The 48,731-nt window shown below is 58.4% G+C and carries 56 protein-coding genes (1 of these 56 running past the window's edge); 21 read left to right on the top strand and 35 right to left on the bottom strand.

Annotation, left to right across the window (positions count from 1 at the left end):
• The 3 genes from GFB49_RS09580 to GFB49_RS09570 form a co-directional block, all read right to left on the bottom strand.
• Nucleotides 1–98, bottom strand: a 98-nt coding sequence (locus GFB49_RS09580; protein ID WP_038034850.1) for a GTP-binding protein, incomplete at its 3' end; no start/stop codon positions are given.
• Nucleotides 99–212: 114 nt separating this feature from the next.
• Nucleotides 213–794: a hypothetical protein gene (locus tag GFB49_RS09575; RefSeq protein WP_153215624.1), complete on the bottom strand. Its 582-nt coding sequence runs from the start codon at nucleotides 792–794 to the stop codon at nucleotides 213–215.
• A gap of 118 nt (nucleotides 795–912) precedes the next feature.
• Entirely contained in the window at nucleotides 913–3,261 is a 2,349-nt protein-coding gene (locus GFB49_RS09570) for a DNA topoisomerase IV subunit A (RefSeq protein WP_153215623.1), read from the bottom strand.
• Between the two features lie 273 nt (nucleotides 3,262–3,534).
• Here GFB49_RS09570 and GFB49_RS09565 point away from each other — a divergent pair, with 273 nt between their 5' ends.
• From GFB49_RS09565 to GFB49_RS09540, 6 genes are all read left to right on the top strand, one after another.
• Nucleotides 3,535–4,155 carry an SH3 domain-containing protein gene (locus GFB49_RS09565; protein ID WP_246149659.1) on the top strand — a complete coding sequence of 207 codons (621 nt, stop codon included), beginning with the start codon at nucleotides 3,535–3,537 and terminating at the stop codon, nucleotides 4,153–4,155.
• A gap of 33 nt (nucleotides 4,156–4,188) precedes the next feature.
• Nucleotides 4,189–5,019 (top strand): SDR family NAD(P)-dependent oxidoreductase, encoded by an 831-nt coding sequence (locus GFB49_RS09560; RefSeq protein WP_153215622.1) that lies wholly within the window; start codon nucleotides 4,189–4,191, stop codon nucleotides 5,017–5,019.
• A gap of 87 nt (nucleotides 5,020–5,106) precedes the next feature.
• Nucleotides 5,107–5,313 carry a twin transmembrane helix small protein gene (locus tag GFB49_RS09555; protein ID WP_153215621.1) on the top strand — a complete coding sequence of 69 codons (207 nt, stop codon included), beginning with the start codon at nucleotides 5,107–5,109 and terminating at the stop codon, nucleotides 5,311–5,313.
• Nucleotides 5,314–5,315: 2 nt separating this feature from the next.
• Complete coding sequence (locus GFB49_RS09550) at nucleotides 5,316–5,888, top strand: cob(I)yrinic acid a,c-diamide adenosyltransferase (RefSeq protein WP_153215620.1); 573 nt, start codon at nucleotides 5,316–5,318, stop codon at nucleotides 5,886–5,888.
• A gap of 308 nt (nucleotides 5,889–6,196) precedes the next feature.
• A complete protein-coding gene (locus GFB49_RS09545; protein WP_153215619.1) occupies nucleotides 6,197–6,955 on the top strand; it encodes an electron transfer flavoprotein subunit beta/FixA family protein in 759 nt (252 codons plus the stop codon).
• On the top strand, nucleotides 6,955–7,884 hold the full coding sequence (locus GFB49_RS09540; protein WP_153215618.1) for an electron transfer flavoprotein subunit alpha/FixB family protein: 930 nt from the start codon (nucleotides 6,955–6,957) through the stop codon (nucleotides 7,882–7,884). Before GFB49_RS09545 ends, GFB49_RS09540 begins: the two co-directional genes overlap by 1 nt.
• A 74-nt stretch (nucleotides 7,885–7,958) precedes the next feature.
• On the opposite strand, the gene GFB49_RS09535 is transcribed toward GFB49_RS09540, so the two are convergent.
• Complete coding sequence (locus GFB49_RS09535) at nucleotides 7,959–8,774, bottom strand: DUF6473 family protein (protein WP_153215617.1); 816 nt, start codon at nucleotides 8,772–8,774, stop codon at nucleotides 7,959–7,961.
• A 152-nt stretch (nucleotides 8,775–8,926) separates the two neighbouring features.
• Between GFB49_RS09535 and GFB49_RS09530 the strand changes: the two genes are divergently transcribed.
• Nucleotides 8,927–9,802 (top strand): 3-hydroxybutyryl-CoA dehydrogenase, encoded by an 876-nt coding sequence (locus GFB49_RS09530; protein ID WP_153215616.1) that lies wholly within the window; start codon nucleotides 8,927–8,929, stop codon nucleotides 9,800–9,802.
• 106 nt (nucleotides 9,803–9,908) lie between these two features.
• On the opposite strand, the gene GFB49_RS09525 is transcribed toward GFB49_RS09530, so the two are convergent.
• From GFB49_RS09525 to GFB49_RS09495, 7 genes are read right to left on the bottom strand one after another with little or no spacing between them, the layout of a single operon-like run.
• Entirely contained in the window at nucleotides 9,909–10,805 is an 897-nt protein-coding gene (locus tag GFB49_RS09525) for a lysophospholipid acyltransferase family protein (protein ID WP_153215615.1), read from the bottom strand.
• Nucleotides 10,806–10,840: 35 nt separating this feature from the next.
• Nucleotides 10,841–11,110 (bottom strand): HPr family phosphocarrier protein, encoded by a 270-nt coding sequence (locus GFB49_RS09520; protein WP_153215614.1) that lies wholly within the window; start codon nucleotides 11,108–11,110, stop codon nucleotides 10,841–10,843.
• Nucleotides 11,111–11,518 (bottom strand): PTS sugar transporter subunit IIA, encoded by a 408-nt coding sequence (locus GFB49_RS09515; RefSeq protein ID WP_153215613.1) that lies wholly within the window; start codon nucleotides 11,516–11,518, stop codon nucleotides 11,111–11,113.
• A gap of 20 nt (nucleotides 11,519–11,538) precedes the next feature.
• Nucleotides 11,539–12,405 carry an RNase adapter RapZ gene (gene rapZ, locus GFB49_RS09510; protein ID WP_153215612.1) on the bottom strand — a complete coding sequence of 289 codons (867 nt, stop codon included), beginning with the start codon at nucleotides 12,403–12,405 and terminating at the stop codon, nucleotides 11,539–11,541.
• Entirely contained in the window at nucleotides 12,392–12,826 is a 435-nt protein-coding gene (locus GFB49_RS09505; protein WP_153215611.1) for an HPr kinase/phosphorylase, read from the bottom strand. The genes rapZ and GFB49_RS09505 overlap by 14 nt, the downstream gene beginning before the upstream one ends.
• A gap of 6 nt (nucleotides 12,827–12,832) precedes the next feature.
• Complete coding sequence (locus GFB49_RS09500) at nucleotides 12,833–14,539, bottom strand: sensor histidine kinase (protein WP_153215610.1); 1,707 nt, start codon at nucleotides 14,537–14,539, stop codon at nucleotides 12,833–12,835.
• Nucleotides 14,540–14,575: 36 nt separating this feature from the next.
• The gene (locus GFB49_RS09495; protein ID WP_153215609.1) at nucleotides 14,576–15,277 is read right to left on the bottom strand and encodes a response regulator transcription factor; all 702 of its coding nucleotides are present in this window, start codon (nucleotides 15,275–15,277) and stop codon (nucleotides 14,576–14,578) included.
• A gap of 357 nt (nucleotides 15,278–15,634) precedes the next feature.
• Between GFB49_RS09495 and GFB49_RS09490 the strand changes: the two genes are divergently transcribed.
• Nucleotides 15,635–17,233, top strand: coding sequence for a phosphoenolpyruvate carboxykinase (locus GFB49_RS09490; RefSeq protein WP_153215608.1), 1,599 nt, complete (start codon nucleotides 15,635–15,637; stop codon nucleotides 17,231–17,233).
• 77 nt (nucleotides 17,234–17,310) lie between these two features.
• On the opposite strand, the gene dgt is transcribed toward GFB49_RS09490, so the two are convergent.
• Nucleotides 17,311–18,663: a dGTP triphosphohydrolase gene (gene dgt / locus GFB49_RS09485; protein ID WP_153215649.1), complete on the bottom strand. Its 1,353-nt coding sequence runs from the start codon at nucleotides 18,661–18,663 to the stop codon at nucleotides 17,311–17,313.
• A gap of 16 nt (nucleotides 18,664–18,679) precedes the next feature.
• Entirely contained in the window at nucleotides 18,680–19,450 is a 771-nt protein-coding gene (locus GFB49_RS09480) for a sulfite exporter TauE/SafE family protein (protein WP_153215607.1), read from the bottom strand.
• A gap of 148 nt (nucleotides 19,451–19,598) precedes the next feature.
• On the opposite strand from GFB49_RS09480, the gene GFB49_RS09475 reads away from it, so the two are divergent.
• From GFB49_RS09475 to GFB49_RS09465, 3 genes are all read left to right on the top strand, one after another.
• A complete protein-coding gene (locus GFB49_RS09475; RefSeq protein WP_153215606.1) occupies nucleotides 19,599–21,287 on the top strand; it encodes an acyl-CoA dehydrogenase family protein in 1,689 nt (562 codons plus the stop codon).
• A gap of 112 nt (nucleotides 21,288–21,399) precedes the next feature.
• On the top strand, nucleotides 21,400–22,086 hold the full coding sequence (locus GFB49_RS09470) for an SGNH/GDSL hydrolase family protein (RefSeq protein WP_153215605.1): 687 nt from the start codon (nucleotides 21,400–21,402) through the stop codon (nucleotides 22,084–22,086).
• Nucleotides 22,087–22,092: 6 nt separating this feature from the next.
• The gene (locus tag GFB49_RS09465) at nucleotides 22,093–22,491 is read left to right on the top strand and encodes an META domain-containing protein (RefSeq protein WP_343032532.1); all 399 of its coding nucleotides are present in this window, start codon (nucleotides 22,093–22,095) and stop codon (nucleotides 22,489–22,491) included.
• Here the strand turns inward: GFB49_RS09465 and recO are convergent.
• The 12 genes from recO to folK form a co-directional block, all read right to left on the bottom strand.
• Complete coding sequence (gene recO, locus GFB49_RS09460) at nucleotides 22,475–23,200, bottom strand: DNA repair protein RecO (protein WP_153215604.1); 726 nt, start codon at nucleotides 23,198–23,200, stop codon at nucleotides 22,475–22,477. The genes GFB49_RS09465 and recO overlap by 17 nt on opposite strands.
• A 3-nt stretch (nucleotides 23,201–23,203) precedes the next feature.
• Complete coding sequence (locus GFB49_RS09455) at nucleotides 23,204–23,533, bottom strand: DUF1491 family protein (RefSeq protein WP_153215603.1); 330 nt, start codon at nucleotides 23,531–23,533, stop codon at nucleotides 23,204–23,206.
• Nucleotides 23,534–23,638: 105 nt separating this feature from the next.
• The gene (gene era / locus GFB49_RS09450; protein WP_153215602.1) at nucleotides 23,639–24,544 is read right to left on the bottom strand and encodes a GTPase Era; all 906 of its coding nucleotides are present in this window, start codon (nucleotides 24,542–24,544) and stop codon (nucleotides 23,639–23,641) included.
• Between the two features lie 144 nt (nucleotides 24,545–24,688).
• The gene (gene rnc / locus GFB49_RS09445) at nucleotides 24,689–25,378 is read right to left on the bottom strand and encodes a ribonuclease III (protein ID WP_343032531.1); all 690 of its coding nucleotides are present in this window, start codon (nucleotides 25,376–25,378) and stop codon (nucleotides 24,689–24,691) included.
• The gene (gene lepB / locus GFB49_RS09440; protein WP_153215601.1) at nucleotides 25,375–26,211 is read right to left on the bottom strand and encodes a signal peptidase I; all 837 of its coding nucleotides are present in this window, start codon (nucleotides 26,209–26,211) and stop codon (nucleotides 25,375–25,377) included. Before lepB ends, rnc begins: the two co-directional genes overlap by 4 nt.
• A gap of 60 nt (nucleotides 26,212–26,271) precedes the next feature.
• On the bottom strand, nucleotides 26,272–26,697 hold the full coding sequence (acpS, locus tag GFB49_RS09435) for a holo-ACP synthase (protein ID WP_153215600.1): 426 nt from the start codon (nucleotides 26,695–26,697) through the stop codon (nucleotides 26,272–26,274).
• Between the two features lies 1 nt (nucleotide 26,698).
• Complete coding sequence (locus GFB49_RS09430) at nucleotides 26,699–27,121, bottom strand: ABZJ_00895 family protein (RefSeq protein WP_153215599.1); 423 nt, start codon at nucleotides 27,119–27,121, stop codon at nucleotides 26,699–26,701.
• Nucleotides 27,118–27,864 carry a pyridoxine 5'-phosphate synthase gene (locus tag GFB49_RS09425; protein ID WP_153215598.1) on the bottom strand — a complete coding sequence of 249 codons (747 nt, stop codon included), beginning with the start codon at nucleotides 27,862–27,864 and terminating at the stop codon, nucleotides 27,118–27,120. The genes GFB49_RS09430 and GFB49_RS09425 overlap by 4 nt, the downstream gene beginning before the upstream one ends.
• 90 nt (nucleotides 27,865–27,954) lie before the next feature.
• On the bottom strand, nucleotides 27,955–28,668 hold the full coding sequence (locus GFB49_RS09420) for a DUF2062 domain-containing protein (RefSeq protein ID WP_153215597.1): 714 nt from the start codon (nucleotides 28,666–28,668) through the stop codon (nucleotides 27,955–27,957).
• A gap of 33 nt (nucleotides 28,669–28,701) precedes the next feature.
• Complete coding sequence (locus GFB49_RS09415) at nucleotides 28,702–30,834, bottom strand: RelA/SpoT family protein (RefSeq protein WP_153215596.1); 2,133 nt, start codon at nucleotides 30,832–30,834, stop codon at nucleotides 28,702–28,704.
• 37 nt (nucleotides 30,835–30,871) lie between these two features.
• Nucleotides 30,872–31,225 (bottom strand): DNA-directed RNA polymerase subunit omega, encoded by a 354-nt coding sequence (rpoZ, locus tag GFB49_RS09410; RefSeq protein ID WP_153215595.1) that lies wholly within the window; start codon nucleotides 31,223–31,225, stop codon nucleotides 30,872–30,874.
• A gap of 77 nt (nucleotides 31,226–31,302) precedes the next feature.
• Complete coding sequence (gene folK, locus GFB49_RS09405; protein ID WP_153215594.1) at nucleotides 31,303–31,884, bottom strand: 2-amino-4-hydroxy-6-hydroxymethyldihydropteridine diphosphokinase; 582 nt, start codon at nucleotides 31,882–31,884, stop codon at nucleotides 31,303–31,305.
• A gap of 139 nt (nucleotides 31,885–32,023) precedes the next feature.
• On the opposite strand from folK, the gene GFB49_RS09400 reads away from it, so the two are divergent.
• From GFB49_RS09400 to GFB49_RS09380, 5 genes are all read left to right on the top strand, one after another.
• Nucleotides 32,024–32,599, top strand: coding sequence for a LabA-like NYN domain-containing protein (locus GFB49_RS09400; protein WP_153215593.1), 576 nt, complete (start codon nucleotides 32,024–32,026; stop codon nucleotides 32,597–32,599).
• Between the two features lie 117 nt (nucleotides 32,600–32,716).
• Entirely contained in the window at nucleotides 32,717–33,667 is a 951-nt protein-coding gene (gene ispH / locus GFB49_RS09395) for a 4-hydroxy-3-methylbut-2-enyl diphosphate reductase (protein ID WP_153215592.1), read from the top strand.
• A gap of 74 nt (nucleotides 33,668–33,741) precedes the next feature.
• Nucleotides 33,742–34,356 (top strand): LysE family translocator, encoded by a 615-nt coding sequence (locus GFB49_RS09390; protein WP_153215591.1) that lies wholly within the window; start codon nucleotides 33,742–33,744, stop codon nucleotides 34,354–34,356.
• A 31-nt stretch (nucleotides 34,357–34,387) separates the two neighbouring features.
• Nucleotides 34,388–34,852 (top strand): ribonuclease HI, encoded by a 465-nt coding sequence (gene rnhA / locus GFB49_RS09385; RefSeq protein WP_153215590.1) that lies wholly within the window; start codon nucleotides 34,388–34,390, stop codon nucleotides 34,850–34,852.
• A gap of 2 nt (nucleotides 34,853–34,854) precedes the next feature.
• Nucleotides 34,855–35,478, top strand: coding sequence for a trimeric intracellular cation channel family protein (locus tag GFB49_RS09380; RefSeq protein WP_153215589.1), 624 nt, complete (start codon nucleotides 34,855–34,857; stop codon nucleotides 35,476–35,478).
• A 1-nt stretch (nucleotide 35,479) separates the two neighbouring features.
• On the opposite strand, the gene GFB49_RS09375 is transcribed toward GFB49_RS09380, so the two are convergent.
• From GFB49_RS09375 to def (GFB49_RS09355), 5 genes are read right to left on the bottom strand one after another with little or no spacing between them, the layout of a single operon-like run.
• Complete coding sequence (locus tag GFB49_RS09375; RefSeq protein WP_153215588.1) at nucleotides 35,480–35,719, bottom strand: GlsB/YeaQ/YmgE family stress response membrane protein; 240 nt, start codon at nucleotides 35,717–35,719, stop codon at nucleotides 35,480–35,482.
• A 22-nt stretch (nucleotides 35,720–35,741) separates the two neighbouring features.
• Nucleotides 35,742–35,981 carry a hypothetical protein gene (locus GFB49_RS09370; RefSeq protein ID WP_153215587.1) on the bottom strand — a complete coding sequence of 80 codons (240 nt, stop codon included), beginning with the start codon at nucleotides 35,979–35,981 and terminating at the stop codon, nucleotides 35,742–35,744.
• Between the two features lie 18 nt (nucleotides 35,982–35,999).
• Nucleotides 36,000–36,905, bottom strand: a complete 906-nt coding sequence (gene fmt / locus GFB49_RS09365) for a methionyl-tRNA formyltransferase (RefSeq protein WP_153215586.1) — start codon at nucleotides 36,903–36,905, stop codon at nucleotides 36,000–36,002.
• A gap of 11 nt (nucleotides 36,906–36,916) precedes the next feature.
• Nucleotides 36,917–37,414 carry a peptide deformylase gene (gene def, locus GFB49_RS09360; RefSeq protein WP_153215585.1) on the bottom strand — a complete coding sequence of 166 codons (498 nt, stop codon included), beginning with the start codon at nucleotides 37,412–37,414 and terminating at the stop codon, nucleotides 36,917–36,919.
• A gap of 2 nt (nucleotides 37,415–37,416) precedes the next feature.
• A complete protein-coding gene (gene def / locus GFB49_RS09355; protein ID WP_153215584.1) occupies nucleotides 37,417–37,944 on the bottom strand; it encodes a peptide deformylase in 528 nt (175 codons plus the stop codon).
• Nucleotides 37,945–38,043: 99 nt separating this feature from the next.
• Between def (GFB49_RS09355) and GFB49_RS09350 the strand changes: the two genes are divergently transcribed.
• Nucleotides 38,044–39,216: a MalY/PatB family protein gene (locus GFB49_RS09350; RefSeq protein ID WP_153215583.1), complete on the top strand. Its 1,173-nt coding sequence runs from the start codon at nucleotides 38,044–38,046 to the stop codon at nucleotides 39,214–39,216.
• 45 nt (nucleotides 39,217–39,261) lie between these two features.
• On the opposite strand, the gene GFB49_RS09345 is transcribed toward GFB49_RS09350, so the two are convergent.
• Nucleotides 39,262–39,618 carry a hypothetical protein gene (locus GFB49_RS09345; protein ID WP_153215582.1) on the bottom strand — a complete coding sequence of 119 codons (357 nt, stop codon included), beginning with the start codon at nucleotides 39,616–39,618 and terminating at the stop codon, nucleotides 39,262–39,264.
• Between the two features lie 203 nt (nucleotides 39,619–39,821).
• On the opposite strand from GFB49_RS09345, the gene GFB49_RS09340 reads away from it, so the two are divergent.
• The 4 genes from GFB49_RS09340 (at nucleotide 39,822) to GFB49_RS09325 (ending at nucleotide 43,961) form a co-directional block, all read left to right on the top strand.
• Complete coding sequence (locus tag GFB49_RS09340) at nucleotides 39,822–40,805, top strand: glutathione S-transferase family protein (RefSeq protein WP_153215581.1); 984 nt, start codon at nucleotides 39,822–39,824, stop codon at nucleotides 40,803–40,805.
• A 91-nt stretch (nucleotides 40,806–40,896) separates the two neighbouring features.
• Nucleotides 40,897–41,847 (top strand): threonine-phosphate decarboxylase CobD, encoded by a 951-nt coding sequence (cobD, locus tag GFB49_RS09335; RefSeq protein ID WP_153215580.1) that lies wholly within the window; start codon nucleotides 40,897–40,899, stop codon nucleotides 41,845–41,847.
• The gene (gene cbiB, locus GFB49_RS09330) at nucleotides 41,844–42,755 is read left to right on the top strand and encodes an adenosylcobinamide-phosphate synthase CbiB (protein ID WP_343032530.1); all 912 of its coding nucleotides are present in this window, start codon (nucleotides 41,844–41,846) and stop codon (nucleotides 42,753–42,755) included. Before cobD ends, cbiB begins: the two co-directional genes overlap by 4 nt.
• A 36-nt stretch (nucleotides 42,756–42,791) precedes the next feature.
• Nucleotides 42,792–43,961, top strand: coding sequence for a lytic murein transglycosylase (locus tag GFB49_RS09325; RefSeq protein WP_153215579.1), 1,170 nt, complete (start codon nucleotides 42,792–42,794; stop codon nucleotides 43,959–43,961).
• 34 nt (nucleotides 43,962–43,995) lie between these two features.
• Here the strand turns inward: GFB49_RS09325 and GFB49_RS09320 are convergent, their stop codons facing one another.
• The 4 genes from GFB49_RS09320 to GFB49_RS09305 form a co-directional block, all read right to left on the bottom strand.
• Nucleotides 43,996–44,352 (bottom strand): hypothetical protein, encoded by a 357-nt coding sequence (locus GFB49_RS09320; RefSeq protein ID WP_153215578.1) that lies wholly within the window; start codon nucleotides 44,350–44,352, stop codon nucleotides 43,996–43,998.
• 59 nt (nucleotides 44,353–44,411) lie between these two features.
• A complete protein-coding gene (locus tag GFB49_RS09315) occupies nucleotides 44,412–44,894 on the bottom strand; it encodes a YbjN domain-containing protein (protein ID WP_153215577.1) in 483 nt (160 codons plus the stop codon).
• 54 nt (nucleotides 44,895–44,948) lie between these two features.
• Entirely contained in the window at nucleotides 44,949–48,404 is a 3,456-nt protein-coding gene (locus GFB49_RS09310) for a chromosome segregation SMC family protein (protein ID WP_153215576.1), read from the bottom strand.
• A 249-nt stretch (nucleotides 48,405–48,653) separates the two neighbouring features.
• A protein-coding gene (locus GFB49_RS09305; RefSeq protein ID WP_153215575.1) for an aminotransferase-like domain-containing protein crosses the window boundary here: on the bottom strand, nucleotides 48,654–48,731 show its end. Its footprint extends 1,134 nt past the window's final position; the window shows 78 of its 1,212 coding nt (coding positions 1,135–1,212); its start codon lies off the right edge, out of view; its stop codon occupies nucleotides 48,654–48,656.

Below are 48,731 nucleotides of genomic sequence, written 5' to 3'. Positions count from 1 at the left end.
GTGATCGCTGCGGTCAGCGTGGTTTTACCGTGGTCAACGTGGCCGATGGTGCCGATGTTGACGTGCGGTTTTGTACGCTCAAACTTTTCCTTTGCCATTCTCTAGGCGCCCTTTTGAAAATTGGGGGGTCATCCATGACCCGGTTTCCTCTGCGCGCGCGGCTTATTTGGTTTGCGCACAAAAATCAAGTCGCTTCCTGTCTGCTGCGACGTCTAGCCTGCCTGTTGTACGTCTGCATCAGCCGCCGCATCTGCGGCGCGCGGGTTGAACCAGCCCTCTTCGGCGTGTTTTTCGGCGATGTATTCTTCGATTTTGTCGGCAATATTCAGGGCAAGACCATCGATCTGTTCCTGTTTGGTGCGGCTGTGGCCAGAGCCCAGCAGCGCGCTTTCGCCTGTAGTGTCTTCAAAGATCTCCATCTGGACTTTTTCGGCCAGGAACAACGCGCCTTTGACGTCATAAACAAAGACGTTCACCACCGCCACGCTTTTGGGAGAGAACAGGATCGGCACCCCGCCCGGAGCCAGCATGAAGCCTTCCAGCGTCACCGCTACATCATATTCCTGCGCGCCCTGATAGCGTCCCAGACGCGCCGTCAACGCGCGCTGCATCGGCTCGGTCCATTCGCTTTGATCGGCGTCGCGGGACAACGGCCATTGCAGTGCTTTTTCCGTATAGACATGCAGGATGCGGGCTTTGAATGCGCCCAGGTCTTCTGGTGTTTCATCCAATTGGGTTGCGCCACAGGCCGCCAGCATCAGCAACCCCGCAAGCACAGTAAACAGTCGGGCCATGGTCCAGTCCTTTAGACGTCAATTTTGGCAAAGGTTTAACGAGCTTTGGCCGCCTTCGCAAAGAGGCTCACAGTAAAAACCCGCGCGCCGGGTGGCGCACGGGTCACATGTGAAGCGATTACTTGAACTTGTAGTTGCGTGGGAAACCATAGGGGGGCCGCTTACCGACGCTGGCCCGTTTCCCAAGCCATTCGCTCAGATCCGGTTCATGGCGGGTCTTGCCGCCGCCCATCTCCCAGCTGAGCCCCTCTTCCCAGTTGAAGGTTGTGATATCCGACAAGCCGCCATCAAGCTCCAGAGCGCCCTGTTTGCCGCGGGCCATATTGTATTTCTGCAGTTTCACGCCTTTGCCGCGGTTGAGTTCCGGCATTTCTTCGACCGAGAAGACGAGGAACTTGCCGTTCTCTGAGACTACGGCGACGTGATCGCCGGTCACCGGGATACAGAGCTTGGCGCGGTCCTCGTCCTTGACGTTCAACACCTGTTTGCCGCTGCGGGTCTGGGCGACGATCTCTTTTTCGGCGCAGATAAATCCGTTGCCCGAGTCTGAGGCGACCAGCAGCTTGCCTTCGGGGTTGTGGATCAGAAGGTCGACAATTTCGACCTCATTGGGCAGATCCACCATCAGGCGCACAGGTTCCCCCATGCCACGTCCACCGGGCAGGTTTGCCGCAGACAGCGTATAGAATCGCCCGTTTGAACCAAAGACCAGCAGGCGGTCGGTGGTTTCCGCATGGAAGACAAAGCGCGGGCCGTCGCCGTCCTTGAACTTCAGCTCGCGGTTCAGGTCGATATGACCTGTCATCGCACGGATCCAGCCCATTTTGGAGCACACCACGGTGATCGGCTCCCGCTCGATCATCGCCTCCAGCGGCACCTCTTCGACCTCGGCCGCCTCGGCAAAGCGTGTGCGGCGGGCTCCGCCGGCGAAATCCTTGCCGAATTTTTTCTTGGTCTCGCGCAGCTGTTCGGTGATGCGGGTCCACTGGATGTCTTCCGAGCCCAACAGCTCAACCAGCTCGGCCCGCTCGTCGCGCAGGGCGTCGCGTTCGCGGGTCAGCTCGATCTCTTCCAGCTTGCGCAAAGAGCGCAGGCGCATGTTGAGGATCGCCTCAGCCTGAACCTCGGTCAGCTCGCCAACGCCGTCTGTGGGCGTGACATATTCGGCCTCGCTAAAGGCACGGGGATGGTCGACACTCCAGTCTTCTCGCATCAACGCGGCTTTTGGGTCGTCATCGTAACGGATGATGTCGATCACGCGATCCAGATTGAGGAAAGCGATGATAAAGCCTTCCAGAACCTCCAACCGGTGGTCGATCTTTTCCATCCGGTGGCGGGCACGGCGCTGCAGAACATCGCGGCGGTGATCCAGGAAGGCGCGCAGCACCTCCTTCATCGAGCAGACCTTGGGCGTGACCCCATCAATCAACACGTTCATGTTGAGGCTGAACCGAGTCTCAAGATCCGAGTTACGGAACATCATGTTCATCAGAACCTCTGGATCCACATTCTTGGACTTCGGTTCCAGGATGATACGGATGTCTTCTGCGGATTCGTCGCGAATATCGGCGAGAATCGGCACTTTCTTGGTCTGGATCAGCTCGGCGATCTTTTCGATCAGCTTGGACTTCTGAACCTGATACGGGATCTCGGTCACAACGATCTGCCACTGGCCACGGCCCAGATCCTCAACTTCGTAAGTAGAGCGCAGGCGGAACGAACCGCGACCGGTGCTGTAGGCCTTGGCGATATTTTCACGCGGTTCGACAATGACGCCACCGGTCGGAAAATCCGGCCCCGGCACATAGTTCAGCAGCGTATCATCATGGGCACCGGGCGTTTTGATCAGGTGGATACAGGCGTCCACCAGTTCCGCGATATTATGGGGCGGAATATTGGTCGCCATGCCCACCGCGATCCCTGCCGCACCATTGGCCAGAATATTCGGGAAGGTAGCCGGCAGAACCGCCGGTTCGGTCAGACGGCCATCATAGTTGTCGCGGAAATCAACCGAATCCTCGTTCAGCCCTTCCAGCATCGCCTCAGCGACAAAGGTCATCCGCGCTTCGGTGTATCGCGAGGCCGCAGGGTTATCGCCGTCGATATTGCCAAAGTTGCCCTGACCATCCACCAGCGGGTAGCGCACGTTGAAATCCTGGGCCAGACGCGCCATCGCATCATAAATGGCGGCGTCCCCATGCGGGTGGAAATCACCCATCGTATCGCCCGAGATCTTGGCCGATTTCAGGAACCCACCCGAGGACGACAACCGCAGCCGGTTCATCGCATAAAGGATCCGCCGGTGCACCGGCTTCAGCCCATCGCGCGCATCCGGCAGCGCCCGGTGCATAATCGTGCTGAGCGCATAGGTCAGGTACCGCTCCCCAATGGCGCGGCGCAAAGGTTCCAGGATTTCTCCCTCTTCCGGGGAGGACGGCATGTCGGGGTCATCTACCAGGTCGGTCATGGAAATGTGATACTGCCCCGTCCGATCAGGGTAAAGCGGTCATGAATTCCGTCCACAGATTTTAATCCAATCCTTTTGATTGAGGCCGCCTAGTATCAATAGTTTGTTTCCACGCTTGGGGGAGTATTCGTCCCGTTCTCCCCTGCGGGAATCGCTAAAATATGATTAAATGAATGTCACCAGCCGTCGATTCGTGTGGGGAGGCTGGGTCACGCGGCGTAAAAGCGCCTGCGAGCTGCCAACTTTATGTGTGTTTCCAGGGGGATGAGCGTCATGTCAATGCGCTTTGTTGTGGTGTGTTTTTTGGGCCTAGGGGCCGTTTTCTATGAGCTAAGTGGCGGGGCCGATTTTGCCCCAGCGGAACGTGTCGGACCGGTAAATGTCGCACGTGAAACGCAAGCCGTACCCATCCAGGTGGCCCGTGCCACACCACCCCCTGTACTGTCCTCAAAAGAGGTGGTGCCCGCCGCCCAACCGGAACGCCCAGCCGCGAATCCCGGCCTGCGCCAGGAGATTGCACGCAACAACCTGACCCAGATCGGCAACGCTTTTGGATCTGCAGCTGGATTTGACGGGCGTATTCCCACGGGTGGGCTGCAGCTGGTATCGCTGGACGGCGGGCTGTCTGCCATAACAACCCAACCTGTCGCGCCGCTGGTTGAGCCGGTCGTTCGGCCTGAACCTGAAGGCCCCGATGTGCGGTTTGTGCGCGCTTCGCGGGTCAATATGCGGCAGGGGCCCGGCACCAATTACTCGGTCCTGACCCGCCTGCTGGCCAACGACAAGGTCATCGTCCTCGAAGACAGCGGAACAGGCTGGCTGCGGCTTAAGGTCGACAAGAGTGGCCGCGTGGGTTGGATTGCCGCTTCCCTGCTGAGCAAGAAAGCCCCATAAGTTCCAGGCAGGATCTGGTCAAAGGGCTCTTTCATGTCAAAAACACTGCTGATCACCGGATGCTCTTCGGGCATCGGTTTGGATGCGGCGCGTGGAATGCGAGAGCGAGGCTGGACCGTTTTTGCCTCGTGTCGCAAACAGCGGGACTGTGACCGGATGCGCGCCGAAGGGTTTATCAGCCCACGTATCGATTACACCGACGAGGCCAGCATTCACGCAGGCCTTGAGATGGTATTGAACGAAACCGGCGGCACGTTGGATGTGCTGTTTAACAATGGCGCACATGGTTTGCCCGGCGCGGTTGAGGATCTGCCCACAGATGGTCTGCGCGCGATTTTTGAAGCCAATTTCTTTGGCTGGCACACGCTGACCCGTGCCGTTGTGCCGGTGATGCGCGCCCAAGGGCACGGTCGGATCATCCACAACTCATCAATCCTGGGCTTTGTCGCCTTCCCCTGGCGTGGTGCCTATGTGGCAACCAAATTCGCGTTGGAAGGGCTGACCGACACCATGCGGGTCGAGCTGGCGGATACCAATATCCATATCTCGTTGATTGAACCCGGCCCGGTGACTTCCAAGATCCGCCAGAACTCGATCCCGCATTTCGAACGTTTTGTGGATTGGGAAAACTCTTCCCTGCGTGCGCTCTATGAAAAAACGCTGCTGAAACGGCTCTATCACAGTGACGGCCCGGACCGGTTTGAATTGCCCGCCGCGGCGGTGACTGCAAAACTGGCCCATGCCTGTGAGGCCCGCCGCCCCCGCGCACGCTATTACGTCACCACGCCCACCCATATTGCCGGGCGTCTGAAACGCATCCTAGGCACCCGCGCCATCGACCGCATTTTGATGGGTTTGCGATAGGACAACGGTCGCCAAACCAAATTTCACTCATTAAATTCACGAACAACTTATTAATTTTACAAACTCAGTCTCAAAGAAGGACGAATAATGCTCGACCCATTCTATATCCTGGGCCTATTGGCCGTAGGAGTCACCGTCATTGTGTTGGTCCTTGGAATCGGCAGTTTTGGTGCCGGAGGAAAATTCCATAAAAATAACTCTAACCGCCTGATGCGACTACGCATTCTGTTCCAGTTCATTGCGGTCGTTGCGCTATTAGGCTTTGTTTATTTCCGCAATCAGGGAGGCCAGTAAACATGGTGGTTTTGAACAAGATCTATACGCGCACTGGCGACAAGGGCGACACCGCACTTGGCAATGGGGATCGTGTGGCCAAACATGATGCACGCGTGAATGCCTATGGCACCTCGGACGAGTTGAACGCGTTTGTCGGTGTTGCACGCCTTGCAGCCGAGGGCGCGGTCGACGACGCGCTGTCGCGAATCCAAAATGACCTGTTTGATCTCGGCGCGGATCTTTGCCGCCCTGAAATGGAAAAAGACGCAGAGGCCGAATACCCACCATTGCGGATGGCCCAGGCACAGGTGGATCGGCTGGAATCCGAGATCGATGCGATGAATGCCGACCTCAGCCCGTTGCGCAGCTTCATCCTGCCGGGCGGCTCTCCGCTGGCAGCGCAGCTCCATGTCTGCCGCACGGTAGCGCGCCGCGCGGAACGTCTGGCCACTGAACTGGCCACAGTCGAAACGATCAACCCGGTGGCTGTGACCTATTTGAACCGCTTGTCGGATTGGTTCTTTGTTGCCGCACGTATTGCCAATGATAATGGTGCCGCGGATGTGCTGTGGGTTCCTGGTGCAAACCGCTGACTTTCAGCGCCTTTGGCAGTTCCTTGATTCTGCGGCGCAGCGCAACAGAATCACTCACACACTGTGAATATTGCAAAAAATCCGCAAACTCTGTAACTTTATTGCGCAGAAGGTCGCACCTCATTGACGGCTGCAAACACCCCTGAAACAAGGTTTTTTTTGCCGTGTTTTTTGCAAACGCGACGTCCCTAGACCACAACATGACGATTTTGCCCTGTTGATCGGGGCACGCAGCGGCTATCAACGCTGCGAGAGCATAGCGGCCACCCAAATTCTGGACTGGCTACATTGTTAAGGAGAAAACGCCCATGAAGGTCCTCGTACCTGTCAAACGCGTGATCGATTATAACGTGAAGGTTCGTGTAAAAGCGGACGGCAGCGGTGTTGATCTCGCAAACGTAAAGATGTCGATGAACCCCTTTGACGAGATTGCCGTCGAAGAAGCCATCCGTCTGAAAGAAGCTGGCAAGGCCGACGAAGTTGTTGCTGTCTCCATCGGCGTGAAGCAAGCACAGGAAACTCTGCGCACCGCCCTGGCGATGGGTGCAGACCGTGCGATCCTGGTTGTTGCTGCAGATGACGTGCACCAGGACATCGAACCGCTGGCCGTTGCCAAGATCCTGGCCAAAGTTGTCGAAGAAGAGCAGCCCGGTCTGGTTCTGGCAGGCAAGCAGGCGATCGACAATGACATGAACGCAACCGGCCAAATGGTGTCGGCGCTTCTGGGTTGGTCGCAGGCGACCTTTGCGTCCGAGCTGGACGTTGAAGGCGACACCGCCAAAGTCACCCGTGAGGTAGACGGCGGTCTGCAGACCATCAGCGTCAAGATGCCTGCCATCGTGACCGTGGACCTGCGCCTGAACGAGCCGCGCTATGCCTCGCTGCCCAACATCATGAAGGCCAAGAAAAAGCCGCTGGATGAGAAAACAGCCGCTGACTTTGGTGTTGATGTCACACCGCGCCTGACCGTGGTGGAAACCAAAGAACCCGAGGCGCGCGCCGCCGGGATCAAGGTCGGCTCGGTCGATGAGCTGGTCGAGAAACTCAAAGAAGCGGGGGCTGTGTAATGTCTGTTCTTCTTCTCGCAGAAGTCACCAATGGCGAACTGTCTCTGGACGCGACCGCCAAAGCCGTCACCGCGGCCAAAAGCTTGGGTGAAGTGACCGTTCTGGCCGCAGGTGCCGCGGCGGCTGCAGCCGGTGAAGCCGCTGCAAAAATCGACGGCGTGGCCAAAGTTCTGGTCGCCGAAGACGCATCGCTGGGTCACCGTCTGGCGGAACCCACCGCGGCGCTGATCGCTGGTCTGGCTGCTGATTTCACCTATGTGGTGGCACCGGCAACCACAGACGCCAAAAACATCCTGCCCCGTGTTGCCGCACTGTTGGATGTGATGGTGCTGTCTGATGTGACCGCCGTTGTGGATGGCGACACGTTTGAACGCCCGATCTATGCAGGCAACGCCATTCAGGTGGTGAAATCTGCAGATGCAAAGAAGGTCATCACCTTCCGGACATCCACCTTTGACGCCGCAGGCGAAGGTGGCTCTGCAGCCGTTGAAACCATTGCAGCTGCAGACAATCCGGGCCTGTCCGAGTGGGTTGAAGACAAAGTTGCCGAAAGCGACCGTCCCGAGCTGACCTCGGCTGGCGTTGTTGTGTCCGGCGGCCGTGGTGTTGGGTCCGAAGAGGACTTCAAAATCATCGAAACCCTGGCCGACAAACTGGGTGCCGCTGTTGGCGCATCCCGTGCCGCGGTTGACTCAGGCTTTGCACCAAACGACTGGCAGGTTGGTCAGACCGGAAAGGTTGTGGCACCTGATCTTTACATCGCGGTTGGTATCTCCGGCGCGATCCAGCACTTGGCCGGCATGAAAGACTCCAAAATCATCGTCGCAATCAACAAGGACGAAGAAGCACCGATCTTCCAGGTTGCCGATTTTGGTCTGGTTGCCGATCTGTTTGAAGCCGTGCCTGAGCTGACGGAAAAGCTGGGCTAACGCACCAAGAAAAAACGGAAAAAGGCTCGCATCTTTGTGAGCCTTTTTTCATTTCAGCCCTGGCATTCGGCTGCCTAGATCACAACTTGTAAACGCTCCGCAACCGAGCAGGCAATCCGATGCTGTTCGCGCGGCCCCAGCATCAACTGGGCGGATTGCAGATCCTGTGGCTCCACCGCCATCCCGGCCACATCATCCGCCTCACCCGCGGTGGCCACGTCCAGCTCAATCACATCCGTGACTTCTGCACACAACGTGCCGACCATTTCCTGGGTTACCAGAACTGGCTCTTGGGCAAAGCTACCGCTCAGATTCAGACTGTAGCGCAACCACAGCAGAACAACCTCGCCAGCAAATCCGCGAACCATCTCCCGCATGCGCGTGACCCAAGTGTCCTGCAGATGCTTTTGCAGCACCATAAACCGTTCCGGATCCAACCCGGCCAGATGGCTGAGAAGATGGCGGTTAAAATGGAACTCGGTAAAATCCACCTCGGGAAACAGGGCCAGCAATTGTGGATGGGCACACAGAAACCGGTCATTGCGCCGCGGGTGCACTTTGAAGAACTCATTGGACAGGTTTTGCGCCCCCATCACCTGAACAATGGCCACATCTGCGTTCGCCGCCGCGTCGCGCAGGGTCGCGTCAAAGAAATAACTGTCCAAACCGCCGTTAACGGCCGCAAAATTCACACAAGGAATGCCCAACAGTTTTTCCACATCCTCCGGAAAGGGTGTGTCAATAAAGCGTCCGTAAACTTCGGTGCTGCCGAGGAAAGCCAGATACGGCTGATCCAAGGGGCGCTCTGGCCCACGAACCGACAAGCGCGATCCGCCATAGCGGCAGTTTTCTACGTCTGATGCTGACGCGTTACCCGTTGCGTAGCTCATAATTCTCACCCGTTTTCGCCCAAATCTCACCCTGAGCCAGAAGAATTGCAAATTCGCTAATGTTTGGATTTGCGTTAAATCGGATCGGATGACACTTGCGTCCGCGCTGACCGCCGATACTATTGCAACGCAGAAACCAGAAAGGCAGTGGTATGGACATTCAATCCGTCGGAGTGATCGGCGCAGGCCAAATGGGCAACGGGATTGCCCATGTCATGGCGCTCTCGGGCTATGATGTTGTTTTAAATGACGTAAACCAACAAGCCCTGGATGCTGCTGTCAGCCAGATTCACAAAAACATGAGCCGCCAGGTCAGCCGGGACAAGATCACTCAGGCCGAAATGGATGCTGCCTCCAAACGTATTCGCGCCTCCCTTGCCTTGGCTGATGTCGGAACCACTGACCTTGTGATTGAGGCCGCAACAGAGCGTGAAACCGTCAAACAGGCGATTTTTGAAGACCTGCAACCACATCTGAAACCGAATACGATTCTCACCTCAAACACCTCCTCGATCTCGATCACCCGGCTGGCCAGCCGAACAGATCGCCCTGAGCGGTTTATGGGGTTTCACTTCATGAACCCGGTTCCGGTGATGCAACTGGTCGAACTGATCCGCGGCATCGCCACAGACGAAGAAACCTTTGCCGCCTGCAAAACCGTGGTGGAACGCCTGGGCAAAACCGCTGCCAGCGCCGAGGATTTTCCCGCCTTCATCGTAAACCGCATCCTGATGCCGATGATCAACGAAGCGGTCTATACGCTCTATGAAGGGGTCGGAAACGTCGAATCGATTGACCAATCCATGAAGCTGGGCGCCAACCATCCAATGGGGCCGCTGGAGCTTGCTGATTTCATCGGTCTGGACACCTGCCTGGCGATTATGAATGTTCTGCACGATGGTCTGGCCGATACCAAATACCGCCCCTGCCCACTGCTGACCAAATACGTCGAGGCCGGCTGGCTCGGCCGTAAAACCCAGCGCGGTTTCTACGACTACCGTGGTGAGACGCCCGTCCCAACCCGCTGATCACAAAAAAGGCGGTGGCCCACTGCGCCCCCGCCCCTTTCATCTTTTCAAAAATACTCAAATCCCGCAGGCGCCCCTTGGCGCTTTGGTCCAGGGGCGCTTTGGTTCAGGCTTTGCCCTGACCCAAAGCCAAAGTGTGTTCGCGCAGCCAGGCCATAAACCCGCGCGGATCGCTTTGCAGCATCTCCATTTGCGCGTCACTCAAAGGTTCGCCAACAACAGGCGCTTGCGGTTTGTTACAAGAGCGCACGATCTCATGCAGCAAAAGCCCCTGGCGCAAAATCGGCGAGACCTGGCAAGCAATCTGATACCAGCGCGAATTTGAACCCGGAAAGAACATCGGCACCACACGCGCGCCCGAACGGCGGATCATCTGCGCCGTAAAGACATTCCATTCCCGTTCAATCACCGGACCAAACCAGCTGTCTGACGAGCTGACAACGCCCGAGGGGAACAGCGCCACAACACCGCCTGCTTTCAGATGCGCCATGGCATTGGCCCGCATTTCGACCATTTTGCGTTGCGCATCTGGATCATGCGGGAAAGGCACCGGGATCATAAATGACGTCGCCGCCTCATCCAGCCCCGTCAGAACCGAGCGTGTCAGGATCCGGTAATCTTCACGCACGCGCCCAATGATGTCGGCAAATATCATGCCGTCGACCATCCCATGAGGGTGGTTGGCCACCACAACCACCGGACCTTCGGTCGGGATCTTGTCGATTTGTGCCTGCGGTGTTGTCAGCTCAATGCCCATCACATTCAGCGCACCGCGCCAGAAGCGCTGACCGCGATACAGCGCGTTCTGCTTCTCGAATTTCTTGACCATCCGCAAAATGGTCAACTTGCCGGTCAGCCATTCCATGGTTTTGATGGCCAAAGACGTCCAGCGATCGTCAAAGGAATTCGCATAGGTCAGCGTGCGGCGGTCATAAACCTCTCCGGTGCTGGCCTCTGCCGGAGCGCTGCCCCGGCTATTGCTGTCGTGTGCGGTATCCGCCAATTTTGTCGTCCCGTCTTCTGCTGCCGGTCCCGGTCTTAAAACCCTTCACCGAATTTGTCAGCGACCAGCGCTTCCAAAGCTTCGGCAAGGGCGGTTGCGTCGGGGCCCGAAGTTTCGACGTCAATAGTCGTTCCTTTGGAGGCTGCCAACATCAAAAGCCCCATGATACTATCACCGGATGCGAACATACCGTCTTTTGAGACTTCGGCGCTGGCGTCAAAGCCTTCGACGACCTCCACCAGCTTTGCTGATGCCCGCGCATGCAGACCTTTTTCATTCACGATTTTGAGCGTTTTTTGAACCATCTACTGCGCCTGTTCCCCTTCTGGGGTAATGTTCTGAGTGTTGATATACTTGCGCCCAGCTTCCATGGCCTGACGCACCGCGTCGGCAACCGGAAGGTCGCGGGATTTTGCCAATTTAATCAGCATTGGCAAATTGGCCCCATAAAGAATGCGCCGGTTTGATGGCTGACAGGCCCGCAATGACAGATTCGACGGCGAACCTCCAAATAGATCCGTGACCACAACAACACCCCCACCGGAATCAACCTGATCCGCGGCGGCGCAAATTTCATTCTGTTTGGCGCTTCGGTCGTCCTCTGGACCAATCGCTACGGTTAACAATGAAGGCAAAGGGCCAACAACATGCTCTACCGCAGCGCGATACTCCCGCGCTAAGCCACCATGGGCGACGATTACTATTCCGATCAAATCGGCCTCATTCCGTTCTGCTAGCCTTGCAGCTCGCGATGTCTAATTGACACCTGCGGCGCGTCTTCTGCAAGGGCCTTCGCAAGAGTTTCCGCCAGTGTGACGGAACGATGTTGGCCTCCTGTACATCCAAAGGCAATCGACAAATGCGACTTGCCCTCCTCTTGGTAGGCCGGCAAGAGAAAACGAGTCATGTCCAGCACCTTGTCAAAGAACGCATCAAAGCGCGAATCGCCTTTGACATGGTTTTGCACCGGCGTATCGCGCCCATCCAGCCCGCGCAGTTCTGGCACCCAATAGGGGTTGTTCAAAAACCGGCAGTCAAACACCAGATCCGCCGCATAGGGCACGCCGCGTTTATAGGAAAAGCTTTGGATCGAAACCGCCAGGGTGCGCCCTTCGGGGGCAAATATGTTTTCGATCTCTTCCCGCGCCTGATGCACATTCATGTCAGACGTGTCCAACAGGATATCCGCCCGTTCGCGGATCTCAGCCATCAGGGTCAGCTCACGGCGCACGCCAATTTCCGGAGATTCTGCCGGTGCCATCGGATGGCGCCTGCGGGTTTCCGAGAAGCGGCGCAACAGAACTTCGGCGCGTGCATCCATATAAAGGACGCTCAATTCCACATCTTGGCGTTGGGCAATCAGGCTGATTGCATCCAGCAAAGCTGTGGGAGAGAAATCGCGGTTGCGGCTGTCCAATCCCAGGGCAAGCGGTCGATCCCCCGGCGCGCTGTCAACCACACCGGGCAGCAGGCTGAATGGCAGGTTATCAATCGCCTCATATCCGAGGTCTTCCAACACGTTGATGGCCGTGGTCCGTCCGGCCCCCGAAGGGCCCGTCACCAAAACAACCTTTAACCGCGTCTGTTCACGGGTGCCCATCAGGATCCAAAGCTCCGCCTTTGAGGAATTGCAGCACACCAGCAGCAAAAGACGGGCTCTCTCCCTTGTGAAAGACCGGAACCGCCACCGACAGGATGTCCATACATCGTTTCGGCGGCAAACGCTCGGTCTCAATCTCGTCCATCGTAACGATTGCGCAAACCGTGGCCTTTTCGCAGGTCTCCGCCCGCAAGATACCAAGCCCTCGGGCCTCAATCAGGCCCGAGATCGCCGCGGGTGCCTTTGCAACCAGCTGATGGCCTTCGCACATAACCTCGGTCCGATCGTCGGACACCAGCGTGGCACCATAGGCCAGCAACTGCAGCGCAAGGCTTGATTTTCCACTGCCCGACGCCCCCAAGATCAACACCGCGCGGCCCCCAAAGACCACGCAGGATGCATGAAGAACCCGCGGTTTCATCGCGGTTTACACGGGCAAGCCGACCACAAACCGAGCGCCCAAAGGATCAGACGTCATGTCCGCTTCGGTGGGACGGATGTTTTCGGCCCAGATCACACCGCCATGTGCCTCAACAATCTGCTTGGAGATCGCCAGGCCCAGGCCTGAGTTATTGCCAAAATGCTCGTCCGGGCGCTGCGAGTAGAACCGCTTGAACACTTTGGTCAGAGCTTGTTCCGGGATGCCGGGGCCCGTGTCTTCGACCACAACCAGTACCCGATTGTCCCGGCGCCGCGCCCAGACGCGAATGGCATCGCCGTCTTCGCAGAATGAAATCGCATTGGTGATCAGATTGACAAAAACCTGCGCCAACCGCGCCTCAAGCCCGTGCAGCAGGATCGGCTGTGGCGGCAGATCTGTAATGTAGTCGATCCCCTTTGCCCGTGCATCTTCGCCCAGATATTGGTTCAGATTGCCCAGCATATTCAGCAGATCGAACTCTTCTTCCTCTTCCTTGACCAGCTCTGCATCCAGTCGTGAGGCATTGGAGATGTCACTAACCAACCGGTCCAGCCGACGCACATCATGTTCAATCACTTCCAGCAGTTTTTCACGCTGGTCATCGCGTTTGACCATTCGCAAGGTGCCGACGGCGGACTGCAGGCTGGCCAGCGGGTTCTTGATCTCATGGGCGACATCGGCTGCGAACTGTTCGTTGCCATCGATCCGATTGTAAAGCGCCTTGACCATGCCACGCAGCGCGCGGCTCAGGCGGCCAATTTCATCGGGGCGGGCAGACAGATCTGGGATGCGAACCCTCCCGGATTTGACTTTGCGCGCATTGCGGTCGCGGCCCAGTTCCGCCGCCTCAGCCAAGTCAGCCAATGGATTTGCGATGGTAGACGCCAGCACCAGGCTCAAACCCACCGAAACCAGCAAGGCCACCACAAACAGCTGCAACACTTGCTCGCGGCCGGCCCGAACCAGCGCTTCGATCTCTCCGGTCGGGGTTGCAAGCGCCACAACGCCAAAAAGCTCTCCCCCTTTGAGGATCGGGGCCGAGGCGGCAAAAACCTTACCATCTGGCAGTTCAAAAACGGACTGTATGACCTGCCCGCCATCCAAGGTTCTGGTTGCCAGCTCTGCGACCTGTGTTTCAAGCGATGCGCGCGGGGACCGGTCGCTTTGACCAAAGACGCCGTCGATTAGGCTCCAGACCTTGCCCAATGCGTCGGAAAACACTGTGGTGCCGGATGTGGCGCCGGGTTGTACAACATCACGGACCTGGCTGCTGCCTTGGGAATGGGTGACCATACTGCCCTGGGCATCAAACACCAGAACCTCAAGCCCGGCGCGCAGGTCGATTTGCGACAATGTCTGCGCGGCATCGATCCCATCGGATGTCGCGAGGTTCACTGAGCCGCTGCCAGGGATCTGCGCTTCAAACACATCCGCAACCAGCGTGGCCTCAGACACAAGAGCGACGGCGCTTTGATAGGCAAGACTGTTGCGCGATGCGTTCAAATACAGAACACCCGCCACCAGCAGCGTGATCGCAATCAGGTTGAACGTGATGATCTTGCGCGTCAATGGCGACCCCCGCAGCGAGAAAAACCCACGCCGTGCCCGTTTCGCCTGCATTTCCTGTTCCACGGATGTGGCCGGGGCAATCCAATCATCACCCAGCACAACATCTGCGGATTGCCGCTTTTGGCTCACCCCGGTATCCCGCATGGGCCCACGCCTCCTAAAGATCCCAAACCGTGGATCTTACTCTTCGTTGTAACGATAGCCGATTCCATAAAGGGTTTCGATGGCGGAGAAATCTGAGTCCACACTGCGCATCTTTTTGCGCAAACGCTTGATGTGACTGTCGATGGTCCGGTCATCCACATAGACCTGGTCATCATAGGCCACATCCATCAATTGATCGCGGCTTTTGACAAAGCCCGGGCGCTGCGCAAGCGCTTGCAACAGCAGGAATTCGGTCACGGTCAACGAGACATCGTCGCCTTTCCAGCTGACCGCATGACGCAAGGGGTCCATCCGCAGGTTGCCCCGTTCCATCACTTTGGTCTCGGGCGTGGTCGCAACGGTTTCACCGCTTACGGCCTCCTGACGACGCAGGAGCGCGCGAATACGCTCTACCAGCAGCCGCTGCGAAAACGGCTTTTTGACGTAGTCGTCTGCCCCCATACGCAGGCCCAGAACCTCGTCGATTTCATCATCCTTGGAGGTCAGGAAAATCACCGGCATCTGGGTTTTCTGGCGCAAGCGCTGCAACAGGTCCATACCGTCCATACGCGGCATTTTAATGTCCAGCACCGCCATATCCGGCAGCTTTTTGTTGAAGGCGTCCAACGCGGCCTGCCCGTCGTTATAGGTCTCAACCTCGAATCCTTCCGCTTCCAGCGTCATGGCTACGGAGGTGAGGATGTTTCTGTCGTCATCGACTAGTGCAATCTTTGACATGAGGGTCACCCTTATCTGCTCGTTATTTGGGTTTTCCGCCTTTTTCGCTTTTAAATGGAGACGAATCAATCCCCATTAACGAATCGGGCAATTCTTTGGCACAGTGTGGTGCACAAACGCCTTACAAACTGTTTCAAGCGCGTGCCTAAAATTTCCTATGTGTCTCATTGTTTGCAAGAAAGCGCCTATGGTGGCGCTAAATGTATTCCAGTTGGCGCTAACGTCGCGAAAGGGCGCTATTCTTCCCCAAAACCATCGTGTTAAGACCTCCCGCACCGGGACTAGCGTCCAACTATTTTCTGCCCAATTGCACGAAGATTTTATTCGTGCTGTTCGCCGCTACAGGAGACACAGAACATGACATACGGTCGGGTTAACCCGCAATTCCGCCTCGAAGATCAGGGCATCGAGGGTCTGGGAAATGTCTATTACAACCTCATGGAACCGGCTTTGATCGAAGCAGCGATCAAGCGCGGCGAAGGCACCCTGGGCAACGGCGGCGCGTTCCTCGTGACCACCGGCAAATTCACAGGCCGCTCCCCCAAGGACAAACACGTTGTAAAGTCTGACAGTGTTGCCGACAGCATCTGGTGGGAAAACAACGCCGCAATGACCCCCGAAGGGTTTGACGCGCTGCACGCCGATATGCTGGAACACATGAAGGGCAAAGATTTCTTTGTTCAGGATCTGGTGGGTGGTTCTGACCCAGCGCATGCGATCAACGTACGCATGGTGACAGAACTGGCATGGCACAACCTGTTCATCCGTCACCTGCTGCGCCGCCCCGACCGCGAAGATCTGGATGGCTTCCTGGCGGATTTCACCGTCATCAACAGCCCCAGCTTTCAAGCGAACCCGGAAAAGCACAACTGCCGTTCCGAGACCGTGATTGCGCTGAACTTTGACAAAAAGCTGATCCTGATCGGCGGCACCGAATACGCAGGTGAGAACAAGAAATCCGTCTTTACCCTGCTGAACTATCTGCTGCCGGAAAAGGGCATCATGCCGATGCACTGCTCTGCCAACCACGCCAAAGGCAACCCGGTCGACACGGCTGTGTTCTTTGGCCTGTCGGGAACCGGTAAGACCACCCTATCTGCGGATCCGGATCGCGTGCTGATCGGGGATGACGAGCATGGCTGGGCGGACAACGGCACGTTCAACTTTGAAGGCGGCTGCTATGCCAAGACCATCAACCTGAACGCCGAAGCCGAGCCAGAAATCTACGCGACCACTTCTAAGTTCGGCACCGTGATCGAAAACATGGTGTTTGACGAAGAAACCAAAGAGCTGGATTTCAACGACGACAGCCTGACCGCAAACATGCGCTGCGCCTACCCGCTGCACTACATCTCGAATGCATCCAGCACCGCGCGTGGGGGCCATCCGAAAAACATCATCATGCTGACATGTGACGCATTTGGCGTTCTGCCTCCGATCGCACGTCTGACGCCTGCGCAGGCCATGTATCACTTCCTGTCTGGCTTCACCTCCAAAGTGGCCGGAACCGAGCGTGGCGTGACCGAGCCGGAACCAACCTTCTCCACCTGCTTTGGCGCGCCGTTCATGCCGCGTCGTCCAGAAGCCTATGGCAACCTCTTGCGTGAAAAGATCGCTCAGCACGGCGCAACCTGCTGGCTGGTGAACACCGGCTGGACCGGCGGCGCATATGGCACCGGTTCGCGCATGCCGATCAAAGCAACCCGTGGCCTGCTGACCGCAGCGCTGGACGGCTCGCTGGCCGAAGCAGAGTTCCGCAAGGATCCGAACTTTGGCTTTGACGTTCCGATTGCCGTTCCGGGTGTCGCCGAGGTTCTGCTGGATCCGCGCCGCACTTGGGGTGACAAAGACGCTTATGACGCGCAGGCGGCTAAACTGGTTCAGATGTTCTCGGACAACTTCGAACAGTACCTGCCCTACATCGATGAAGACGTAAAAGCCTCTGCAATTGGCTAAGGCTAGTCTGACCGAGTAAAAAGAAACCCCGGCCACCGCGCCGGGGTTTTTTGGTCTTCACTCCTGCGAGACCGAAATCAGCTGGGCAAAGTTCCGGTGACCATGTCGCGCACGCGCACCGCATAGCGGTCGGTCATGCCCGAGACAAAATCTCCCAGCGCATGGGCCGCCGTATAGTCATCCACAACGCTGCGCAAATCGAGATCCACGGCGCGGATCAGTTTGGCCCAATAGCCATGATTGCTCAAAAAACGGTCTTGATCCCAATCACAGACCCGCAGATCCACGAAGAGTTCATGGAAGTGATCGAGCACTATATGCAGCACCTGGTGTCCCAATGTCTCAAGCTCGGTCTTGCGGCGCGCCACAAAGATCCGATTGTTTGACAGGTCTTTCAACTTCTTGAAAGCCTGTGCCTTGCTCGAAACCTCGATCAGCCCGTCGTTGAACGTGCCCGCCATAATGGCATCGTAATTGTCAATGAAGGCCTCAACCGCCGCCTGGATCGATGAGCCAATCGCCTGCGCCCGCAACAGCCCAACCCGGTCCTGAACCCGCATATCGGCTGAGCGAGGATCATTGGGTTTGCCGGTGATTTGCTCCAACACATCCGTGACCGTTTCGCGATCCAAATCCCCCACGGTTGCCGCGTCCTCGATATCAAGGATCCGGTAACAGATGTCGTCTGACGCCTCGACCAGGAACGCCAGCGGATGACGCCGCCACCACCGTGTTGAGCCTGTGCCCTCTTCTGGCAGGCCAAGCGCTGCAGCGGCTTCGGCAAACAGATCGACCTCGCCTTGAAAGACGCCAAACTTCTTGAGCCCGACATAGCCCGCATCGCTGGCCAGTTTTGCTTCTGCTGTGCAGGGGTATTTGGCAAAGGCACCAATGGTTGCATAACTCAGCCGCATCCCCCCGTCGCGGCGGGCGTGTTCTAGGCTGGAGACAATCCGAAACCCCTGAGCATTGCCCTCAAAAGCTTCAAATTCACTCCGATGCGCGGTGGCGATCCCCTGGGCCAGCCCCGTGTCATATCGGAACTGCTTGGCAAACCAGTCGCCAATGCTCTCCTCGCCAGAATGGCCAAAAGGCGGGTTGCCGATGTCATGGACCAGACAGGCCGCCTGAACAACACCTGCCATTTGATGTTGCTGCCCGTCCCGCAGACGCCCCAAGTTGACCAGCCGCTGGCCCACTTCCATGCCCAATGACCGCCCAACGCTGGAGGTCTCCATCGAATGGATCATCCGGTGATGCACATGATCATTGTCATACAACGGGTGCACCTGGGTCTTTTGCGCCAACCTGCGGAACGGCTCCGAGAACAGGATCCGGTCATAATCCTGCTGATAAAACGGCCGCTCTGGCTGATGTTGAAAATCAGGCCGACACAGACATCCCGCATTCAGCAAACGGTCCCATTCCATCACCATCACGCTCTCCTTAAAACCCCATCACCGCACGTCGGATCAGATTGGCGGATGCAATCAACAACACCCAAAGCGTCGCCTTTTTGAACGCAGACTGATCGATCCGATCCTGCAGTTTCCCGCCGATCCACATGCCAATCACAGCAGGCACAACCATCGCCACCGAAAACGGTGCCGTCTCAGCTCGGACCACGCCGGACCCGATATGGGCAAACAGCAACGCAATTGCACCCAAGCCATAAATCACGCCCTGCACCCGCATCTGTTCCGTTTTTTCCGTGCCCAATGCGGTCAGATAGGCCACAGTCGGCGGCCCCCAAACACCCGAAACACCACCGATCAGACCGGCAACAGCGGCAACCGAGGCTTCGACCCGCCGGTTGGCGCTGTGCAACACGATGTTGCGCCCGGCGATCTGCATCAAGGCAAAGCCCATCACTGGCACGCCTATAATCAACAACATCACGCTTTGCGGCAGAACCCGAACCAGCTGTGCACTGGCCAGCAAAAACACCAGCCCAACCAAAAGAAAAACCTTGAACCGTTTAACAGACTCCACCGCCGCCGCGCGCCCTTGGCGCAGGGCCTGCATACCATTTGTGACCAAGGTCGGGAAAATCAGGCCCGCCAAAGCCAGATCCGGTGACAAAACAGAGCTGAGACCGGAAATCAAAATCATCGGCAAAGCAAATCCAACCATGCCTTTGACCGTGCCCGCCGCAAGCGCAACCACAAAGGCCACGACCATCTGCGTCGGTGAAATAAGCGAAATCAATGTATCCATGACGGTCTCTGTATCACATCCATCTCGTGCTGCACGGGCAAAATGGATGCGTAATTTTAAAACCAAATTGCCGCATTCTGTGAATTTTTGTTGCGCTGCGACTGCGAAATGAATTAACACAGGGGCCAGCCGATAAAGGATTTGATTCATGCCCCATGATGGACAGGACATTGCCATGACCGCGACCATTCTGCCGGATCTGCTCTCTGTGACCGGAGCCGCCGTTGCGCCGCTTGACGCGCTGTTGGACAGCGCAACCAAAACCGTAAAAGACCAAGTGACCGAGGACGGGCGTGTGTCGGGCAAGCTGGTTGAGGCGCATCAATATGGCGCGCACGGCCTGTCGTGGCTGGCCACCTATGTCTATGCGCTGCGGCAGATGCAGAAATGGGCCGAGGCACTGCAGGCCGAGGGCAAGTTTGGTGAAATGGAACAGCTGCTGCACCAGATCGCCTTTGGCGAATATCTGGCGCAGATCGCGGGTGGCATCCAGATGAACCAGGGTGAGATCATCCGCCTGCAGGATCTGGGCCTGTCTGCTGATGCAACCACCGCCTGGATGACCGATGCGGTGCAGACATTGATCCAATCTGGCAATTCCCCGGCGGCGCGGACTCGTCTGGTAGAGCTGATCCAGGAACAGGGTCAAGCGGCGATCATGTTTGGCGCTTCTGGCCTGGAAGAAGAGCTGGAGATGATCCGCGAACAATTCCGCCGGTATGCGCAGGAAAAGGTCGAACCTTTTGCCCATGAATGGCACCTCAAGGATGAGTTGATCCCACTGGAAATCATCGAAGAACTGGGGGAGATGGGCGTCTTTGGCCTGACCATCCCCGAAGAGTTCGGTGGTCTTGGCCTGTCCAAGGCCTCCATGTGTGTGGTCTCCGAAGAGCTGTCGCGCGGCTATATTGGCGTGGGTTCGCTGGGCACCCGGTCCGAGATTGCGGCCGAGCTGATCCTTGCCGGTGGGACCGACGCACAAAAGGAAAGCTGGCTGCCGCGTCTGGCATCGGCTGAGATTCTGCCAACTGCGGTCTTTACGGAACCAAACACCGGATCGGACCTCGGCTCCTTGCGCACCCGCGCGGTGAAAAACGCCGATGGCGATTATGAGATCACCGGTAACAAGACCTGGATCACCCATGCCGCGCGCACCCATGTTATGACCCTGTTGGCGCGGACCAACCCCGATACCGACGACCACAAAGGTCTGTCGATGTTCTTGGCCGAGAAAACCCCCGGCACGGACGAAGACCCGTTTCCCACACCTGGCATGACCGGTGGTGAGATCGAGGTGCTTGGCTATCGCGGCATGAAAGAATACGAGCTGGGCTTCGACGGCTTCCACGTCAAAGGGGAAAACCTGCTGGGCGGCGAAGAAGGCAAAGGCTTTAAGCAGCTGATGGAGACCTTTGAAAGCGCCCGCATCCAGACCGCCGCCCGCGCCATTGGCGTTGCGCAATCGGCGCTGGATATTGCGCTGCAATACGCCGAAGACCGCAAGCAGTTTGGCAAAAGCCTGATCAACTTCCCACGTGTGTCCTCCAAGATTGCGATGATGGCGGTAGAGATTATGGTCGCGCGCCAGCTGACCTATTTCTCGGCCTGGGAAAAAGACCACGGACGCCGCTGCGACCTTGAGGCTGGCATGGCCAAACTGTTGGGCGCGCGCGTGGCCTGGGCTGCGGCAGACAATGGCCTGCAGATCCACGGCGGCAACGGCTTTGCGCTGGAGTATAAAATCTCACGCGTGCTGTGTGATGCGCGGATCCTGAACATCTTTGAAGGGGCCGCCGAAATCCAAGCGCAGGTTATTGCACGCCGTCTTCTGGCCTGACCTGTTTCTAATCCCAAACTGAGCCCGGCCCGTCATCACGGTGCCGGGCGTTTTTTTGCCACAGCCCAAGTTGTGATGCCACGAGGCGGTGCGATGATGTTACATCACACCTATGGCGCGTCTGCTTTCAACCCTGCTCGCGATGATGCTGAGCCTGATGGCCTGTGCGGATACCCCGGCGCAAGCGCCGGAGGCGCGTATTTTGGTCATCGGCGATTCCATGATGACCTGGCACGGGATTTCGGACCGGGCGGTGCCGGATCTGTTGGCGCGCCAGCTTGGGGAACCCGTGATCAACCGCGCCACAACTGCGGCCCGGATGATCTACAAACTGCCCGTCTCGGGTGCGGCGGGTCTCAACATTCCCAAACAGTTCCGTGCAGGCCCGTGGGAGTGGATCGTTGTCAACGGCGGTGGCAATGATCTGTGGCTCGGATGCGGCTGCCACCGCTGCACGCGCAAGCTCGACCGCCTGGTCAGTGAAGACGGGCAAACGGGGGCGATTCCGGATCTGTTGACACGATTACGCGCCACCGGAGCGCAGGTGATCTACGTGGGCTACCTGCGCACCCCTGGTCGCAGCTCCCCCATCGAATCCTGCCGCGATGAAGGCACGATGATGGAGGAGCGAGTTGCGGAATTTGCCGGCAACGACCCCGGCCTGCATTTCATTTCCCTGGTGGATCTGGTGCCCGAAGGTGATTTAAGCTTTCATACATTGGACCGCATCCACCCTTCCGTAAAAGGCAGCCGCGCCATTGCCGCGCGCCTGGCCGCAACCATCCAAGCCAACAGGTGATCTCCCGTGTTTCGCAGTTTATTTTATGTGTTTTCCGTATTTTCATGTGTCTCCGCCTGCAGCGCGGATGAGACCCTCGCGGCCTATGGTGCCGGTGATATACTGTGGCGACTGACCGAAGTTGACGGCACCCCAGCATCCGCAACGCTGACAATGGAATTTGGCGAAGATGGCGCTGTATCGGGAGCCGCCCCCTGCAACCGGTTTGCAGCCCAGAACACCGCCCCTTATCCCTGGTTTGCGCTGTCGCCGATCCTTGCAACAAAACGCGCCTGTCCCGCGTTGAGCCAAGAGCAAGATTTTTTGACTCTGCTGCAATCCATCACCCAATCCGAGGTTTTGGATAATGTGTTGATCCTGCGCAATGATGCCGGTCAGGAAATGGTCTTTAACGCGGTCGATTAAGAGCGGTCAAAAACCGCGCGCGCGCCTCTGGGAGCGCGCGGTTGCCCAGGCTGGGTGCCACATGATGCTGCAGAAAATGCCCGGTGGTGCCCAAGGCCTGCGCGATTTCCGCAGGCGAACCATCCCCCACCCCGCGCAGCACTGGTGGCAGAGGCAACAGCCGATCCGCCCACTCTCCCGCGCCCTGCCGCGACACCGCACGGCCCGTCTTGGGCGAGACATAGACCAGATCCTGCAGGCTGCCCGTCACGGCACAGGCACTGAGATCAAGCCCAAAGCCCACCTCCTCCAAAAGCTGCAGCTCCCATTTGACATAGGCCAGCGGCCAGACCTCGGGGTGCTCCAACAGGTCGAGCAGGAATTTTGTGTTCTCATAAAGCGCTGGATGGGCCGCGCGCTCTGGCAGGCAGAAATGCAAAAGCGCGCAGACCGTATTGAGCCCCGCCAGCGCCACTCGGTCAGAAATCGCCGCATAGGTCCGGCTGCGCAGGGGTTCAACGCTAAAGCTGCCAAGCTGATCCGCCAGACGCGCCCGCCAGGTCAGGTCCAGTTGCGCGCCGGGCTGCAGAATTGGACCCAGCTTGCGCCCAGCCCCCCCGCGCACCACGCCGGAATGGCGGCCGTGGCTTTGGGTGAAGACATCAATGATGACCGAAGATTCCCCGTGGCGGCGCTGACTGATCAGAAATCCCTGGTCCCGCCACTCCATCGGTTATTCCAATCCCGGTTCGTCCAACAGGTGGCGGCCCTGGCGGTCTTCGACCTCGATCACCCAAAGATCCGGGTCAAACGCTTGCTGGCGGCGGATGCTGGCGTCCACCTCTCCTTCGGGGCCGCTGGCCAGTTGATCCCAGGTGCGCGCGCCGCTCATCAGATCATAGGTGCGATGAAAAGCCTGCGCGTCCCCGTCCAATGTGTTCAGCTTGACCAAAACCGCGCCCGCCGTGTCATCGCCATGGGCGGTGACAAAGGCCGGGATGTCCTGAAACCGCAGGCGCGCCAGATAGGCCTGGACCCAGAATTCAGCAGTGAGACGGGCCATGGAGCGTCCTTGATCGTTTATTGCAACACAGGCCCCATCTGGTTGAACCTGCGGGAGCCTCCGGCGGAAGTATTTGGGAAAAGATGAAAGGGCGCACAGCTTTCGTCAATTCCCGTCTTTGAAATCGAGACCCATTTCAGAATAACGCTCGGACTCTTCGAGCCAATTCGGGCGCACTTTGACCTGCAGGAACAAGTGGATCTTGCGGCCCATGAACTCTTCCAATTCCGCGCGGGCGGCCTGGCTGATGGCTTTGATGGTTTCACCGCGTTTACCAAGGACGATCCCTTTGTGGCCGTCGCGCACCACATAGATCACCTGATCCACTTTGGCGGAGCCATCTTTGCGCTCTTCCCAGTTCTCGGTTTCCACCGTCAGCTGGTAGGGCAGCTCCTGATGCAGGCGCAGGGTCAGTTTTTCACGGGTCATTTCGGCCGCGATCATGCGCATTGGCAGATCGGCGATCTGATCTTCGGGATACAGCCAGGGTCCTTCGGGCAGTTGGGTTGCAAGCCAGCCGCGCAACGCGTCGACACCATGGCCGCGTTCGGCAGAGATCATGAAGGTTTCGGCAAACTCATAGCGTTCGTTCAGATCCTTGGTCAGGGACAGAAGATCCGGGGCTTCGACCTTGTCGATTTTATTGATCGCTAGGGCAACCGTGCGGCCCTGGCCGATTTCTGCAAGCCCTTCGAGGATGCGTTCCACGCCTTCGGTGATGCCGCGATGGGCTTCAACCATCAAGACAACCACATCGGCATCTGCCGCCCCGCCCCAGGCCGCAGCAACCATGGCGCGGTCCAGACGACGGCGGGGTTTGAACAGGCCGGGCGTGTCGACAAAGACCAGCTGGGCATCGCCTTCCAGTGCCACGCCGCGAATGCGGGCCCGGGTTGTCTGCACCTTGTGGGTGACGATGGAAACCTTGGCCCCGACCATCAGATTGGTCAGAGTGGATTTCCCCGCATTGGGTTCGCCGATCAGGGCAACAAAGCCCGCGCGTGTGGTCATGTGACTATCGATCCTGTTTAAAGCGGTGCAGTCATAGCGTAGAAAATGCACAGGGGCCAGAGGGGGCGTGTGCTGCATGGCGTCACAAAAGCTATAGTCGCAGGCCCCAAAGCCTGCGGCAATAGCGAAGTCCGTGGGGGCGTCTTAGGTGCCTGCGGTCTCAACCTCGGCCAGCAACAATCGGGCAGCCGCCTGTTCGGCATGGCGTTTAGACCCGGCTTCAGCCTGCGCGGTGCGGCCGTCATCCAGATGCACCGCGATGGTAAAGACCGGTGCGTGATCCGGCCCGCTGCGGGACACCTCGGTGTAACTCGGCGGTTTCTGGCCACGGGCCTGGGCCCATTCCTGCAGTGCTGTTTTGGGGTCGCGGGCGTCCTCTTCCACCGTATAGATCCGCCGCCCCCAGAGACGCAGGATAAGCTCTTGCGCTGCAGCAAAGCCTGCGTCTTTGTAGACGGCGGCAATCACCGCCTCCATCGCATCCCCCAGCAGCGCCTGTTTGCGGCGACCGCCGGACATCATCTCGGACCGGCCCAGTTTCAGCACCGCCCCCAGATCAATCTCACGTGCGACTTCGGCGCAGGCTTCCTTGCGCACCAATGCGTTGAACCGTGGCGCCAGCTGGCCTTCGGTGGCGTCCTGGTCTGCATCCAGAAGAGCCGTGGACATGACCAAACCCAGCACCCGGTCGCCCAGGAATTCAAGCCGCTGGTTGTCCTGCCGGGTCGGCGACGACATGGAGGCATGCGTCACCGCCTGCATCAGCAGTTCCGGCTGGTTGAAACTGTAGCCGATGCGCTGTTCGAACGCGCGGAGTTCCTTGGACAGTCTCACTCGATCGCCTTAAAGAACCGATCTCCGCGCCAGGTCCAGAAGAACAACATCGACCGTCCCGCGGAGGAGAACATGATGCGATCCGCACGCCCAATCAGGTTTTCCAAAGGTACAAAGCCGGCGCCACCCGCAGATTGCGGCAGACGGCTGTCGGTGGAGTTGTCGCGGTTGTCCCCCATAAAGAAGAAGTGCCCTTCGGGAACCTGATAGACACCGGTATGGTCCATTGGTTGGTTGCCGATGTTCAGGATCGCATGCGGCGTGCCGCCCGGGAAAGTTTCCAGCTGTCGCGATTTGGTGCAGGTGCCGCCCCGACCCACAGGTGCGTTTTCACACCGTGGTGCGGACCCTTGCGGGCCTTGCGCTTCGTAGGTTTCGGAAAACAGCCCGTCATCTTCCAGTTTCACAGCGGATCCGTTGATAAACAGAACGCCGTCTTTCACTTGGATGGTGTCACCCGGCAGGCCCACCAGACGTTTGATAAAGTCCGCGCCATGGACCGGATGGCGGAAGACCACCACATCGCCGCGCTGCGGCTCTCCCCCCATGATGCGGGTGTTGTCCCCATCGATAAAGCCGCAGATGCCCTTGGCGTCGATATTGACGCCAAAACGCGCCAGGCGGATGGATGGGCACGAGGCGTAGGAATAGCCATAGGCCATCTTGTTCACAAAGAGGAAATCTCCGATCAGCAGTGTCTGCTTCATCGAACCTGATGGGATCCAGAACGGCTGGAAAAACAGGGTGCGGAACACACCTGCAATCAGCAAGGCGTATACAACGGTCTTGATCGTCTCAATGACCGGATTCTGGGTCTTTGCTTTGGCGGCCATCAGGCTCTCCAAGTTCTATATCGAAGGTCCGTGGCTACATGCGCAGTGCAGTGGCCCGAGTCAAGCGCTGCGGGGCAATTCGCCGGGGTTTAATGGTCGCGCCTCAATCACAACAAAGGCCTGCGCCCAGGGGTGGTCATCGGTCAGCGTCACGTGAATGATGGCCTGATGCCCCGGCGGGGTCATCGCCTCCAGCCGGTCTTTGGCCCAGCCTGTCACCGCCATCACAGGCTGACCGGTGTCCAGATTTGACACGGCCATGTCCTTCCAGGCGATGCCCATCCGCAAGCCTGTCCCCAAGGCTTTGGAACAGGCCTCCTTGGCCGCCCAGCGTTTGGCGTAGGTTCCCGCAACATCATGTCTACGCTCGGCTTTTTTCTGCTCAACCTCTGTAAAGACCCGGTTTTTGAACCGGTCTCCAAACCGGTCCAAAGTGCCCTGGATCCGTTCGATATTGGCCAGATCTGTTCCGATGCCAAGGATCATGTCACCGCTTCTTGGCTGCCGAAGAGGCGTTTTTATATCCCATGCCCAAGAAGATCCGATTGGTCACCAACCACAAGACGCTATAAAGCGCCAGAAAGCCCAGGAACCACAGGATCGGCTGCATCTGCAATTGTCCGCGCATCAGGCTGGCAAAGACCACAAGACCCAGAAGAATATTGAAACCCAGCGCAATGCCGGTCATCCGCGCGCATTCAATCCAGGCCGCTTTGCCTTTGGGCGCAGGCGCACCTTCGATGGCCTGTTTATTGCCTTCATACATGGCCGCGCACATGGCGGGCAGCAATGGAATGAACGAGGTCGCCAGATCCAGTCCGGTAAAGTGGCGCAGCGCCGCAATCAGAACCGCGCCCACAATCAGCGTCACAACATAGACCGCAGCATAGCGGCGCAGATTGACGATCATGCGCGGGCCTCGTCCATCAGACGACGCATTTCCACGATGGCAGGTGTGAGGCCGGCAAAAATCGCCTCACCAATCAAAAAGTGCCCGATGTTCAGCTCCCGCAATTCAGGACACGCCGCAATCGGCTGGACCGTTTCATAGGTCAGACCGTGACCCGCGTGAACTTCCAGGCCCAGCGAATGGCCAAATGTTGCCATCTCGCGCAGCGCGTCCAGCTCGCGGTCGCGGGTTTCAAAATCCCCTTCGGCATGGGCATCGCAATAGGCCCCGGTGTGCAGCTCGATCACTTCGGCCCCAATGCGATGGGCGGCTTCGATCTGTTTCTTGTCTGCCGCAATAAAGATGGACACCCGGCAGCCCGCATCCCGCAGCGGCGCGATGTAATGCGCCAGCCGGTTTTCGTCGCGGGCCACGTCCAGACCGCCTTCGGTGGTGCGCTCTTCGCGTTTTTCAGGAACGATGCAGACCGCATGGGGTTTGTGACGCAGGGCAATGGCCTGCATCTCGTCCGTAGCTGCCATCTCAAAATTCAGAGGCACCGTCAGCTGCTCCATCAACGCTTCGATATCCGCATCCATAATATGGCGGCGATCTTCGCGAAGATGCGCGGTGATCCCATCCGCGCCGGCCTCCTGGGCCAGCAAAGCCGCACGCACCGGATCCGGAACCGCCCCACCACGCGCATTACGCACGGTGGCAACGTGGTCGATGTTCACGCCCAGACGCAGGTTGTTTTCCGCCATGACATCAGTCCTTTGAATAGCCATTTTGCGCGGAGATTAACGCGCCGCGGCCCAAGGGCAAGGGTCCGTGTCCAAAATGATACAATCTGATCAGTTCGCTTTGCGCAGCGGCTCAGGCGTGTCCGCTGTAGCCAGGTCGTCATTTCCCCGTTGCATCGGTGCCAGCTCTGTATCGCTGATCGCCGCCGCCCGTTTGATGGCATCAAACTTGGCCTTGATCCGTGCCCGGCGGCGCTGCTGATAGGCGTGAATGACCGGCAAGCTCAGCATGTAGCAGACGGTGCCAGCGATAACGCCCGGCAATAGCCCACCCAGCAAATAGGGGTAAAACACCTCGTCAAAGAAGCGGATCAACCCGGTCCAATCCGCGTGGGCGTCTGTAAACAGCGCGATCAGATTGTTTTTCAGATCCCGCCCCGCATCCAGAAACTTGGACACCAATGACGTATCCACATCCTCAACCAGATCCGCACCCAGGATCCAATGGCCCACCTGCAAGGACACAACGCCAATGGGCACATATGTGAGAGGATTGCCAAAAAACGTGCCGCTTAAGGCGGCCAGGATATTGCCGTTGAACAGCCGCGCCAGAATGGCTGCGACCACAAAATGCATGCCATAAAACGGTGTGAATGTCGTGAAGACCCCGACGCCCACACCCCGTGCAATGCGTTCCGGCGAATCTGGCAGGCGGCGAATGCGGTGTTTCACATACAGGAAGGCCCTGCCCCAGCCACCACGTGGCCAGAGAAAGTCAGCAATCATCCGCAAAGGCGGCCGTCTGTCACGGCGCTTAAAGACCAACGCGTCTTCCTTCCAAATTCCCCGCCTAAAGCGTTATCCCTTCCAGCCTGGTTGGTTCGGGACTTCCCGATACCGGGCTACGGCAGCGACATCGCTTTCGGCTTCCAAAGTCAACATGACGGAATGCAGTTGCTCTACATCCCGAAACTCCACATTGACCATAAGCTTGTAAAAGTCTGGTTTCCGATCAATGAACTCCAGATCGGAAATATTGGCCTTCTTTTCACCAATCAATGTGCAGATACGACCCAAAACGCCTGCATCATTACCAATTGTGAGCTCAAGCGTCGTCGCATAGGCCGCTGGATGGGTGCCGCTGTGCCAATTGACGTCGACCCAACGTTCGGGCTGTTCTTCGAACTCGCTCAACGTATCACAATCGGCCGCATGAATCACCACACCACGTCCGCGATAGGTGATCCCGATGATCCGCTCCCCCGGCAAAGGCTGGCAACATGGCGCGCGTTCAAAGCTTTGGCCGGGTTCCAGGCCGATCACCGCCCGACGGGGTGAGATTTCGTCCCCTTCACCGGACGACAACTCCGGGTAGACCGCTTGAACCACATCATGTGTGGTAATCTCAGCCGATCCAAGCTGCGCCAACAGATCCTCAACCCCGTTCACCCGCAACGCGCGCGCAGCGGTTTCCAGCGCCTTGTCGGTGGCCTTCTTGTGCACATGCTCAAAGGCGGATCGCGCCAGCTCGTGGCCCAGTTTCACAAAGCGTTCCCGGTCCGCTTCGCGCAGCGCACGGCGAATGGCAGTGCGGGCCTTGCCCGTGGTTGCGATCTCCAGCCAGCTGACCTGCGGCGTCTGCCCTTCGGCCGTGATCACTTCAACCGATTGGCCATTGCGCAACCGGGTCCACAGGGGCACGCGGATCGTGTCGACCTTGGCGCCCACACAGGCATGCCCAATCCGCGTGTGGATCGCATAGGCAAAGTCAATCGGCGTCGCCCCTTTGGGCAGTTTGATCACGTCACCTTTTGGCGTGAAGCAGAAGACCTGGTCCGAATACATCTCCAGCTTAACCGCTTCGAGGAATTCATCATGGTCTTCTTCGGCGTCAAACTGTTCCGTCAGCGAAGCAATCCATTTCGCTGGATCCACCGCAAAGGGGTTTTCCGATCGCACACCATCGCGATAGGACCAATGCGCCGCCACGCCGGATTCCGCCACATCATGCATCTGGCGGGTGCGGATCTGAACCTCAACCCGTTTGCCATCGCGTCCCGACACCGTGGTGTGGATCGAGCGATAACCGTTGGATTTTGGCTGGCTGATGTAATCCTTGAACCGGCCCGGCACCGCCCGCCAGCGCTGGTGAATGGCCCCAAGCGCGCGATAGGCGTCTTCTTCGGATTGAGTGATCACCCGGAAGCCGTAAATATCCGACAGTCGGGAAAACCCCTGATCCTTGGCCTGCATCTTGCGCCAGATGGAATAAGGCTTCTTGGCGCGACCAAAGACTTCGGCTTCGATCCCGGTTTTATCCAGTTCGATGCGCATATCGCCGGTGATCCGATGGATCACGTCACCGGTTTCCCGCTGCAACGTGATGAAACGGCGGATGATCGATTGACGGCCTTCGGGATTCAACACCCGAAACGCCAGATCTTCCAACTCTTCACGCATCCATTGCATGCCCATGCGCCCGGCAAGCGGTGCATAGATATCCATGGTTTCCCGCGCCTTTTGCGCCTGTTTTTCCGGGCGCATGGCTTTGATCGTGCGCATATTGTGCAGACGGTCAGCAAGCTTCACAAGGATCACCCGCAGGTCCTTGGACATTGCCATAAACAGCTTACGGAAGTTTTCGGCCTGTTTGGTTTCCCGGCTGGACAGCTGCAGGTTCGTCAGCTTGGTCACCCCATCAACCAGCTTGGCAACCTCGTCCCCAAACCGCTCCGCCACCTCTTCATAAGAAGCTTTGGTGTCTTCAATGGTGTCGTGCAGCAGCGCCGTAATAATCGTCGCATCATCCAGACGCTGTTCGGTCAGGATGGCGGCAACGGCAACAGGATGGGTAAAATAGGGCTCGCCCGAATGGCGAAACTGCCCTTCGTGCATTTGCTTGCCAAATTCAAAGGCCGCAGCGATCTTTTCGGCGTTTGTCTTTGGGTTGTAGGTGCGGACCAGCTCAATCAGGCGTTCAGCAGAAATCATAGGTGGTCCGCAACTTTCTTTGGTGACTGCGGCGGGGTCAGCCCTGACCCTGCGCTTCCATCAGAGCGCGCAGCAGTTTCTCTTCGGACATATCGTCCGCTTCGGGTTTGTCGTTGTCCGAGCCCATCAACAGAGCCATGGAATCTTCTTCCGGCTCGTCAACTTCGATCTGAGTTTGATTGCTCTCGATCATCCGCTCACGCAGGCTGTCTGCGCTTTGGGTTTCTTCGGCAATTTCACGCAGCGAAACGACCGGGTTCTTGTCGTTGTCGCGGTCCACGGTAAGTTCGGCACCCGCCGAAATCTCGCGCGCCCGATGGGCGGCAAGCATTACCAGTTCAAAGCGGTTGGGAACTTTGTCTACGCAGTCTTCAACCGTCACGCGGGCCATAGGCGACTCTCCAAGTTAAATGGATCCAGAGATGATGGATTTAATCCCAATGAAGGCTCTTGACAAGCGCAGAAGGGTCAATCGCCTGCTGAAATTGGAACAATCTCATTGATTTCTTCTGCAGACAGTGCCGCAGCCATCTGTTTCGCGCTTTGCTTTAATACCGGGTGCACCCAGTCTGGCGCCACATCGCACAAAGGAATCAAAACAAAACCGCGGTCCTGAATACGCGGGTGCGGCAGGATAAGTTGGTCCGGAGCCACCGCCACCTGTTCTTTTTTTGGTAAATTTAACCAACGTGTGTAGGTCGCAAGGTCCGGCGCAACTTGCTCATCCATTGCGAGCAAATCGAGGTCCAACGTCCGCATGCCCCAGCGTTGGTCCCGCTGGCGCGAAAACGCAGCCTCAACCTCATGCAAAATCGCCAAAAGATCCGGTGCCGCGAGATCAGTTTCCGTTGCCAGCGCAGCGTTTACATAATCCGGACCTGCACCCTTTGGAAAACACGGGGTTGTGAAGAATCGTGAAACCTTCAGCGGTTTAACACCGGCCTCTTCCAGTGCAGATATGGCCCGCGTCAAAGTTTCGACGGGGAGCATATCCCCCATAGGTAGATTACCTCCGAGAGCCACCAAGGCTCTGGGTAGTCTTTTTGTCATTTTTGACCCCTCTTCACAAAGATGATACACTTGCGGCAGCTCGTAAAAAATCTAATTTATATGCACCCGCCCCGCTCAGCTGATTACCACTCACTCACATAAAAAAAGGCACAGCGGGCTATACCGGAAGGACAAGTTAATGTTTTACAAGGACGAACGGCTTGCGCTGTTCATTGACGGGTCGAATTTATACGCCGCCGCCAAAGCGCTGGGGTTCGATATCGACTATAAACTACTGCGGCAAGAATTTATGCGCCGCGGCAAATTACTGCGGGCGTTCTATTACACAGCGCTTTTGGAAAACGACGAATATTCCCCGATACGGCCCCTGGTGGATTGGCTGAATTACAACGGCTTCACTATGGTGACCAAACCCGCCAAAGAATACACCGACAGCATGGGGCGTCGGAAAGTCAAAGGCAATATGGACATCGAGCTGACGGTTGATGCCATGGAACTTGCACCTCGTGTTGATCATATTGTGCTGTTTTCGGGCGATGGGGATTTTCGCCCGTTGATTGCCAGCTTGCAGCGTCAGGGTGTTCGCGTTTCCGTGGTCTCGACCATTCGTAGCCAACCGCCGATGATTTCGGATGAATTGCGCCGTCAGGCCGATAACTTCATTGAACTGGAAGAGCTCAAGGATGTGATCGGTCGCCCGCCGCGGGATATCCCCGGAGAAGAGCACACATTGTCCATCGCAACTGGGCAATAAGTGCGATCACTTCATTGAATTGGATCAGGGGGCACATTCGCCCCCTTTTTCGTATCGGCCCTCCTCTGGACGCAGACTTGGGAAACCCTTACCTGTGACCGCGTAAGGAGACGCATCATGACCAAACCCGCCCTCACGCTGTTTCTTGCCGCCCCCCGCGGCTTTTGCGCCGGTGTGGACCGCGCCATTAAAATCGTTGAAATGGCCCTCGAGAAATGGGGCGCTCCGGTCTATGTGCGTCACGAGATTGTCCACAACAAATTTGTCGTCGATGGGCTGCGGGACAAAGGCGCGGTCTTTGTCGAGGAGCTGGATGAATGCCCCGATGACCGGCCCGTGATCTTTTCGGCGCATGGCGTTCCCAAATCTGTGCCAGAGGCCGCAGAAACCCGTCAGATGGTCTATGTCGACGCCACCTGCCCTCTGGTGTCCAAGGTACACATCGAGGCCGAACGCCACGCAGAAAGCGGCCTGCAGATCATTATGATCGGCCACAAAGGGCACCCCGAAACCATCGGCACCATGGGCCAGCTCCCTGCGGGAGAGGTCCTGCTGGTCGAAACCGTTGCGGATGTGGCCACCGTTGATGTCCGTAACCCCGAACGCCTGGCTTTTGTCACTCAGACCACCTTGTCTGTGGATGACACCAAGGACATCGTGGCCGCACTTCAGACGCGGTTTCCCGCCATTATCGGCCCGCACAAAGAAGACATTTGTTACGCAACAACCAACCGCCAAGAGGCCGTAAAAGCCGTGGCTCCCAAATCCGATGCGCTTTTGGTTGTCGGTGCACCAAATTCTTCGAACTCCCGCCGTCTTGTCGAAGTTGGGGCCAAAGCAGGCTGCTCCTATGCGCAGCTGGTGCAGCGCGCGGACAATATTGACTGGCGCGCGCTGGAGGGCATTCGCACCATTGCGATCACCGCCGGCGCCTCTGCGCCAGAGCTACTGGTCAATGAGGTGATCGATGCCTTCCGCGCCCGTTATGATGTGACGGTCGAACAGGTGGAAACCGCCGTTGAAAGGGTCGAGTTCAAAGTCCCGCGGGTGCTGCGCGCCCCTGCGTGACGCTCTGACTGGGTGACATCCACCGTTCGCCTGCCTATCTTTGTTCAAACGCAATAAAAGGCGGACGGCTCGGTATGATTTCAACACAGTTTCTGATTACAGTCCTGGTTGTGGTTCTCGCACCCGGCACAGGCGTGATTTATACGATGGCTATTGGGCTTGGCCAGGGTGCCCGCGCCGCGCTTTGGGCGACCTTGGGCTGCACCCTTGGCATTGTGCCCCATCTGATGGCCGCGATTTTTGGTCTGGCTGCGATCCTGCACAGTTCGGCGCTGGCCTTTGCAATTGTGAAATGGCTGGGCGTCGCCTATCTCCTCTGGCTCGCCTATCAGGCGGTGAAAGAGGGCGGAACATTATCCCTGCGCGCCGAACGCACCGCTAGCAGCGGGTGGCACATTGGACGGCGCGCTGCGTTGATCAATATTCTCAACCCAAAACTCTCGCTGTTCTTTCTGGCTCTTCTGCCCCCTTTCCTCAGCGGCGTGCCAGACAACGCCACGTATGAGATGCTGACCCTGGGGGCCGTCTTTATGCTCGCAACCTTTGTGATCTTCTCCCTCTACGGGGTCTTTGCCGCACAGGCCCGCCGCATGCTGCTGACCAATCAACGCGCCATGGCCTGGCTCAATCGCAGCTTTGCCGGTGTCTTTGCGCTTTTGGCGGGCCGACTGGCTCTGGAACGGGCTTGACCTCTCGCCCGCCCGCTGGCACTTCGCCTGCATGGCAGACCTTTATGCATATACCGATGGCGCATGTTCCGGAAACCCTGGCCCCGGCGGCTGGGGCGTTCTGCTGCGGGCAATGGACGGCGACACCGTGGTCAAAGAGCGTGAGCTCAAAGGCGGCGAAGCCACCACCACCAACAATCAGATGGAGCTGATGGCCGCCATTTCCGCACTGGAAAGCCTCAGTCGTCCCTCGACCATCACCGTGGTCACCGACTCCGCCTATGTCAAAAACGGCGTCACCGGCTGGATTTTCGGCTGGAAGAAAAACGGTTGGAAAACCTCTGCAAAAAAGCCCGTCAAGAACGTCGATCTCTGGCAGCGCCTTGACGCAGCCCAAGCGCGCCATAAAGTGACTTGGGAATGGGTCAAAGGCCATGCGGGCCACCCTGAAAACGAACGCGCCGATGAACTGGCCCGCGCGGGTATGGCCCCCTTCAAGAAATCTGCCAAAGGATAACAATGACCCCGCTCACCTTTCTGGACCCCGCCTCGGTTGTGGTTTTTGCCCTGACCGGCGCGCTGGTGGCCAGTCGGGCGCAGCTGGATATTGTGGGCTTTGCCTTTATCGCCTGCCTGACAGCGGTAGGCGGAGGCACGGTGCGCGACCTGCTGCTGGATCGCCACCCGGTGTTCTGGATCGAAACCCCCTCTCTTATTCTGTGGGCGGTGGCCTCGGCTGTGGCCATCTTCTTCACCGCGCATCTGGTTGAAAGCCGCCTGAAATGGGTGGTCTGGCTCGACAGTTTTGCCCTGGCCGTTGCGGTCCCGGCTGGTGTCGCGGCCGCGGTCGAAACCGGCCAGCATCCGGTGGTGGTTGTGCTGATGGGCATGGCCACTGGATCTTTGGGCGGTTTGATGCGCGATGTGGTCTGTAACGAAGTGCCCCTGGTTCTGAAACAGGGCGAGCTTTACATCTCATGCGCCATGTTCGGCGCGATCTCAGCGCTGGTTTCACTGGCCGGCGGCGCAGAGCTGACCACCGCCTTGTTGGTCTGCGCCGGTGTCACTTGGGGGCTGCGAGCGGGCTCCATTGCCTTTGGCTGGCACCTGCCCGTGTACAAAAGCCGCCCTCCAGGGGGCTGAGCTATTTCTTGGGGCCGTAAGTCTGCCACAGCCAGATCAGCGCCATGGCCCCCAGAACCGCGCCCACCAGACCGGACAACAGACCCAGCACGCTCAGGATCCCGCGCAAAAGAAACCCGCCAATCAGCGCACCACCAATCCCGATGACCACAGTGGTGATCAGATCGGTTTCAACCTTCATAAACCGCGTCGCCAGGAACCCGGCAGCCGCGCCGATAATGATCAGAAAAACAACAGACATAACACATTCTCCTATTGGCCTCCTATCGGCGGCGCCAATGGGTGGGCACGATGATCAAGGCCCCGATGGATGAGGCAATTGCGTTCCATCCTGGTGCTGAAAAGCCGATGCCAAACATGATCCGGACAAAATAAAACAGAAACGCCCCGCCCACGCAGATGATAATCGACGGAATAACGCCGTTGTTGGTCCAGCCTGTGCGCTCAGAGGCATATCCGATAATGCCGGCAATCACGACCGTGCCAAAAAGAGCCAGGAACATCTGCGGACCTTTCGCCAGTTAAAGCTGTGTGCCCTTTGCAATAGGGAAACCACGTAGGAACACATCCCGATCCTGCGCCCCTTTGCCCGCTCTTTGCAAGCGCAGAAGCTCGACCGCGCCATCCCCGCAGGCAACCCTGAGCGTTTCATCCAAAACTGTGCCTGCCACGCCATGGCCGTCCGCCAGGCGTGAGGCCAAGAGTTTCACGCGCTGCCCCTCGACCTCGCACCAGGCACCGGGAAATGGCGAAAGTCCGCGAATTTTGCGATCCACCTCAACGGCAGGCAAGGACCAGTCAATCTGTGCTTCGCTTTTGTCGATCTTATGGGCATAGGTCACGCCTGCCTCGGGCTGCACTTCTGGTGTGAGCGACGGCAGTTTGTCCAAGGCCTGCACAATCAGCCGCGCCCCCATTTCGGACAGGCGGTCATGTAATTGGGCGGTGGTTTCCGTGTCGCCAATGGGGGTCGCTGCGCGCAGCAACACGGGGCCAGTATCCAGCCCCGCCTCCATCTGCATGATGCAGACGCCGGTCTCAGCATCGCCCGCCATAATCGACCGATGGATCGGCGCAGCCCCACGCCAACGGGGCAGAAGGCTTGCGTGAATGTTCAGGCAGCCATGGGTGGGTGCGTCCAAAATCACCTGTGGCAGGATCAGCCCATAGGCCACCACAACGGCCACATCCGCATTCAACGCTGCAAACGCGGCCTGCGCGTCCGCGCCTTTCAAGGACACCGGGTGGCGCACCTCCAGATCCAAGGCAGCGGCGCGGGCGTGGACGGGTGTTGGGCGGTCCTTCTTGCCGCGGCCCGCAGGCCGGGGGGGCTGACAGTAAACCGCGGCAATATCGTGCCCCGCGGCCACCAGCGCGTCCAGCACCGGGACCGAGAAATCAGGGGTTCCCATAAAGACGACGCGCATGCCTGTGTTCCTTAGCCCGTAAATTTCTTCGATTTTTTGATCAGCATGTCGCGTTTGGTTTTGGACAGGTGATCAAAATACATTTTTCCAATCAGATGGTCGATCTGATGCTGGACGCTGGTCGCCTCGATCCCGACGAAATCGCGTTCCGCCCAAGCGCCGGTCTCATCCATGAATTTGACGGTGACCGCACGCGGGCGTTTGATCTTGGCCGAGACACCGGGGAGATTGGGGCTGGCTTCCTCATGTTCGCGCAATTCGATCGATTTATGCAGGATCTCGGGGTTTGCCAGACGCACCGCCTTGCCCCGTTCCGTCGAGCCATCAACAACCGCGAGACGCAGCAGCACGCCGATCTGATTGGCCCCCAGACCGACACCGGGCATGGCCTCCATCGTGTCGACCATATCGTCCCAGATCGCGCGGATCTCGTCGGTGATCTCAGAGACCTCATCGGCGCGCGTGCGCAACCGTTTGTCAGGCCAGGGCAAGCAAGGGCGCACGGTCATAGTCAGGCGTCCTTGTTCCGGGCGCGCTCTTTCTTGAGCTTTTGCATCTTGCGGGTGATCATCTGCCGCTTCATCGGTTTCAGATAATCGATGAACAGCTTGCCTTCCAGATGGTCGATCTCATGCTGGACACAGGTCGCCCACAACCCATCAAAGGTCTCGGTCTGCAAGTTCCCGTCCCGGTCCAGCCATTCCACATCCACCACTTTGGGGCGGGTCACATCGGCGTATTGTTCAGGGATCGACAGGCAGCCTTCCTCATAAACGTTGGTTTCATCCGACGACGCAATGACACGCGGATTGAACATCTGCAGCGGACGCGGCAGTTCGCCGTCTTCCTTGACGCAGTCCAGAACAATCACACGATCTAACACGCCAATCTGTGGCGCGGCCAGGCCAACACCGGGCGCATCATACATGGTTTCCAGCATATCATCAGCCAGCGCGCGCAGCTCGTCCGAGATATCGGCAACCGGGGCACAGACCTTTTTTAGGCGGGGATCAGGATGGATCAAAATTGGGCGCTTCATACCAAAGCCATTTATGCGATTGTACCAAGGCTCGCAACGCCCCTTGCGCCTGCTGATGTAAAGGATAGCTTCGCATTCGGGATTTTAAGGAGCACCTTGATGAATTTTGATGAGCTGATCGACCGCCGTGGCACATTTTGCAACAAATGGGACGCAATGGAGCGGATCTATGGCGTCCCCAGCGACGAAGGCTTGGCCATGTGGGTGGCCGACAGTGATTTCAAAATCGCCGATGTGATCTCGGACCGGCTGCGCAGCGTTCTGGACGAAGGTATCCTGGGTTATGTGGACGCCGAAGCCCCCTATCGGGACGCGATCCAGTGGTGGATGAAAACCCGGCACGGTTGGGATCTGGAGACCGACGCCATTTTCACCACCACCGGCCTGGTTAACGGGGTGGGCATGTGCCTGGACACCTTCACCCAGCCCGGAGACGGTGTAGTGCTGTTCACCCCAGTCTACCACGCCTTTGCCAAGGTGATCCGCAATGCAGGTCGCGCGGTTGTCGAATGTGAGATGCGCGTTTCCGACGGGCTTTATACGTTGGATTTCGACGCCTATGACGCGCAGATGACCGGCACGGAAAAGATGGTCATCCTGTGTTCGCCGCACAATCCCGGCGGTCGCGTCTGGACCCAGGACGAGCTGCGCGCCGTGGCCGATTTTGCCAAACGCCATGACCTGATGCTGGTGTCGGATGAGATCCACCAGGATCTGGTCTTTGACGGCCATACCCATATCCCTATGCCCAATGCCGCGCCGGATATAGTGGACCGGCTCTTGATGCTGACGGCCCCATCAAAAACCTTCAACATCGCGGGGCTCCATACCGGTCAGGTGATCATCCCCGACCCCGATCTGCGCGCGCGGTTCAAGGCGCGGATGCTGGCCCTGTCGCTGGCTCCCAATTCACTGGGGCAATTTGCAACCGCCGCCGCCTATTCGCCCGAAGGGGCAAAATGGGCTGACGCGCAGCTAGCTTATATCGACGGCAATCGGCAGATCTTTGACGCGGCCATGGCCGAGATCCCGGGGCTTTCGTCGATGAAACTTCAATCGACCTATCTGGCCTGGGTGGATTTTGCAGGCACCGGCATGGCACGAGAGGAGTTCACCAGCCGCGTGGAACAAGGGGCGAAGATTGCCGCCAACCATGGCACCACCTTTGGCACCGGCGGCGAAAGCTTCCTGCGGTTCAATCTGGCCACCCAACGCAGCCGCGTTGAAGACGCCTGCGCCCGGCTCAAAACGGCTTTTGGCGATCTGCAATAAGTCGCAGCGGCGGCCCTGCTCACAGGCGGGGCCGCGCATCCACGCTTATTCTGTGCTGGATTCGATCAGCCCAACAGGCGCATCCGGCGCTTGATAAAAATCAAGCGGGGCCTGTTCCGAGGCAGCGGTAGAGCGCTTGAATTCATACCGCATCTCGCCGCCCTCTTCTTCGGACGCCACGATTAGACATTGTGACAATTGGCGCGCGCCATCAAACAGATCAACCCGTCCCCGCAATTGCGGCACTGTCTCGGTATCAACCGAAAACCCGTCTTCCCACAGGCGCAGCACCGGAAAAAACTGGCCATCCGTTTCAACCCGCAAACGGCTCTTTTTGCGCAGGTTCTCAATCCGGGCCGCATCCAGCGCCTCCTGGACAGCTTTGGGGACATAGGTCGTCATGGCTTTTACACCTTCTGGTCTTCGTAACGGTATCGTTAACCATAAGCGATAAACGATAAAATTTTATGAATAAACCGAATCTTAGGGTCACCGCAGCCTGCCGGTGCCCCTGTGCAAGAATACAGAGCTTCTGCGCGCAAAACAGCATTTTCGCATATGAACGTCTGCCTTAAGTAGAAAACAAGCAACAGCGGGAGCGACACATGGGACTTTTGGTAGACGGCATCTGGCACGACACATGGTACGACACCAAATCAACAGGTGGCGCATTCAAACGGTCCGCCGCGCAGTTTCGCAACTGGATCACCGCAGATGGCAGCGCGGGCCCCTCGGGCCGTGACGGGTTCAAAGCCGAAAGCGGGCGTTACCACCTTTATGTCTCGCTGGCCTGCCCCTGGGCCCACCGCACGCTGATCTTTCGCGAGCTGAAAGATCTGAGCGCGCATATCTCGGTTTCAGTTGTAAACCCCGACATGTTGGACAAAGGCTGGACCTTTGAAAAAGATGACCATGGCGCCACCGGTGACACGCTCTTGGGCAAAGAGTTTGCACATCAGATCTACACCACCGCCGATCCCAAATATTCTGGCCGGGTCACGGTGCCGATCCTGTGGGACAAGCAACAGAACACCGTGGTCTCGAACGAAAGCTCCGAGATCATCCGCATGTTCAACGCGGCCTTTGATGGCATCACCGGAAACACATTGGACTTCTGGCCCGAAGAACTGCGCGAGCCGATCGAAACCGTGAACGAGCGGATCTATCATCAGGTCAACAACGGCGTGTACAAATGTGGATTTGCGACCTCGCAGGATGCGTATGACACGGCAGTGCACCCGCTGTTTGACACGCTCGACTGGCTCGAGGATCTCTTGTCCCAGCACCGCTACCTGATGGGCAACCGCGTGACCGAAGCCGACTGGCGCCTATTCACCACGCTGGTCCGCTTTGATCCGGTCTATCACCTGCATTTCAAATGCAACAAGAAACGGTTGATCGACTACCCGAATCTCTGGGCCTATACGCGGGAGCTGTATCAATGGCCGGGCGTGGCGCAGACCGTGAATTTTGACCACATCGTGCGTCACTATCATTATAGCCACGACACGATTAACCCGCATCGCATCCTGCCGGTCAATCCGGTTCTGGAATGGGATCTGCCCCATGGGCGCGATCAAATGGTGTGAATCGCGGAAACCCGTCAAAGTTTCTTGTTTAACGCGCCCGCCTCCGGCATACCGCCTGCGCACAAGCCAGCGGTAAAGAGGACGGCGGACAATGACGCAGGATCAAAACACCCCGCGTGATCACGGCGGCAACCTGTCTGCCGCTGTGGCCCGATTTGGCGGCACCCGCGCGGATTGGGTTGACCTGTCGACCGGCATCAACCCAACCCCCTACCCGGCGGGACAGCTCATGGACCGCGACTGGAGCGCTCTGCCGGATCAGGCTGAACTGGATGCGCTGATCGCCGCCGCGCGTCAGTTCTGGCAGGTGCCAGAGGGGGCGGCAATCCTGCCCGCGCCCGGTGCCTCGGCCTTGATTGCGATGCTGCCCGCGCTGGCAGACCCCGGTCAGGTGCACATCACCCGGCCCACCTATAATGAACACGCGGCCGCCTTTGCCAGCCATGGCTGGCAGATCTGCGACACGCCGACGCGGGACGCGCAGGTCATGGTGCACCCCAACAACCCCGACGGACGTTTGTGGCAGGTCAGCGATATCAGCGCCGATCTGACCATCATCGACGAAAGCTTCTGTGACGTCTGTCCGGATCACAGCCTGATGGCAGAGGCCACACGCCCCGGCACCCTTATACTCAAAAGCTTTGGCAAATTCTGGGGGCTGGCCGGGCTGCGCCTTGGCTTTGCGATTGGTGATCCGGCCTTGATCCAGCGCCTGTCCAACTGGCAAGGGCCCTGGGCCGTCTCGGGGCCCGCCCTCCGCATTGGCGCACGGGCGCTTGCGGATACCGATTGGGCCGATGCCACACGGGCGCGGTTGAAAACCGATTGCGCGCGCCTTGATGCGCTAATGGCCCCCCGCGGCGCGACACTGGCGGGCGGCACCGATCTGTTCCGCCTGTATCACGTGCCAGATGCCAAGACCTGGCAGAACAAATTGGCAGAACACCACATCTGGAGCCGCATTTTCCCCTATTCCGACACCTATTTGCGTCTGGGATTGCCCCCCGCAGACATGTGGTCAAGGCTCGAGGCTGCAGTGTGAGCACCGCGCTGTTACTGATCCCGGCCCTCCTGCTGGACGCGCTGCTGGGGGAGCCCAAATGGCTCTGGTCGCGCTGTCCCCACCCTGCGGTTCTGATGGGGCGGCTGGTCGGCTGGTGCGATGCGCACTTGAACCACGGCAGCCACCGCCGCTTAAAAGGCGTGTTGACCGTCGGCCTTCTGCTGCTGATTGGTGCGGGCCTTGGTTATGGCGCGTCACACTTGGGTCCGGTGGTCAGCGTTGTGATCGCGGCCATCCTTCTTGCACAGCGTTCGCTGGTGGATCACGTGAACGCCGTGGCCGATGGGCTGGACCGGGATCTGTCAGCCGGGCGTTATGCCGTCTCGATGATCGTCAGCCGCGACACCCGCAACATGGATCAGAGCCAGGTCGCCCGCTCTGCCATCGAAAGCGGGGCCGAGAATTTTTCGGACGGGGTGATTGCCCCAGCTTTCTGGTTTCTGGTGGCAGGGCTGCCGGGCATCATCATCTACAAGATGGTCAATACCGCCGACAGTATGATCGGCTATCGTACCGCGCATTACCTGCAATTCGGATGGGCTGCGGCCCGGCTCGATGATCTATTGAACCTTGTGCCAGCCCGGCTGACATCCCTGTTGATCGCAGCCACGGGCGGGCGGGTGCTCGACCTCCTCGACATCCGCCGTGACGCGCGCCTGCACCGCTCCCCCAATGCAGGCTGGCCCGAGGCCGCTATGGCCCGTGTCCTGGGTTGCGCCCTTGCGGGCCCGCGCTCTTATGATGGCAAAATGCAGGTGTTTCCCTGGGTTCATGACGCAGGGCGCAAAACGCTCACCCCGCAGGACATTCGTAAAACCAGCGCAATTCTCTGGCGGGTTTGGGCAACATTTCTGACAGTTTCAGTTGCTTTGGCGCTGCTCTTCTAGCAAAAAGTGGCCGGAGACATTTTCAGGACGGCCCCTATGCGTTTCTTGCCTTTTACCATCGCGCTTGCTCTGGCACCGCTTTCCGCCGCCGCTCAATGTGGAGGGGAGTTCTCCAATTTTGTTCTGGGGCTCAAAAACGAAGCCATCAGCGCAGGCTATGACCAAAAGACCGTGAACGACTTCTTTCGCGGTGTGCGCAAGGATCAAAAGGTCCTGAATGCCGACCGTGCCCAAGGGGTGTTTCAAAAACCCTTTATCGATTTTTCCCGCCGTCTGATCTCTCAAAACCGGATTGATCGCGGTCAGGCCATGTCGTCCAAATTTGACAGCGTGTTCCGCCGAATCGAGACGACATATGGCATCGATCGGGGCGTGCTTCTGGCATTCTGGGCGTTTGAGACCGACTACGGCGCATTTCAGGGCGATTTCAACACGCGCAATGCGCTGGTGACCCTAGCCCATGACTGCCGCCGCCCCGAGTTGTTCCGCCCGCAGATCTTTGCAGCCATCGAATTGTTTTCTAAGGGAGATTTTGACCCCAATAAAACAACCGGTGCCTGGGCCGGAGAGATTGGCATGGTCCAGATGCTGCCCCGCGACATTCTGGAAAACGGGGTGGATGCGGATGGCGACGGCCACGTGACGCTCAAGACCTCAGCGCCGGATGCGCTGATGTCTGCAGCCAAAATGCTGTCAGAGCTGGGTTGGTCCGCAGATCAGCCCTGGCTGCAAGAGGTGCGTATCCCCGAAGGGTTGGACCTGTCGGAAACAGGCATTACCAACAAACGCCTTATCTCGGATTGGCGCGCCAAGGGGGTTCAGCCCCGCACAGGTGATCTGCCCTTTGACGATATGAACGCCGCCCTGATCCTGCCCCAGGGGCACAAAGGGCCCGCGTTCCTCGCCTATCCCAATTTCGACGTCTATTTCGAATGGAACCAAAGTTTTACCTATGTTCTGACCGCCGCCTATTTCGCCACCCGTTTGGATGGCGCGCAGGTCTATGATGCAGGCCAGCCCGAAACCGGTCTGAACGGCACCCAGATGAAACAGCTGCAGCAGCGGCTTCAGGCCAAAGGTTATGACGTGGGCAAGATCGACGGCATCCTTGGCGCCAAAACCCGCCAAGCGGTGCAGGCTGAACAATCCCGTCTGGGCCTGCCAGCTGATGCTTGGCCAACGCCGGAATTGTTGAACCGCCTGTGACTGGAGGTCAGTTCATTCTGACCATGACCGGAGGTCAGCGCACCGGATAGCGCTCGCCATCTTCGGTCAGCAACACCACCCGTGATCCGCTGTGAACCAACACATCACAGCGCGTGGCACCGCCAACGAACTCCACACAAACGCTGCCATCCTGCGCGATGTGATAACTGCCCCAGGATGTTCCGCCCCCATTGGCCGCGGAAAACGTATAGGAATAGGCCCCATCCGGCCCATAGATCGACTCGCCATCATCATAGAACACAAAGCTGCGCTCTGGCAGGCGGGCCAGCTCTTCGTCGGTAAACGGACGATCATTGGGGCGCAACGCCCATTCACCGGCACTCACCGGCAATGGCAAGCCACATATAATCAAAAGCAGAAGATGTCTCATGCCATCATCTTAGGGACAAAGCCCTGAAACAGGCGTCACGTTGCCGTGACGCCCGTGGCTCACCAGCCGATAAACTCCTCAAACTCTTTCAAAACACCGGCCCAGGCCCCGATGGTCTGGGCAAAATCATCCGGGTGCAGCCCGTGCTGACCCAACAGCACATCATGCTCGATCCAGACCGACCCCTCATCCGAGATATAGGCCCGCGAAAAACGGTTTTCGGTGTTCCAGGTGTTGATCTTGGACAGGCGCATGCCGCCGTTCAGATCATAGCCGGAGTAAAACTGGATCGCGTCGCAATCCACATTGTCACGACAGCCATAGTAAAAGACTTTGAACTCGATCCCGTAATAATCGATCGAGAATTTCGGATCGCCAACATCATCCGCCTCAAGCGTGTAACTGATGTCCTCTGCATCCAGAAACTGCGCCAGACTGTCCGCGGTCAAGGCGGTGACATTCTCGCCTTCCTCAGCAACCGCAGGAGTCAGCATCAGCGACAGGGCGGCGACTGCGCCCAATAGTGAAAATCCGTTTTTCATAATACCCTTCCCAATATGGGTTCCTCTTACAGGCGCACCTTAGAAACAGATCCGTTACGCCACCAGTGCTTCGGCCTTTTTCAGGTCAACAGAGACAAGCTGGCTCACGCCTTTTTCCTGCATGGTCACCCCAAACAGCCGATCCATCCGCGCCATCGTCACCGCATGGTGGGTGATGATCAGAAAACGCGTATCAGTCTGGCGGCACATCTCATCCAAAAGATCGCAGAACCGGGTGACATTGGCATCATCCAGCGGCGCGTCGACCTCGTCCAGCACGCAGATCGGCGCGGGGTTGGACAGGAACACCGCAAAGATCAGCGCCAGCGCGGTCAACGTCTGTTCCCCGCCCGACAACAGCGACAGGGTCGACAGTTTCTTGCCTGGCGGTTGGCACATGATCTCGAGCCCTGCATCCAGCGGGTCATCGCTTTCGACCATCACCAAATTGGCCTCACCGCCGCCAAACAAATGCTGAAACAACAATGAAAAGCTGCTGTTGACCTGTTCAAAAGCCGTCAACAGGCGCTCGCGGCCTTCGCGGTTCAGACTGGAAATCCCCGCCCGCAGGGTTTTCACCGCCTCTTCCAGATCCTGCTTTTCACTGACCAGCTCGTCATGTTCGACCTGAATCCCGCGCGCGTCCTCTTCGGCACGCAGGTTCACAGCCCCCAGCGAATCGCGCTGACGTTTGAGCTGCCCCACCTGCTCTTCCAGAACCTCAACCGCTTCGATCTCTTCGGGATCCACGGCCAGACGTTCCAATAGAACCTGCGGCGTTGCCTGCTGCTCTTCGATGATCCGGCCTGCAGCAGCCTGAACGGCTTCGCGCGCACTGTCGGTCAGGGCCTCGGCACGGGCCCGCTCTTCGCGCGCTTCCGAGGCCAGACGCTCGGCTTCCTTTTCGTGTTGCGCAGCCTCGCGCACCGCCGCTTCGGCGGCAATCAACGCCTCGGTTGCGGCGGATTTGCGCGCCTCGGCATCTGCAATCGACTCGTTCAGCTCTTCACGGGTCTCTTCGATCTCAGCCGGTTTGGCCATGGCCTCTTCCAGCTCGTCTTGGCTGGCGTCCCGACGTTCCACCAGTTCCGCAATCCGGCGGCCCGCCGTTTCCAGACGGTGGTTCCAGCCTGACAGCTCTTTGATCACCTCTTGCTTGCGGCGAATACGCGCCTCTCCGTCACGACGCAGCTCATCATGGGCCGAGCGGTGGCTTATCATCGTGATCCGCGCTGCCTCTACACTGTGCTTGATCTCTTCGACGCCTGCACGGGCCGTTTCCAGATCCGGCAGCTCTTCCGAGGCTTCCTGCGCCTCTTCCAATCGCTCCAGCGCGACCTCGGCATCCTCATCATGACGCGCCAAAGACACCGCCAAAGTCTCCAGCTTGGCCTCTGCCAGATTGCAATCCGCCTCCGCCTTGCTGAGCGCGCGGGCTGCGTCCGCCACCCGCTGATCCGCCACCCGGCGGGCCTGACGCGCGGCTTGGTCGGCTTCGGTCACCTCAGCCAATTGGCGCTGCAACGCATCATGCGCCGCCGCCAGACCATCGGCCCGCGCCTCCGCATGCGAGACTTCTTGCTTGAGCGCCTCCAGCCGGTTCATCTGCTCCAGACGCAGCGCAGCAGCGCTTGGCGCGTCCTCGGCCCAGGTCCGATAACCATCCCAACGCCACAGATCCCCTTCCAGGGTCACCAAACGCTGCCCCGGACGCAGGCGCGGCTGCATGTGGCGCGCCTGATCCGCGTCGACCACACCAATCTGGGTCATCCGCCGCGACAACGCCTCGGGCCCAGACACGAACAAGGCCAGGGGCTTCACCCCTTCGGGCAGCGCCGACTCGCGGTCATACCCCTGCAAAGTCACCCAACCGGATGGGCCATCAATCTCCGCCAAAGGCGCGCGCAGATCGTCGGCCAGTGCCGCCCCCAGCGCCTTTTCATATCCCGGCTCTACACGCAGCGCGTCCAGAACCTGGCCGCCTTCGGCTGTGTCGCGCGCCACCAGTTTCGCCAGGGCCGCAGCCTCGGACCGTAACGCGCCCAATTCGCCATCCGCTTCGGAGCGTTGCGCGCGGGCTTCCGCCTCGCGGGACTGAGTTTCGGTGCGCAATTCATCCGCGGCAGCCAGCGCCTCTTCAGCCGCCTCAGAGGCGGCGCGCGCCTCTTCTTCGGTCTCAATAACCGTTTCGCGACGGTCTTGCGCCTGCGCCAACCCATCGCGCGCGGCTTCCATTGCCGCGCGCGCGGTGGCCCCTTCGGTGTGGGCCCGCTCAGCCGCGCGTTTGCAATCTTCGACCAAACGACGCGCGGATTGATGGCGGGCGGCCAGACGCGCCACATCTTCGGTGACTTGCGCCAGATGATCCTCGCGCCGCTGCAAGACCGTTGTGGCGTTACGCATCAGCTCGGCGGCCTCTTCCAGCCGGTCGCCCTGCCCGTCGCCTGCCTTTTCCAGCTCACGCTGTTCCCACTCCAAACGCTCGATCGTCTCACCGGCGTCGCGGTTCAACCCGCTTTCGCGCTCGATATCCGCGCCCAGTTGACGGATCCGGTTGTTAAGCGTTTCAATGGTCTGGCGCGCCTGTGTTTCCTGATCCGACAGCGCATCGCGTTGCACCACAAGCCGTTGCAGGATCGCGGTCGCAATCGCCTCTTCCTCCCGCAAGGGGGGCAGTTTGACATCCGCCGCGCCGCGCTTTTCAGCCGCCGCGCGCGACAAAGCCTCGCCCTTGGCAGCTTGGGTGACGCGAATGCGCAGGGTCTCTTCTGACGCCAGCCGCGCCACATCCGCCTCCCTCCAGCGGCGATACAACAGCGCCCCTTCGGCATGGCGCAGCGTTTCACCGATGCTGCGATACCGCGCGGCCTGACGGGCCTGACGCGCCAGCTGACCCAATTGGCCCGCCAGCTGTTCAATCACATCATCCACCCGCAACAAGTTCTGTTCGGTGTTCTTCAGCTTCAGCTCCGCCTCGTGACGACGCTGATACAGCCCCGAAATCCCCGCCGCTTCCTCCAGGATACGACGGCGCGCCTTGGGCTTTGCGTTGATCAACTCCGAGATCTGCCCCTGCCGCACCAGAGACGGCGAATGAGCCCCGGTTGAGGCATCGGCAAACAGCATCTGCACATCACGGGCGCGGGTATCTTTGCCGTTGGCCTTGTAGGCGCTGCCTACGTCCCGCGTGATCCGGCGCACAATGTCCAGCTGATCCGCGTCATTAAACCCCGAAGGCGCCAGCCGGTCTGTATTGTCGATCTGCAGGCTCACTTCGGCAAAGTTGCGCGCCGCACGCGCACTGGCCCCGGCAAAGATCACATCTTCCATCCCCCCGCCGCGCATCGCCTTGGGGCGGTTTTCCCCCATCACCCAACGCAACGCCTCAAGCAGGTTCGACTTGCCACAGCCATTGGGGCCAACAACGCCGGTCAGACCATCGGAAATAATCAGATCGGTGGGATCAACAAAGCTTTTGAAACCGTTCAACCGCAGTTTGGAAAAACGCAAAGGGACCTCTTTCGACAACACTCAACAGAGATCTCAGCCAAATGACGCAGGGCTTGTCAACGTCACAGAGCCCCATATGCGGGCTGAAACCGGGCTATTGGCCCTATATCTTGTGGATAACTCTTGCCTGACCCCACGCATCCTGCACAGACGCCAAAACAGAGAGCTGAAAAACAGCCCTCTATCGCGGATCACCGGGGGCTGCAACGGTCCCCTCCATTTGAAGACATAAAACCGCCGGTTGTCCCCTTACAAAAAGTGGCGGATCGCCTGCCCCAAGCGGTGAATACCGGTCTGGGTCTGCTCTGCCGATGCGCAGGAAAACGA

The sequence above is a fragment of the Tritonibacter litoralis genome, from assembly GCF_009496005.1.
Lineage (GTDB): Bacteria > Pseudomonadota > Alphaproteobacteria > Rhodobacterales > Rhodobacteraceae > Epibacterium > Epibacterium litoralis.
The sequence above is the reverse complement of the archived record's forward strand: the minus strand, read 5'-3'. Positions and strand labels throughout refer to the sequence as shown.

Coding starts and splice junctions, on each gene's coding strand:
- GFB49_RS09575 (WP_153215624.1), bottom strand. CDS start 794: ATGGCCCGACTGTTTACTGTGCTTGCGGGGTTGCTGATGCTGGCGGCC.
- GFB49_RS09570 (WP_153215623.1), bottom strand. CDS start 3,261: ATGACCGACCTGGTAGATGACCCCGACATGCCGTCCTCCCCGGAAGAG.
- GFB49_RS09565 (WP_246149659.1), top strand. CDS start 3,535: ATGTCAATGCGCTTTGTTGTGGTGTGTTTTTTGGGCCTAGGGGCCGTT.
- GFB49_RS09560 (WP_153215622.1), top strand. CDS start 4,189: ATGTCAAAAACACTGCTGATCACCGGATGCTCTTCGGGCATCGGTTTG.
- GFB49_RS09555 (WP_153215621.1), top strand. CDS start 5,107: ATGCTCGACCCATTCTATATCCTGGGCCTATTGGCCGTAGGAGTCACC.
- GFB49_RS09550 (WP_153215620.1), top strand. CDS start 5,316: ATGGTGGTTTTGAACAAGATCTATACGCGCACTGGCGACAAGGGCGAC.
- GFB49_RS09545 (WP_153215619.1), top strand. CDS start 6,197: ATGAAGGTCCTCGTACCTGTCAAACGCGTGATCGATTATAACGTGAAG.
- GFB49_RS09540 (WP_153215618.1), top strand. CDS start 6,955: ATGTCTGTTCTTCTTCTCGCAGAAGTCACCAATGGCGAACTGTCTCTG.
- GFB49_RS09535 (WP_153215617.1), bottom strand. CDS start 8,774: ATGAGCTACGCAACGGGTAACGCGTCAGCATCAGACGTAGAAAACTGC.
- GFB49_RS09530 (WP_153215616.1), top strand. CDS start 8,927: ATGGACATTCAATCCGTCGGAGTGATCGGCGCAGGCCAAATGGGCAAC.
- GFB49_RS09520 (WP_153215614.1), bottom strand. CDS start 11,110: ATGGTTCAAAAAACGCTCAAAATCGTGAATGAAAAAGGTCTGCATGCG.
- rapZ (WP_153215612.1), bottom strand. CDS start 12,405: ATGGGCACCCGTGAACAGACGCGGTTAAAGGTTGTTTTGGTGACGGGC.
- GFB49_RS09505 (WP_153215611.1), bottom strand. CDS start 12,826: ATGAAACCGCGGGTTCTTCATGCATCCTGCGTGGTCTTTGGGGGCCGC.
- GFB49_RS09500 (WP_153215610.1), bottom strand. CDS start 14,539: ATGCGGGATACCGGGGTGAGCCAAAAGCGGCAATCCGCAGATGTTGTG.
- GFB49_RS09495 (WP_153215609.1), bottom strand. CDS start 15,277: ATGTCAAAGATTGCACTAGTCGATGACGACAGAAACATCCTCACCTCC.
- GFB49_RS09490 (WP_153215608.1), top strand. CDS start 15,635: ATGACATACGGTCGGGTTAACCCGCAATTCCGCCTCGAAGATCAGGGC.
- dgt (WP_153215649.1), bottom strand. CDS start 18,663: ATGGAATGGGACCGTTTGCTGAATGCGGGATGTCTGTGTCGGCCTGAT.
- GFB49_RS09480 (WP_153215607.1), bottom strand. CDS start 19,450: ATGGATACATTGATTTCGCTTATTTCACCGACGCAGATGGTCGTGGCC.
- GFB49_RS09475 (WP_153215606.1), top strand. CDS start 19,599: ATGCCCCATGATGGACAGGACATTGCCATGACCGCGACCATTCTGCCG.
- GFB49_RS09470 (WP_153215605.1), top strand. CDS start 21,400: ATGGCGCGTCTGCTTTCAACCCTGCTCGCGATGATGCTGAGCCTGATG.
- recO (WP_153215604.1), bottom strand. CDS start 23,200: ATGGAGTGGCGGGACCAGGGATTTCTGATCAGTCAGCGCCGCCACGGG.
- GFB49_RS09455 (WP_153215603.1), bottom strand. CDS start 23,533: ATGGCCCGTCTCACTGCTGAATTCTGGGTCCAGGCCTATCTGGCGCGC.
- era (WP_153215602.1), bottom strand. CDS start 24,544: ATGACCACACGCGCGGGCTTTGTTGCCCTGATCGGCGAACCCAATGCG.
- lepB (WP_153215601.1), bottom strand. CDS start 26,211: ATGGCCGCCAAAGCAAAGACCCAGAATCCGGTCATTGAGACGATCAAG.
- acpS (WP_153215600.1), bottom strand. CDS start 26,697: ATGATCCTTGGCATCGGAACAGATCTGGCCAATATCGAACGGATCCAG.
- GFB49_RS09430 (WP_153215599.1), bottom strand. CDS start 27,121: ATGATCGTCAATCTGCGCCGCTATGCTGCGGTCTATGTTGTGACGCTG.
- GFB49_RS09425 (WP_153215598.1), bottom strand. CDS start 27,864: ATGGCGGAAAACAACCTGCGTCTGGGCGTGAACATCGACCACGTTGCC.
- GFB49_RS09415 (WP_153215596.1), bottom strand. CDS start 30,834: ATGATTTCTGCTGAACGCCTGATTGAGCTGGTCCGCACCTACAACCCA.
- rpoZ (WP_153215595.1), bottom strand. CDS start 31,225: ATGGCCCGCGTGACGGTTGAAGACTGCGTAGACAAAGTTCCCAACCGC.
- folK (WP_153215594.1), bottom strand. CDS start 31,884: ATGACAAAAAGACTACCCAGAGCCTTGGTGGCTCTCGGAGGTAATCTA.
- GFB49_RS09400 (WP_153215593.1), top strand. CDS start 32,024: ATGTTTTACAAGGACGAACGGCTTGCGCTGTTCATTGACGGGTCGAAT.
- ispH (WP_153215592.1), top strand. CDS start 32,717: ATGACCAAACCCGCCCTCACGCTGTTTCTTGCCGCCCCCCGCGGCTTT.
- GFB49_RS09390 (WP_153215591.1), top strand. CDS start 33,742: ATGATTTCAACACAGTTTCTGATTACAGTCCTGGTTGTGGTTCTCGCA.
- rnhA (WP_153215590.1), top strand. CDS start 34,388: ATGGCAGACCTTTATGCATATACCGATGGCGCATGTTCCGGAAACCCT.
- GFB49_RS09380 (WP_153215589.1), top strand. CDS start 34,855: ATGACCCCGCTCACCTTTCTGGACCCCGCCTCGGTTGTGGTTTTTGCC.
- GFB49_RS09375 (WP_153215588.1), bottom strand. CDS start 35,719: ATGTCTGTTGTTTTTCTGATCATTATCGGCGCGGCTGCCGGGTTCCTG.
- GFB49_RS09370 (WP_153215587.1), bottom strand. CDS start 35,981: ATGTTCCTGGCTCTTTTTGGCACGGTCGTGATTGCCGGCATTATCGGA.
- fmt (WP_153215586.1), bottom strand. CDS start 36,905: ATGCGCGTCGTCTTTATGGGAACCCCTGATTTCTCGGTCCCGGTGCTG.
- def (WP_153215585.1), bottom strand. CDS start 37,414: ATGACCGTGCGCCCTTGCTTGCCCTGGCCTGACAAACGGTTGCGCACG.
- def (WP_153215584.1), bottom strand. CDS start 37,944: ATGAAGCGCCCAATTTTGATCCATCCTGATCCCCGCCTAAAAAAGGTC.
- GFB49_RS09350 (WP_153215583.1), top strand. CDS start 38,044: ATGAATTTTGATGAGCTGATCGACCGCCGTGGCACATTTTGCAACAAA.
- GFB49_RS09345 (WP_153215582.1), bottom strand. CDS start 39,618: ATGACGACCTATGTCCCCAAAGCTGTCCAGGAGGCGCTGGATGCGGCC.
- GFB49_RS09340 (WP_153215581.1), top strand. CDS start 39,822: ATGGGACTTTTGGTAGACGGCATCTGGCACGACACATGGTACGACACC.
- cobD (WP_153215580.1), top strand. CDS start 40,897: ATGACGCAGGATCAAAACACCCCGCGTGATCACGGCGGCAACCTGTCT.
- GFB49_RS09325 (WP_153215579.1), top strand. CDS start 42,792: ATGCGTTTCTTGCCTTTTACCATCGCGCTTGCTCTGGCACCGCTTTCC.
- GFB49_RS09320 (WP_153215578.1), bottom strand. CDS start 44,352: ATGAGACATCTTCTGCTTTTGATTATATGTGGCTTGCCATTGCCGGTG.
- GFB49_RS09315 (WP_153215577.1), bottom strand. CDS start 44,894: ATGAAAAACGGATTTTCACTATTGGGCGCAGTCGCCGCCCTGTCGCTG.